General features: G+C 73.7%; 51 protein-coding genes and 2 pseudogenes (2 of these 53 only partly in view). 37 read left to right on the top strand and 16 right to left on the bottom strand.

Annotated features, from left to right (window positions below; genetic code table 11):
• Together ACILRH_RS14475 and ACILRH_RS14470 are read left to right on the top strand one after the other, a co-directional pair.
• Window positions 1-842, top strand: the 3' portion of a protein-coding gene (locus ACILRH_RS14475) for a kynureninase (protein WP_395694396.1). 373 nt of this gene lie to the left of the window's left edge; 842 of the gene's 1,215 nt are visible here — the last part of the coding sequence; its start codon lies beyond the left edge, outside the window; the stop codon is at window positions 840-842.
• A gap of 122 nt (window positions 843-964) precedes the next feature.
• Window positions 965-1,969, top strand: a complete 1,005-nt coding sequence (locus tag ACILRH_RS14470) for a beta-ketoacyl-ACP synthase III (RefSeq protein ID WP_395694395.1) — start codon at window positions 965-967, stop codon at window positions 1,967-1,969.
• Between the two features lie 6 nt (window positions 1,970-1,975).
• On the opposite strand, the gene ACILRH_RS14465 is transcribed toward ACILRH_RS14470, so the two are convergent.
• On the bottom strand, window positions 1,976-2,323 hold the full coding sequence (locus tag ACILRH_RS14465) for a UBP-type zinc finger domain-containing protein (RefSeq protein ID WP_395694394.1): 348 nt from the start codon (window positions 2,321-2,323) through the stop codon (window positions 1,976-1,978).
• A gap of 22 nt (window positions 2,324-2,345) precedes the next feature.
• Here ACILRH_RS14465 and ACILRH_RS14460 point away from each other — a divergent pair, with 22 nt between their 5' ends.
• From ACILRH_RS14460 to efeB, 11 genes are all read left to right on the top strand, one after another.
• Window positions 2,346-3,155 (top strand): pentapeptide repeat-containing protein, encoded by an 810-nt coding sequence (locus tag ACILRH_RS14460; protein WP_395694392.1) that lies wholly within the window; start codon window positions 2,346-2,348, stop codon window positions 3,153-3,155.
• Between the two features lie 50 nt (window positions 3,156-3,205).
• Window positions 3,206-3,622, top strand: coding sequence for a VOC family protein (locus tag ACILRH_RS14455; RefSeq protein ID WP_395694391.1), 417 nt, complete (start codon window positions 3,206-3,208; stop codon window positions 3,620-3,622).
• Window positions 3,619-4,299 carry a VOC family protein gene (locus ACILRH_RS14450; protein WP_395694389.1) on the top strand — a complete coding sequence of 227 codons (681 nt, stop codon included), beginning with the start codon at window positions 3,619-3,621 and terminating at the stop codon, window positions 4,297-4,299. The genes ACILRH_RS14455 and ACILRH_RS14450 overlap by 4 nt, the downstream gene beginning before the upstream one ends.
• Before the next feature lie 214 nt (window positions 4,300-4,513).
• Window positions 4,514-6,268: an acetolactate synthase large subunit gene (locus ACILRH_RS14445; protein WP_395694387.1), complete on the top strand. Its 1,755-nt coding sequence runs from the start codon at window positions 4,514-4,516 to the stop codon at window positions 6,266-6,268.
• Window positions 6,265-6,819, top strand: a complete 555-nt coding sequence (gene ilvN / locus ACILRH_RS14440; protein ID WP_395694385.1) for an acetolactate synthase small subunit — start codon at window positions 6,265-6,267, stop codon at window positions 6,817-6,819. The genes ACILRH_RS14445 and ilvN overlap by 4 nt, the downstream gene beginning before the upstream one ends.
• A gap of 32 nt (window positions 6,820-6,851) precedes the next feature.
• Window positions 6,852-7,880 carry a ketol-acid reductoisomerase gene (ilvC, locus tag ACILRH_RS14435; RefSeq protein ID WP_395694383.1) on the top strand — a complete coding sequence of 343 codons (1,029 nt, stop codon included), beginning with the start codon at window positions 6,852-6,854 and terminating at the stop codon, window positions 7,878-7,880.
• A 153-nt stretch (window positions 7,881-8,033) separates the two neighbouring features.
• Window positions 8,034-9,830: a sensor histidine kinase gene (locus ACILRH_RS14430; RefSeq protein ID WP_395694382.1), complete on the top strand. Its 1,797-nt coding sequence runs from the start codon at window positions 8,034-8,036 to the stop codon at window positions 9,828-9,830.
• Window positions 9,831-9,858: 28 nt separating this feature from the next.
• Window positions 9,859-10,566: a DsbA family oxidoreductase gene (locus ACILRH_RS14425; protein WP_395694380.1), complete on the top strand. Its 708-nt coding sequence runs from the start codon at window positions 9,859-9,861 to the stop codon at window positions 10,564-10,566.
• A gap of 69 nt (window positions 10,567-10,635) precedes the next feature.
• Window positions 10,636-11,505, top strand: coding sequence for an iron uptake transporter permease EfeU (efeU, locus tag ACILRH_RS14420; protein WP_395694378.1), 870 nt, complete (start codon window positions 10,636-10,638; stop codon window positions 11,503-11,505).
• 44 nt (window positions 11,506-11,549) lie between these two features.
• Window positions 11,550-12,710 carry an iron uptake system protein EfeO gene (efeO, locus tag ACILRH_RS14415; RefSeq protein ID WP_395694376.1) on the top strand — a complete coding sequence of 387 codons (1,161 nt, stop codon included), beginning with the start codon at window positions 11,550-11,552 and terminating at the stop codon, window positions 12,708-12,710.
• Window positions 12,707-13,996 carry an iron uptake transporter deferrochelatase/peroxidase subunit gene (gene efeB, locus ACILRH_RS14410; protein WP_395694375.1) on the top strand — a complete coding sequence of 430 codons (1,290 nt, stop codon included), beginning with the start codon at window positions 12,707-12,709 and terminating at the stop codon, window positions 13,994-13,996. Before efeO ends, efeB begins: the two co-directional genes overlap by 4 nt.
• Before the next feature lie 111 nt (window positions 13,997-14,107).
• Here efeB and ACILRH_RS23355 read toward each other — a convergent pair.
• Window positions 14,108-14,620 (bottom strand): annotated as a pseudogene (locus ACILRH_RS23355) (ATP-binding cassette domain-containing protein); the annotation flags it as partial.
• A 528-nt stretch (window positions 14,621-15,148) separates the two neighbouring features.
• A pseudogene (locus ACILRH_RS23350) lies at window positions 15,149-15,655 on the bottom strand (ATP-binding cassette domain-containing protein); the annotation flags it as partial.
• Window positions 15,656-15,869: 214 nt separating this feature from the next.
• Here ACILRH_RS23350 and serA point away from each other — a divergent pair.
• From serA to ACILRH_RS14380, 5 genes are all read left to right on the top strand, one after another.
• A complete protein-coding gene (serA, locus tag ACILRH_RS14400) occupies window positions 15,870-17,456 on the top strand; it encodes a phosphoglycerate dehydrogenase (RefSeq protein ID WP_395694371.1) in 1,587 nt (528 codons plus the stop codon).
• A gap of 92 nt (window positions 17,457-17,548) precedes the next feature.
• A complete protein-coding gene (locus tag ACILRH_RS14395; protein WP_395694369.1) occupies window positions 17,549-18,187 on the top strand; it encodes a hypothetical protein in 639 nt (212 codons plus the stop codon).
• Window positions 18,188-18,197: 10 nt separating this feature from the next.
• A complete protein-coding gene (locus ACILRH_RS14390; protein ID WP_395694367.1) occupies window positions 18,198-18,551 on the top strand; it encodes an iron chaperone in 354 nt (117 codons plus the stop codon).
• Between the two features lie 256 nt (window positions 18,552-18,807).
• Window positions 18,808-19,962: a sterol desaturase family protein gene (locus ACILRH_RS14385; protein ID WP_395694366.1), complete on the top strand. Its 1,155-nt coding sequence runs from the start codon at window positions 18,808-18,810 to the stop codon at window positions 19,960-19,962.
• Entirely contained in the window at window positions 19,959-20,627 is a 669-nt protein-coding gene (locus ACILRH_RS14380) for a hypothetical protein (RefSeq protein ID WP_395694364.1), read from the top strand. Before ACILRH_RS14385 ends, ACILRH_RS14380 begins: the two co-directional genes overlap by 4 nt.
• Window positions 20,628-20,648: 21 nt before the next feature.
• Here ACILRH_RS14380 and ACILRH_RS14375 read toward each other — a convergent pair whose 3' ends face one another.
• From ACILRH_RS14375 to ACILRH_RS14335, 9 genes are read right to left on the bottom strand one after another with little or no spacing between them, the layout of a single operon-like run.
• Window positions 20,649-21,011 carry an MmcQ/YjbR family DNA-binding protein gene (locus tag ACILRH_RS14375; RefSeq protein WP_395694362.1) on the bottom strand — a complete coding sequence of 121 codons (363 nt, stop codon included), beginning with the start codon at window positions 21,009-21,011 and terminating at the stop codon, window positions 20,649-20,651.
• Window positions 21,012-21,045: 34 nt separating this feature from the next.
• On the bottom strand, window positions 21,046-22,041 hold the full coding sequence (locus ACILRH_RS14370; protein WP_395694360.1) for an NADP-dependent oxidoreductase: 996 nt from the start codon (window positions 22,039-22,041) through the stop codon (window positions 21,046-21,048).
• Between the two features lie 58 nt (window positions 22,042-22,099).
• The gene (locus ACILRH_RS14365) at window positions 22,100-22,660 is read right to left on the bottom strand and encodes a GNAT family N-acetyltransferase (protein ID WP_395694358.1); all 561 of its coding nucleotides are present in this window, start codon (window positions 22,658-22,660) and stop codon (window positions 22,100-22,102) included.
• Window positions 22,661-22,691: 31 nt separating this feature from the next.
• Entirely contained in the window at window positions 22,692-23,633 is a 942-nt protein-coding gene (locus ACILRH_RS14360) for a siderophore-interacting protein (RefSeq protein ID WP_395694357.1), read from the bottom strand.
• Window positions 23,627-24,448, bottom strand: a complete 822-nt coding sequence (locus tag ACILRH_RS14355) for an ABC transporter ATP-binding protein (RefSeq protein ID WP_395694356.1) — start codon at window positions 24,446-24,448, stop codon at window positions 23,627-23,629. Before ACILRH_RS14355 ends, ACILRH_RS14360 begins: the two co-directional genes overlap by 7 nt.
• Window positions 24,445-25,491 (bottom strand): FecCD family ABC transporter permease, encoded by a 1,047-nt coding sequence (locus tag ACILRH_RS14350; protein WP_395694355.1) that lies wholly within the window; start codon window positions 25,489-25,491, stop codon window positions 24,445-24,447. Before ACILRH_RS14350 ends, ACILRH_RS14355 begins: the two co-directional genes overlap by 4 nt.
• Window positions 25,488-26,510 (bottom strand): FecCD family ABC transporter permease, encoded by a 1,023-nt coding sequence (locus ACILRH_RS14345; RefSeq protein WP_395694353.1) that lies wholly within the window; start codon window positions 26,508-26,510, stop codon window positions 25,488-25,490. Before ACILRH_RS14345 ends, ACILRH_RS14350 begins: the two co-directional genes overlap by 4 nt.
• Window positions 26,507-27,547 (bottom strand): iron-siderophore ABC transporter substrate-binding protein, encoded by a 1,041-nt coding sequence (locus ACILRH_RS14340; RefSeq protein ID WP_395694351.1) that lies wholly within the window; start codon window positions 27,545-27,547, stop codon window positions 26,507-26,509. The genes ACILRH_RS14345 and ACILRH_RS14340 overlap by 4 nt, the downstream gene beginning before the upstream one ends.
• A gap of 50 nt (window positions 27,548-27,597) precedes the next feature.
• Entirely contained in the window at window positions 27,598-29,028 is a 1,431-nt protein-coding gene (locus ACILRH_RS14335) for a PLP-dependent aminotransferase family protein (RefSeq protein WP_395694350.1), read from the bottom strand.
• 62 nt (window positions 29,029-29,090) lie between these two features.
• Here ACILRH_RS14335 and ACILRH_RS14330 point away from each other — a divergent pair, with 62 nt between their 5' ends.
• The 12 genes from ACILRH_RS14330 to ACILRH_RS14275 are packed head-to-tail and all read left to right on the top strand — an operon-like array spanning window position 29,091 to window position 43,035.
• A complete protein-coding gene (locus ACILRH_RS14330; RefSeq protein WP_395694348.1) occupies window positions 29,091-29,759 on the top strand; it encodes a YitT family protein in 669 nt (222 codons plus the stop codon).
• A gap of 54 nt (window positions 29,760-29,813) precedes the next feature.
• Window positions 29,814-30,782, top strand: coding sequence for a DUF2157 domain-containing protein (locus tag ACILRH_RS14325; protein WP_395694346.1), 969 nt, complete (start codon window positions 29,814-29,816; stop codon window positions 30,780-30,782).
• Between the two features lie 58 nt (window positions 30,783-30,840).
• On the top strand, window positions 30,841-32,091 hold the full coding sequence (locus tag ACILRH_RS14320) for a toxic anion resistance protein (RefSeq protein ID WP_395694345.1): 1,251 nt from the start codon (window positions 30,841-30,843) through the stop codon (window positions 32,089-32,091).
• A gap of 3 nt (window positions 32,092-32,094) precedes the next feature.
• Window positions 32,095-32,601 carry a hypothetical protein gene (locus tag ACILRH_RS14315; RefSeq protein WP_395694343.1) on the top strand — a complete coding sequence of 169 codons (507 nt, stop codon included), beginning with the start codon at window positions 32,095-32,097 and terminating at the stop codon, window positions 32,599-32,601.
• Entirely contained in the window at window positions 32,598-33,977 is a 1,380-nt protein-coding gene (locus ACILRH_RS14310; RefSeq protein ID WP_395694342.1) for an AAA family ATPase, read from the top strand. Before ACILRH_RS14315 ends, ACILRH_RS14310 begins: the two co-directional genes overlap by 4 nt.
• Window positions 33,974-35,356 carry a hypothetical protein gene (locus ACILRH_RS14305; protein ID WP_395694340.1) on the top strand — a complete coding sequence of 461 codons (1,383 nt, stop codon included), beginning with the start codon at window positions 33,974-33,976 and terminating at the stop codon, window positions 35,354-35,356. The genes ACILRH_RS14310 and ACILRH_RS14305 overlap by 4 nt, the downstream gene beginning before the upstream one ends.
• The gene (locus ACILRH_RS14300; protein ID WP_395694338.1) at window positions 35,353-36,327 is read left to right on the top strand and encodes a glutamate ABC transporter substrate-binding protein; all 975 of its coding nucleotides are present in this window, start codon (window positions 35,353-35,355) and stop codon (window positions 36,325-36,327) included. Before ACILRH_RS14305 ends, ACILRH_RS14300 begins: the two co-directional genes overlap by 4 nt.
• On the top strand, window positions 36,324-37,484 hold the full coding sequence (locus ACILRH_RS14295) for a hypothetical protein (protein WP_395694337.1): 1,161 nt from the start codon (window positions 36,324-36,326) through the stop codon (window positions 37,482-37,484). Before ACILRH_RS14300 ends, ACILRH_RS14295 begins: the two co-directional genes overlap by 4 nt.
• On the top strand, window positions 37,481-39,853 hold the full coding sequence (locus tag ACILRH_RS14290) for a tetratricopeptide repeat protein (protein ID WP_395694335.1): 2,373 nt from the start codon (window positions 37,481-37,483) through the stop codon (window positions 39,851-39,853). The genes ACILRH_RS14295 and ACILRH_RS14290 overlap by 4 nt, the downstream gene beginning before the upstream one ends.
• Window positions 39,850-41,013, top strand: a complete 1,164-nt coding sequence (locus tag ACILRH_RS14285; RefSeq protein ID WP_395694333.1) for a PP2C family serine/threonine-protein phosphatase — start codon at window positions 39,850-39,852, stop codon at window positions 41,011-41,013. Before ACILRH_RS14290 ends, ACILRH_RS14285 begins: the two co-directional genes overlap by 4 nt.
• Entirely contained in the window at window positions 41,006-42,283 is a 1,278-nt protein-coding gene (locus ACILRH_RS14280; protein ID WP_395694332.1) for a VWA domain-containing protein, read from the top strand. Before ACILRH_RS14285 ends, ACILRH_RS14280 begins: the two co-directional genes overlap by 8 nt.
• Window positions 42,280-43,035, top strand: a complete 756-nt coding sequence (locus ACILRH_RS14275) for an FHA domain-containing protein (RefSeq protein WP_395694330.1) — start codon at window positions 42,280-42,282, stop codon at window positions 43,033-43,035. Before ACILRH_RS14280 ends, ACILRH_RS14275 begins: the two co-directional genes overlap by 4 nt.
• A 279-nt stretch (window positions 43,036-43,314) precedes the next feature.
• Here the strand turns inward: ACILRH_RS14275 and ACILRH_RS14270 are convergent, their stop codons facing one another.
• On the bottom strand, window positions 43,315-43,881 hold the full coding sequence (locus ACILRH_RS14270) for an O-methyltransferase (RefSeq protein ID WP_395694328.1): 567 nt from the start codon (window positions 43,879-43,881) through the stop codon (window positions 43,315-43,317).
• 386 nt (window positions 43,882-44,267) lie between these two features.
• Here ACILRH_RS14270 and ACILRH_RS14265 point away from each other — a divergent pair, with 386 nt between their 5' ends.
• The 3 genes from ACILRH_RS14265 to ACILRH_RS14255 all read left to right on the top strand — a co-directional run bounded on the left by ACILRH_RS14265 (window position 44,268) and on the right by ACILRH_RS14255 (window position 46,781).
• A complete protein-coding gene (locus ACILRH_RS14265) occupies window positions 44,268-44,405 on the top strand; it encodes a hypothetical protein (protein WP_395694326.1) in 138 nt (45 codons plus the stop codon).
• An 11-nt stretch (window positions 44,406-44,416) separates the two neighbouring features.
• A complete protein-coding gene (locus ACILRH_RS14260; protein WP_395694325.1) occupies window positions 44,417-45,499 on the top strand; it encodes a 3-isopropylmalate dehydrogenase in 1,083 nt (360 codons plus the stop codon).
• Between the two features lie 208 nt (window positions 45,500-45,707).
• On the top strand, window positions 45,708-46,781 hold the full coding sequence (locus ACILRH_RS14255) for a branched-chain amino acid aminotransferase (RefSeq protein ID WP_395694324.1): 1,074 nt from the start codon (window positions 45,708-45,710) through the stop codon (window positions 46,779-46,781).
• 89 nt (window positions 46,782-46,870) lie between these two features.
• On the opposite strand, the gene ACILRH_RS14250 is transcribed toward ACILRH_RS14255, so the two are convergent.
• The gene (locus tag ACILRH_RS14250; protein ID WP_395694322.1) at window positions 46,871-48,550 is read right to left on the bottom strand and encodes a formate--tetrahydrofolate ligase; all 1,680 of its coding nucleotides are present in this window, start codon (window positions 48,548-48,550) and stop codon (window positions 46,871-46,873) included.
• A gap of 147 nt (window positions 48,551-48,697) precedes the next feature.
• On the opposite strand from ACILRH_RS14250, the gene ACILRH_RS14245 reads away from it, so the two are divergent.
• Window positions 48,698-50,263, top strand: coding sequence for a serine/threonine-protein kinase (locus ACILRH_RS14245; protein WP_395694321.1), 1,566 nt, complete (start codon window positions 48,698-48,700; stop codon window positions 50,261-50,263).
• Here the strand turns inward: ACILRH_RS14245 and ACILRH_RS14240 are convergent.
• A complete protein-coding gene (locus tag ACILRH_RS14240; protein ID WP_395694319.1) occupies window positions 50,260-52,356 on the bottom strand; it encodes a GH92 family glycosyl hydrolase in 2,097 nt (698 codons plus the stop codon). The two genes, ACILRH_RS14245 and ACILRH_RS14240, sit on opposite strands and share 4 nt — an antisense overlap.
• Window positions 52,357-52,585: 229 nt before the next feature.
• Between ACILRH_RS14240 and cimA the strand changes: the two genes are divergently transcribed.
• Window positions 52,586-54,178, top strand: a complete 1,593-nt coding sequence (cimA, locus tag ACILRH_RS14235; RefSeq protein ID WP_395694317.1) for a citramalate synthase — start codon at window positions 52,586-52,588, stop codon at window positions 54,176-54,178.
• A 27-nt stretch (window positions 54,179-54,205) separates the two neighbouring features.
• On the opposite strand, the gene ACILRH_RS14230 is transcribed toward cimA, so the two are convergent.
• Entirely contained in the window at window positions 54,206-54,802 is a 597-nt protein-coding gene (locus ACILRH_RS14230) for a TetR/AcrR family transcriptional regulator (RefSeq protein ID WP_395694315.1), read from the bottom strand.
• A gap of 247 nt (window positions 54,803-55,049) precedes the next feature.
• On the opposite strand from ACILRH_RS14230, the gene ACILRH_RS14225 reads away from it, so the two are divergent.
• Window positions 55,050-56,273 (top strand): IS110 family transposase, encoded by a 1,224-nt coding sequence (locus ACILRH_RS14225; RefSeq protein WP_395692498.1) that lies wholly within the window; start codon window positions 55,050-55,052, stop codon window positions 56,271-56,273.
• 102 nt (window positions 56,274-56,375) lie between these two features.
• Window positions 56,376-56,853, top strand: partial view of an NAD(P)H-dependent oxidoreductase gene (locus tag ACILRH_RS14220; RefSeq protein ID WP_395694313.1) — the 5' portion only. Its footprint extends 86 nt past the window's final position; only the first 478 of its 564 coding nucleotides appear in the window; it begins with the start codon at window positions 56,376-56,378; the stop codon falls past the right edge of the window.

The following is a 56,853-nucleotide window of genomic DNA, read 5'->3' as shown; positions in this document are numbered from 1 at the left end:
CGACCGACCGCTACGTCGCCGCCGGCATCGCGGAGGAGTGCGGTCTCACGCTGCGGTGGATCGACGTCGACCTCGCCGCCGGGGTGACCGCCGACCAGCTCGCCGCCGTCGTCGGCGAGCAGACCGCGCTCGTCGTCGTCTCCCAGGTCGCCTACCGCTCCGCCTGGCTGGCCGACGTCCCCGAGCTCACCCGGATCGCCCACGACGCGGGTGCGCTCGTGCTGTGGGACCTGTGCCACTCCGCCGGCTCGGTCGAGGTGGAGCTGGACGCGTGGGGAGTCGACCTCGCGGTCGGGTGCAGCTACAAGTACCTCAACGGCGGGCCGGGCGCGCCGGCCTACTGCTACGTCGCCCGCCGGCACCTGGACACCCTCACCCAGCCGATCCAGGGCTGGATGGGCGCGGTCGACCCGTTCCTGATGGGACCGACCTACACCCCGGCCTCCGGCATCCGGCGTTTCCTGTCCGGCACGCCGCCGATCGTCGGGATGCTCGCGGTGCAGGACATGCTCGAGCTGGTCGACGAGGCCGGCATGGCGGCGGTGCGGGCCAAGTCGGTCGCGCTCACGTCGTACGCCGTCGAGGTGGCCGACGACCTGCTCGCCGACCGCGGCGTGGTGCTCGCGTCGCCCCGGGACCCCGCCCTGCGCGGCGGCCACGTCACCCTCAAGCACCCGCTGATGCGCGAGGTCACCGCGGCGCTCTGGGAGCGCGACGTGATCCCCGACTACCGCGACCCCGGCGGGCTCCGGATCGGCCTGTCGCCGCTCTCGACCTCGTTCGCCGAGGTGGAGCAGGGTCTCGTCGCCGTCCGCGACACACTCGCCGGGCTGACGGGCTGACGGGCTGACGGGCTGACGGGCTGACGGGCTGACGGGCTGCTCGTGCCTCTCACGCCCTGCCCCGGCCGCCTGCAGCGCCGGCACCGCGGCCGGCCGGGGGACAGGCCGCTACCCTTCGGCGTGTGACAGCCATCACCCAACGCGCCGGCGCCCCTGCGACCGCGATGCTCGGCCTCGGCGTGCACCGGCCCGAGCGCCTGGTCACCAACGACGAGATCTGCGAGGTGCTGGACTCCAGCGACGAGTGGATCCAGACCCGGTCGGGCATCCGGACCCGGCGGTACGCCGCCGAGGGCGAGTCGCTGCTCGACATGGCGACCGTCGCGGCAGAGCGCGCGCTCAAGGCCTCCGGCGTCTCGGCCGGCGACCTCAGCACGGTGATCTTCGCGACCTCGACCCACGTCCAGCACACCCCCGCCGCCGCCCCGATCCTGGCCGACCGGCTGGGCTCGCGCGCCGCCGCGTTCGACGTCTCCGCCGGCTGTGCGGGCTTCTGCCACGCACTCTCGGTCGCCTCCGACCTGGTCCGCGGCGGCAACGCCGGCCACGTGCTCGTCGTCGGCGCCGAGCGGCTGAGCACGTTCATGGACCCGACCGACCGCGGGACCGCGTTCATCTTCGCCGACGGCGCCGGTGCCGCGGTGGTCGGGCCCGCCGAGGAGCCGGGCATCGGACCCGTCGCCTGGGGGTCCGACGGATCGCAGTCGCACGTCATCACCCAGTCCATGCGCTGCGACGAGCTCGACCCCGACCACCCACTGGTCGTGCAGATGGAGGGCACCGCGGTCTTCCGCTGGGCGCCGTTCGCGATGGCCGACGTGGCCCGCGAGGCGGTCGCCGGCGCCGGCCTCGGGCTGGACGACCTCGATGCGTTCGTGCCGCACCAGGCCAACCTGCGCATCACCGAGCTCCTGGCCCGGCAGCTCAAGCTCCCCGAGGGGGTGGCGATCGCCCGCGACGTCCAGGACTCCGGCAACACCTCGGCGGCGTCCGTGCCGCTGGCGATCGAGGCGATGGTCCGCGACGGCGAGGCGAAGCCCGGCGACACGGCGCTGCTGATCGCGTTCGGCGCCGGGCTGAGCTACGCCGGGCAGGTCGTCACGATCCCCCCGGTCGTCGGCCCGTAGCCGCTGTCAGTGGATGTGGTCGCGCCAGTCGGCCGGCACGCGGCCGGCCGGTCCGGGGACGGGCTGGTCCCGCGGGCGTGAGACCGGTGCCGCGAGCGCCGGTCCCTCGAACCCCTCCTCGGTCGCGTAGTCCCAGAACCAGTCCTCGTCGGGCTCGAAGCTGGCGATCACCGGGTGGCCGGTCTCGCGGAAGTGCGACGTCGCGTGCTGTCGCGGCGAGGAGTCGCAGCAGCCGACGTGCCCGCACTGGGCGCACCGCCGCAGGTGAACCCACCACCCGCCGGCCGCCTCGCACTCGACGCAGCCGGTGCCGCTGGGTGCCACGGTCGCATCGACGCCGGCGCGCTCGCTCATGCGACGAGACTAGGGTCGGGCCGTGCCCGGGACCAGACCCTCACCGCTCGACGACCCGGGCCTGGTCGCCGACTGCTCGGCCTGCGCTGCGCTGTGCTGCGTGGTGCTGCCCCTGACCAGGTCGCACGACTTCGCCCTCGACAAGGCCGCCGGCACCCCGTGCGTCCACCTGGCCGCCGACGACCGGTGCCGCATCCACGACCGGCTGCGCGGCGAGGGGTTCCCCGGCTGCGTCGCCTTCGACTGCTTCGGGGCCGGCCAGCGGGTGGTCCAGGACGTGTACGCCGGGGGACCGCGACCGCCCGCGGAGGCCGCTGCCGTGCTCGGAGTGCTGCGCGCCACCCAGGAGGCGCTCTTCCTGGTGCGGTGGGCGGCCGGCCTGCCGGCGCTGGGGGACGCCGACCGGGACGGGCTCGAGGAGCTCGGCGACCGGCTGGCCGCGGTGGCCGGCGGCCCGGCCACCGGCGTGCTCGCCACCGACGTCCCGGCCCTGCGGGCCGAGGTCGGTGCGGCCCTGCGCTCCGCGAGCCGCCGCGTGCGCGCACCCGGCGGCCCGGACCTCGCCGGCGCCGACCTCGTGGGCGCCGACCTGCGCCGGCGCGACCTGCGCCGTGCCGACCTGCGGGCGGCGCTGCTCGTCGGCGCGGACCTGCGCGGGTCCGTCCTGGACCGGACCGACCTGCTCGGGGCCGACCTGCGGGGTGCCGACCTGCGGGGTGCCGACCTGGCCGGTGCGCTGCTCCTCACCCGCCCCCAGCTCGCCGCCGCGACCGGGGACCGGGGCACCCGGCTGCCCCCCGGCTTCGCGGCTCCCGCGCACTGGACGACCTGACGACCCTGGCGACGGGGTCGACTGTCGGAGGGCTGTGCGAGGGTGGCTCGATGGACCAGCGGATCAGCTTCGTCACGCTCGCGGTGAGCGACCTCGACGCCACCCGGGCCTTCTACCTCGACGGGCTCGGGTGGGTGGCCGCGCTCGACGTCCCGGGTGAGGTGCTGATGGTGCAGGTGGGCGAGCACGTCGTGCTGTCCTTCTGGCACGAGGCGGGCTTCGAGGCCGAGGTCGGCCCGATCCGCCGTGGCCCCGGCCTCGCGCCGGTCACGCTGGCCCACAACGTCGCGACCCGCGCGGAGGTCGACGCCGTGCTCGAGCTCGCCCGCCGGGCGGGAGCCGACCCCGTGACCGACCCCGTCGAACGCGACTGGGGCGGCGTCACGGGCTACTTCGCCGACCCCGACGGCTACCACTGGGAGGTCGCCGTCAACCCCGGACCGATCGGACAGGTGGTGCTGCCATGACCCAGGACGACCCGCGCCAGGTGCTCCGCTACCCGGCCGTCGCGGCCGAAGGGCTCGCCGACTGGCGGTTCTTCCTCATGAGGCTGCACGCCCGCTTCGCCACCGGGAGCTTCGCGCGCGGCGTCGAGCTGGTGGACCGCATCGCCGAGGCGGCCGAGCTGGCCGACCACCATCCCGACGTGGTGCTGACCTACCCCCACGTCGACGTCGATCTCCACAGCCACGACGTCCAGGGGGTCACGAGCCGCGACCTGGCGCTGGCGCGCCGGATCTCCGAGATCGCCGCCGAGCTCGGCATCGGCTCCAGTCCGCGCGACGTGTCGACGCTCGAGCTGGCGCTCGACGTGCCCGACGCCGCAGCCGTGAAGCCGTTCTGGGCGACGGTCCTCGGCTACGGGGAGTCGGCGTGGCCGACCGAGATCCAGGACCCGGGCGGCCGCAACAACACGCTGTGGTTCCAGGAGGCCCCGGCCGCCACGGGGGAGGTGCAGCAGCGCTTCCACCTCGACATCGTGGTCGCGCGCGAGGTCGCCGAGGAGCGGGTGGCCGCCGCGGTCGCGGCCGGCGGCACGCTGGTCACCGACGAGCACGCCCCGGCGTTCTGGGTGCTCGCCGACGCCCACGGCAACAAGGTCTGCGTGTGCACGGCCGACGGCCGGGACCTCGCCGAGGAATGAGACTCGCGTCCCGGATGGTGGGACGCGTGCCACACTCGGGTGCGGGCGCGAGCCCCGGCGGCTACGGTGTCCGCATGCGCACCGATGTTCTTGTACGCACTCGACGTGTGAGCTGACCGCACCCGGTCCAGCGCGCACGTCACCCCTCGCCGCCCGCCGGGCCGAGGGGTTTTTTGTTGGGCACCGCACGGCACGAGACAGGACGACAGATTCGATGAGCGAGCAGGTGACAGGCGCGCAGAGCCTGATCAGGTCGCTGGAGGCAGCGGGGACGACCGACATCTTCGGCATCCCGGGCGGCGCCATCCTCCCGGCGTACGACCCACTCATGGACTCCTCGATCCGCCACATCCTGGTCCGGCACGAGCAGGGGGCCGGGCACGCGGCGCAGGGGTACGCCGCCGCCACCGGCCGGGTCGGGGTCTGCATGGCCACCAGCGGGCCGGGCGCGACGAACCTGGTCACGCCGCTGGCGGACGCCCACATGGACTCGGTGCCGATCGTGGCGGTGACCGGCCAGGTCGGGGCCGCGGCGATCGGGACCGACGCGTTCCAGGAGGCCGACATCCGGGGCATCACGATGCCCATCACCAAGCACAACTTCCTGGTGACCGACCCCGCCGAGATCCCGCGCACGGTGGCCGAGGCCTTCTACATCGCCTCCACCGGCCGTCCCGGGCCGGTGCTGGTCGACGTCGCGAAGTCCGCGCTGCAGGCGACGACGACGTTCTCGTGGCCGAGCGAGCTGAACCTGCCCGGCTACCGCCCGGTGACCCGCCCGCACGCCAAGCAGATCCGGGAGGCCGCCCGGCTGATCCTGGAGTCGCGCCGCCCGGTGCTCTACGTCGGTGGCGGCTGCATCCGCGCCGGCGCGGCTCGCGAGCTGCGGGTGCTCGCCGAGCTCACGGGCATCCCGGTCGTGACCACGCTGATGGCGCGCGGGGCGTTCCCCGACAGCCACGTCCAGCACCTGGGCATGCCCGGCATGCACGGCACGGTCGCCGCCGTCGCCGGCCTGCAGCGCAGCGACCTGATCATCAGCCTGGGGGCGCGGTTCGACGACCGGGTGACCGGCAACCTCGACTCGTTCGCCCCCGGCGCGAAGGTCATCCACGCCGACATCGACCCCGCCGAGATCGGCAAGAACCGGGCCGCCGACGTGCCGATCGTCGGCGACTGTCGCGAGGTGATCAGCGACCTCGTCGTCGCCCTGACCACCGAGGCGGACGCCGGGCACACCGGTGACTACGAGGCCTGGGTGGAGTTCCTCGCCGGGGTGAAGAAGAAGTACCCGCTCGGCTACGACGCGCCCGCCGACGAGCTGGCGCCGCAGTACGTCCTCGAGCGGCTGGGCGCGATCGCCGGACCCGAGACGGTCTACGCCTCCGGTGTCGGTCAGCACCAGATGTGGGCGGCCCAGTTCATCGGCTACGAGCACCCGAACACATGGATCAACTCCGGCGGTCTGGGCACCATGGGCTACGCCGTCCCGGCGGCCATGGGCGCGAAGGTCGGTCGCCCCGACGCGACGGTGTGGGCGGTCGACGGCGACGGCTGCTTCCAGATGACCAACCAGGAGCTGGCCACCTGCGCCATCAACGACATCCCGATCAAGGTCGCGGTCATCAACAACGAGTCGCTCGGCATGGTGCGGCAGTGGCAGTCGCTGTTCTACAACGAGCGCTACTCCAACACCGACCTGCACTCCAAGCGGATCCCCGACTTCGTCAAGCTCGCCGACGCCTACGGCTGTGTCGGCCTGGCCTGCGAGAGCCCGGGGGACGTCGACGCGACGATCGCCAAGGCGATGGAGATCAACGACGTCCCGGTCGTCGTCGACTTCCGGGTCCACCGCGACGCGATGGTGTGGCCGATGGTGGCCGCCGGCACCAGCAACGACGACATCAAGTACGCCCGCGACCTGGCCCCGAAGTTCGACGACGACACCGAGCTGGAGCTCCGCGCATGAGCAGCCTGTCCGACTCCCGCCACACCCTGTCGGTGCTGGTCGAGAACAAGCCCGGTGTGCTGGCCAGGATCGCGGGCCTGTTCAGCAGGCGTGGGTTCAACATCGACTCCCTGGCGGTCGGGCCGACCGAGCACCCCGAGGTCTCGCGGATGACGATCGTCGTCAACGTCGAGGAGTCGCCGCTCGAGCAGGTCACCAAGCAGCTCAACAAGCTGGTCGAGGTGATCAAGATCGTCGAGCTCGACGGGTCCGCGTCGGTCAACCGCGAGCTGCTGCTGGTCAAGGTCAAGGCCGACGCGGAGACCCGCGGCCAGGTGCTCGACGCCGTCCAGCTCTTCCGCGCCAAGGTCGTCGACGTCGCGCCGGACGCGGTGACGATCCAGGCCGTCGGCAACGCCGACAAGCTCGCCGACCTGCTCCGCGTCCTCGAGCCCTTCGGGATCCGCGAGCTCGTCCAGTCCGGCATGGTCGCGATCGGGCGCGGCTCCCGCTCCATCTCCGAGCGCACCCTGCGCCCGGTGACCATCCCCGCCCCGCCCGCAGCGGGCTGACGCAGCACCCCAACGAAGAAGGAGAAGCCCCCGTGGCTGAGATGTTCTACGACGACGACGCCGACCTGTCCCTGATCCAGGGCAAGAACGTGGCCGTCATCGGCTACGGCAGCCAGGGCCACGCCCACGCGCTGTCCCTGCGCGACTCGGGCGTCGACGTCCGCGTCGGCCTGCAGCCCGGCTCGAAGAGCCGCGCCAAGGCCGAGGCCGAGGGCCTGCGCGTCGTGACCCCGGCCGAGGCGGCCGAGGAGGCCGACGTGATCGTGATCCTCGCCCCCGACCAGCACCAGCGCAAGCTGTACGCCGAGGAGATCGAGCCCGCTCTCACCCCCGGCGACACCCTCGTCTTCGGGCACGGCTTCAACATCCGGTTCGGCTACATCACCCCGCCCGCGGGCGTGGACGTCTTCATGGTCGCGCCGAAGGGCCCCGGCCACCTGGTCCGCCGCGAGTTCGTCGACGGCCGGGGCGTGCCCGTGCTGGTGGCCGTGGAGAAGGACGAGTCCGGCAACGCCTGGCCGCTGGCGCTGTCCTACGCCAAGGCGATCGGTGGCCTGCGCGCCGGTGGCATCAAGACCACCTTCACCGAGGAGACCGAGACCGACCTCTTCGGCGAGCAGGCGGTGCTGTGCGGCGGTGCGTCGCAGCTGGTCATGTACGGCTTCGAGGTGCTCACCGAGGCCGGCTACCAGCCCGAGGTCGCCTACTTCGAGTGCCTGCACGAGCTGAAGCTGATCGTCGACCTCATGTACGAGGGCGGCATCGCCAAGCAGCGCTGGTCGGTGTCCGACACCGCGGAGTACGGCGACTACGTCTCCGGCCCGCGGGTCATCACGCCCGACGTGAAGAAGAACATGGAGGCGGTCCTCGCCGACATCCGCAACGGCTCCTTCGCCCAGCGCTTCATCGACGACATGGACGCCGGCTCGCCGGAGTTCACCGAGCTGCGCAAGAAGGGCGAGCAGCACCCGATCGAGCAGACCGGTCGCGAGCTGCGCAAGCTGATGGCCTGGGTGAAGTCGCACGACTCCGACTACACCGAGGGCACCGCCACCCGCTGACCTCACACCGGCCGCCGAGCCGGCGCCAATGCTGGTCCGAGAGCCGCCGAGTCGGCGCGAATGCCGGGCGCTCACCAGCATTCGCGCCGACTCGGCGTGTCGGGCGCCTGCAGTAGCGCCGACTCGGCGGGACCGGAGCGGTAGGTTGCGCGGATGGAGACGGAGGGATCCGGGCCGTCCGCACCCGTGCCGGTGCCCGAGCCGATGAGCCACCCCGACCACACCGGCTGGTCGGACTCGTCGGCGCGCGCCGTGCTGCAGCTGATGGTGGAGTCGGTCGCGGAGATGATCGGCTTCGAGGTCGCCGCGCTGTCCGTCGTGCTCGAGGACGAGCTGATCACGATGGCCTACACGGGCCCGGAGGAGTTCCGCGAGTACCTCCTCGAGAACGCCGACCCCGTCACCATCCTCGATCCCGTCGTCGAGCGCGGGGAGGCGTGGGGCCGCTTCCACTTCCTCCCGGCAGAGCGGTACGACGGCTCGCTGGACGGCCACTGGGTCGTCACCGCGGGGGAGCAGGGCGAGCACGAGGACGCCTGGCACCCCCTCGACGTCCTCGTCGGGCTGCTGACCGACGACGACGGTCGCCTGGTGGGCGTCCTGTCCGTCGACAACCCCGTGTCAGGGCGGCGCCCCGACACGGCCCAGCGGCGCCTGCTGGAGCGCTACGCCGCGCAGGCCGAGCGGGCGGTGCTGACCGCGTTCGAGCGTGAGGAGCTGGTGCAGCAGGTCGGCCACGCCGAGGCTGCGCGGCGGCTGGTCCGCGCCACCTCGATGTCGACCCACGCGACCCTGGAGGAGGTCGTCCTGCACACCCACCGGTCGCTGGTGGAGGGCTTCGGCTCGAGCGGCACCTGGATCCACGTGCTCGGCGGCCGTGACCCGGGGTTCGGCTACGTCCGCTCGTACGCCGGGGAGATGATCCACCTCTCCGACGAGGTGGTCGCGCTCGCGGCCGAGCTGGCCCCACGGTTGTGGCGGGAGCAGCGGGTGCTGGTGGTCAGCGCAGGTGAGTCCACCGAGGTCCCTGAGGCGGTGCACCGGCAGCTGGCCGACCTCGAGCTGTCCAGCGTGCTGGCGGTCCCGCTGGGCGTGGGCAGCGAGTGCCTGGGCTTCCTCGTGCTGACCCGGCGCGCCCAGGACCCACCGTGGTCGGCGGTCGAGCGCACCTCGGCCCTCGAGATCGGCCACGACCTCGGCGCCGCGCTGCTCACGTCCCGAGCGCTCGAGAACGAGCGGGACCTGGTCCACGAGCTGCAGCAGCTCGACGACTACCGCACCCAGCTGATCGCCACGCTCTCCCACGAGCTGCGCACCCCGCTGACGGTCATCTCGGGCAACCTCGAGCTGCTCGACGCGCAGGGCGTCCCGCCGGAGGCCGGCCGCTTCGTCTCGGCGATGACCCGCGGGGTCGACCGGATGCAGAAGGTCGTCGACGACCTGCTGCTGCTGGCCAAGGTCAGCCACCCCCAGCACCCGCTGCTGCGCGCCGGCGTCGACCTCGCGGCCCTGGTCCGCGAGGTCGGCCTGCTCGCCGAGTCGGCGGCGGGCGCCAAGCAGCAGTCGGTCGCCGTCGACGTGCCCGACGGGCCGTTGCTGGTGTGCGGTGACGCCGAGGAGCTGGACCGGATGCTCGGCAACCTGGTCAGCAACGCGGTGAAGTACACCCCCGTCGGTGGGCACGTGACCGTCTCGGCACGCGCCGCCGGCGACCAGGTGGTGCTGCAGGTCGCCGACGACGGGCTCGGGATCTCCGAGGAGGACCAGGCCGGCCTCTTCGGTGCGTTCTTCCGCACCACCAACCCGGCGGCGCTCACCCAGCCCGGCACCGGCCTGGGTCTCGCGATCGTCGCGACGATCGTCGAGCGGCACGACGGGCGGGTCGCGGTGACCTCACGGCTCGGCGAGGGCACCACGTTCACCGTCACCCTCCCGGCCGCCCGGGAATGAGCGGCGCCCGCGACGACGTTCGGCCCTCGTGCACATCGAGATCTGGAGCGACGTGGTCTGCCCGTGGTGCTACGTCGGCAAGCGGCGGCTGGAGACCGCGCTCGGCCGGTTCGAGCACGCCGACGACGTCGAGGTCGTCTACCGCTCCTTCGAGCTGGACCCGACCGCACCCCGCCACGGCACCGAGCTCTCGACCGGCGTGATCGCCCGCAAGTACGGGCGCACCGAGGACGAGATGCGCGACATGCAGCAGCAGCTCGTCGACGTCGCGGCCGGGGACGGCCTCGACCTGCGCCTCTTCGAGACGGTGCACACCAACACCGTGGACGCGCACCGGCTGCTGCACCTCGCGCTCGACACCGGTGGACCGGCCCTCCAGCGGGAGCTGAAGGAGGCGCTGCTGGCGGCGTACTTCCACGACGCGCGGGACGTCGGCGACCACGCGGTGCTCACCGAGGTCGCGACCGGGGCCGGCCTGGACCACGACCGGGTCGTCGCCGTCCTGGACGGTGACGAGTACGCCGGCGAGGTGGCCGCGGACGTCGCCCAGGCGCGCGCGTTCGGCGCGACCGGCGTCCCGTTCTTCGTCGTCGACCGCCGCTACGCCGTCTCCGGCGCCCAGCCGGCCGAGGTGTTCGAGCGCCTGCTCGCCCAGGCCTGGGCCGAGTCGCACCCGGTGCTCGAGCAGGTCACCGCGACGGGAGAGGTGTGCGGACCGGACGGCTGCGCCGTCTGAGACCGGGTCGACGTGACGAGTTCCACGTTTGGTTAGGCAAACCTAAGTTGTTGTCGTAGCATCCCTCTCGTGCTCGCCAACTACCTGATCGGTCTGCGCGAGGGCCTCGAAGCGGCCCTGGTCGTCAGCATCCTGGTCGCCTACCTGGTCAAGACCGACCGGCGCCACCTGCTCCCGCGCATCTGGCTGGGGGTCGCCATCGCCGTCGCCGTGGCGCTCGCCTTCGGGTTCGCCCTCTTCTTCGGGCCGCGGAGCCTCACGTTCGAGGCGCAGGAGGCCATCGGGGGGTTCCTCTCGATCGTCGCGGTCGGCCTGGTGACCTGGATGATCTTCTGGATGGCGCGGGCGGCCCGGTCCCTCAGCGGCGAGCTGCGCGGTCAGATCGACAGCGCCGCCGAGGGCTCCTGGTGGGCGCTCGTGCTGGTCGCCGTCCTCGCCGTCGGCCGCGAGGGTCTCGAGACCGCGCTCTTCCTGTGGTCCGCCACGGAGGCGGTCACCCGGGACAGCGACGCCACCTGGCAGCCGCTCGTGGGGGCCGCGCTCGGGCTCGCGACCGCCGTCGTGCTCGGCTACCTGCTCTACCGCGGCGCGATCCGCATCAACCTGAGCACCTTCTTCACCTGGACCGGCGCGTTCTTGATCCTGGTCGCCGCCGGTGTCTTGTCCTACGGCGTGCACGACCTGCAGGAGGCCGGGATCCTCCCCGGGCTCGACAACCTCGCCTGGGACGTCTCGGACACGATCGACCCGAGCACCTGGTACGCCACGCTGCTCAAGGGCGTCTTCAACTTCTCTCCGGCCACCACCGTGCTCGAGGCGACCGTCTGGGTCCTCTACGTCGTGCCCGTGATGTTCCTCTTCCTGCGCGGCGCCCGGCGCCGAGCCACCCCACCGGCGGCGGCGACCGCTCCGCAGCAGCCGACGTCCGTCCGACGCTGAACCAACGTCACCCTCCGACCCACTCGAAAGGGCCCTCGAGACCCATGCGCACACCCCTGCTCGCCGCCGCCCTCGCCCTCGCCCTGCCGGCGCTCGCCGCCTGCACGGAGAACGCCGACGGGTCCGACGCCGCCTCCGGTGACGCCCGGACGATCACGGTCACCTCGACCGACGACGGCTGCGAGCTCTCCACCACCCGGGCGCCGTCGGGCACGCTGACCTTCGAGGTCACCAACGACGGCTCGAAGGTCACCGAGTTCTACCTGCTCGGCGAGGACGGCCAGCGCATCGTCGGCGAGGTGGAGAACATCGGGCCCCAGCTGTCGCGCGAGCTGGTCGTCAGCGCTCCGGCCGGCAGCTATGTCACGGCGTGCAAGCCGGGCATGAAGGGCGAGGGGATCCGGGACGACTTCACCGTCTCGCCGTCCGATCAGGAGCCGACCGCCGCCACGGACGACGACGCGGTCGACCGGGCCGTGGAGGCGTACGAGGACTACGTGCACGAGCAGAGCGAGCAGCTGGCGGACAAGACCGAGCAGTTCGTGGCGCTCTACCGCGCCGGCAAGGACGACGCGGCCCGGGCGCTCTACCCCGAGGCGCGGACCCACTGGGAGCGGATCGAGACCGTGGCGGAGTCCTTCGGTGACCTGGACCCCAAGATGGACGCCCGAGAGGCCGACCTCGAGCCCGGCCAGCGGTGGACCGGTTGGCACCGGATCGAGAAGGACCTCTGGCCGCCGGCCCGTGGCTACACGCCGCTCACGGCGAAGGAGCGTGCGACGTACGCCGACGACCTGATGGCCAACACCGAGACGCTCGAGGGCCGCATCGAGGACCTGTCGTTCACCGTCGACCAGATCGCCAACGGCTCGCGGGGCCTGCTCGAGGAGGTCGCCACCGGCAAGGTCACCGGCGAGGAGGAGATCTGGTCCCACACCGACCTGTGGGACTTCCAGGCCAACGTCGACGGGGCCCGCGTCGGCTTCGAGGGCCTCGAGCCGATCGTCGAGCAGAAGGACCCCGAGCTCGCCAGGACGCTCGAGGCCAGGTTCGCCCAGCTGCAGGACCTGCTCGACGCCCAGCGCCGAGGTGACGGCTTCGTCTCCTACGACCAGCTCAGCCGGCAGCAGGTGCAGCAGCTCGCCAACGCCGTCAACGCGCTGTCCGAGCCGCTCTCCCAGCTCACGGCGGCCGTGCTGTCGTGAGCGGGTCCGGGGTCACCGACGAGCGCGGCGTCTCCCGCCGCGGACTGATCGGTGGCAGCGCGGCCGTCGCCGGTGTGGCGGCGGGCGCGTTCGCCGCAGGTCGGGCCTCGGCCGCCGACGGCGCGGCCCGCAGCGGATCCGACGACGCCTTCGCGTTCCGCGGACCGCACCAGGCCGGCATCACCACCCCGGCCCAGGACCGGCTGCACTTCGCTGCGTTCGACGTCACCACGAGCTCACGGGCGCAGCTGGTCGCCCTGCTGAAGGCCTGGACGCGGGCCGCCGACAGGATGACCCGCGGCCTGCCGGCCGGGGAGGTCGGCCCGACGGAGGGGCCGGCCACCGTGCCGCCCGACGACACCGGCGAGGCGATCGGCCTGCCCTCCAGCGGGCTGACGATCACCGTCGGGTTCGGCCCCAGCCTGTTCCGCGACGCAGCCGGCCGCGACCGGTTCGGGCTCGCCGACCGGCAGCCCACCGCGCTGCGCCCGTTGCCACACTTCCCAGGAGACGCGCTGGACCCCCAGCGGTCCGGGGGGGACCTGTGCGTCCAGGCGTGCGCCGACGACCCCCAGGTCGCCGTGCACGCGATCCGCAACCTGGCCCGGATCGGCTTCGGCACGGTCGCGGTGCGGTGGTCGCAGCTCGGCTTCGGCCGCACCTCCACGACCTCGACCCAGCAGTCCACGCCGCGCAACCTGTTCGGGTTCAAGGACGGCACCGCCAACATCAAGGCGGAGGAGAAGGACGCGGTCGCCGAGCACGTGTGGGTCGGTGCCGACGACGACCCGGGTGCCGGGTGGCTGGCCGGCGGGTCCTACCTCGTCGCCCGGCGCATCAACATGACCATCGAGGTCTGGGACCGCCAGCCGCTCGGCGACCAGGAGGCGTTCGTCGGCCGCACCAAGGACACCGGTGCCCCGCTCTCCGGTGGACACGAGTTCTCCGGGCCAGACTTCTCGATGCCCGGCAGCGACGGCCCGGTCATCCCGCGCGACGCGCACGTGCGGGTCGTGCACCCCGACCTCAACGGTGGCGCGCGGATGCTGCGCCGGGGCTACAACTTCGTCGACGGGTCCGACCCGCTCGGCGGCCTCGACGCGGGGCTGTTCTTCGTCGCGTTCGTGCGGGACCCGGACACGCACTTCGTGCCGATCCAGCTGAGGATGGCCAAGGTCGACGCGCTCATGGAGTACCTGAAGGTCACCGGGTCAGCGCTGTTCGCCGTCCCGCCCGGGATCGGGCCGGGGGAGTACGTCGGCCAGGCGCTGTTCGAGCGGACCTGAGACTGCTGGGGCCCGTGCTGGTTTACCCGGTCGACCGGGTAAACCCTCGCTTGTCGGCCGAAACTTCGGCCGACAAGCGAGGGTTTTGGCCGACAAGTCCGCCGGGGGAGGTCACGGTCGTCGGACGCCCGGCGTCTCGTCACCCAGGTCGACCAGCCGCTCGACCCCGACGTCCTCGAGGAACGCCGGGTCGTGGCTGACCACCACCAGCGCGCCCTGGTAGGCCGCCAGCGCCGAGACCAGCGCGTCGTACGACGCGAAGTCCAGGTTGTTGGTGGGCTCGTCGAGCAGCAGCAGCTGGGGCGCCGGATCGGCGAGCAGCAACGCCGCCAGCGACGCCCGGAAGCGCTCGCCGCCGGACAGGTCGCCGACCCGCCGGTCGGCCGCGGCGCCCCGGAAGAGGAACCGAGCCAGCCGGGCGCGGACCTGGTTGGGGTCCGCCTCAGGCGCTCGGCGGGCCACGTTGCCGTAGACGGTGTCCTCGGGGTCGAGCAGGTCGAGCCGTTGGGGCAGGAGCCCGACGGGCACGCGGGCCCGGTCGACCAGGCGGTGCAGCAGGGTGGTCTTGCCCGACCCGTTCGGGCCGACCAGCCCGATCCGGTCCGGTCCGGAGATCGGGAGCTCTCCCTCGAGCACCACCCGGCCGCGGGGCACGGCGGTGCCGGGCAGGTCGATGCGGATCTCGCGATCCTCGCGCAGCCGCGCCTCCGCGGCGTCCAGGCGATCTCGGGCCTGCTCGACCCGGTCGTCCTGCACCCGCCGGTGCCGGGCCGCGGACTCCTCGGCCTGCTGCTTCTTGGCGTTGATCACCGCCTTGCCCAGGCCGGTCGTGCGCTCGGCCTTGGCCGCGTTGCGTCGCCGGCCGGCGAGCATCCGCTCGGCGTCGACGCGTTCGGTCCGCTGGCGGCGCAGGTCCGACCGGGCGGTCGCCACCGCCTGCCGCGCAGCGTCCTGCTCGGCCTGCACCTGGGCGGCGTACGACGACCAGCCGCCGCCGTACCAGCGCACCGACCCGTCCCGCAGGTCGCCGACCCGGTCGACCCGCTCGAGGAGCTCGCGGTCGTGGGTCACCACGAGCAGCGAGCGGCTCCAGCCGTCCACGACGTCGTAGAGGCGGCGCCGGGCCGCGGCGTCCAGGTTGTTGGTCGGCTCGTCGAGCAGCAGCACGTCGGGTCGTCGCAGGAGGAGCCGCGCGAGGCCGAGCTCGGTGACCTCCCCGCCTGACAGCTCGCCCAGCCGACGCTCGAGCACGTCCGGCGGGAGCCCGAGCCGGGCCAGCTCGGCGGCCGCCCGGTCCTCGACGTCCCAGGCGTCGCCGATCACGTCGAAGTGCCGGAGGTCGGTGTCCCCGTCCTCGACGGCCCGGATCGCCCGGCGCACCGCGCCGATGCCGAGGAAGTCCTCGACGGGCTGCGCGACGTCGAGGGTGAGGTCCTGAGGGAGGTAGCCGACCTCGCCGGCCACCGCGAGGTGGCCGGCGGTGGGCCGCAGGTCGCCGGCCACCAGCCGGAGGAGGGTGGACTTGCCGGCGCCGTTGACACCGACCAGGCCGGACCGGCCGGGGCCGACGAGCAGGTCGAGGTCGTGCAGCACCGCAGTGCCGTCGGGCCAGGCGAAGCCGAGGCCGGACGCGGTGATGACCGGGGTGGTCGAGGACATGACGGAGCTCCTGGTGTCGAGAGGTGGAGGGGCACCTCAGAGCTCCAACGTCGCCTGCCTCGGTCCGGGGATGGGTCGAGGCAGAGCGTAGGCGCCGCAGCTGCCCGGCCGCGATCGATTTTCCGGGACCCGCCCCGGCGGGCGTCGGGTACAGTCGCCCGGAGCACAGCGCCGTGCACGTCCCACCCCCGCACTCCCGTCGAGGACCGCCGCTGTGAGCCTGCCTGTCGTACTCATCGCCGAGGAGCTCAGCCCCGCCACGGTGGACGCCCTCGGGCCGGACTTCGACGTCCGCCACTGCCGCGGCGCGGACCGGGCGGAGCTGCTCGCCGCGCTGCCGGAGGCGGACGCCGTGCTGGTGCGGTCCGCGACCCGGATCGACGCGGAGGCGCTGGCCGCCGCCCCCCGGCTCAGGGTGGTCGCGCGAGCCGGTGTCGGCCTGGACAACGTCGACGTCCGCGCGGCGACGCTGGCCGGTGTCATGGTCGTCAACGCGCCGACCTCGAACATCGTGTCCGCGGCCGAGCTCGCCGTCGCGCTCATGCTGGCGGCCGCCCGGCACGTGTCTCCCGCGCACGCTGCGCTCCGCAACGGCGAGTGGAAGCGCTCGCGGTTCACCGGCGTCGAGCTCTACGAGAAGACCGTCGGCATCGTGGGGCTCGGCCGGATCGGGGTGCTGGTGGCACAGCGGCTGGCCGCGTTCGGGATGCGGGTCATCGCCTTCGACCCCTACGTCCAGCCCGGCCGGGCCGCCCAGATGGGGGTGCGCCTGGTCGACCTCGACACCCTGCTGGTCGAGGCGGACTTCATGTCCGTGCACCTGCCCAAGACGCCGGAGACGGTCGGCCTGATCGGTGCGGAGCAGCTGGCCCGCGTCAAGCCGTCGCTCATCCTGGTCAACGCCGCCCGCGGCGGGATCGTCGACGAGACGGCGCTCTACGCGGCGCTGAAGGAGGGCCGCGTCGCCGCCGCCGGCCTCGACGTGTTCGCCCAGGAGCCGTGCACCGACAGTCCGCTCTTCGAGCTCGAGAGCGTCGTGGCCACCCCGCACCTGGGCGCATCGACCGACGAGGCGCAGGAGAAGGCCGGCCTGGCGGTCGCCCGGTCGGTGCGGCTCGCCCTCTCCGGCGAGCTGGTGCCCGACGCCGTCAACGTCCAGGGCGGCGTGATCGCGGAGGACGTGCGTCCCGGCATCCCGCTGACCGAGAAGCTCGGGCGGATCTTCACCGGCGTCGCGGGCGAGGTGGCGCAGCAGGTCGACGTCGAGGTGCGGGGTGAGATCACCGACCACGACGTCAAGGTGCTCGAGCTGGCCGCGCTCAAGGGTCTGTTCGCCGACGTCGTCGAGGATCAGGTCTCCTACGTGAACGCACCGCTCCTCGCCGCGGAGCGCGGCTGCGCCGTGCGTCTGGTGACCGAGGCCGAGAGTCCCGACCACCGCAACCTGATCACGATCCGCGGCACCCTGGCCGACGGCTCGACGGTCTCGGTGAGCGGCACGCTGGTCGGCATCAACCAGCGCGAGCGGCTGGTCGAGGTCAACGGCTTCGACGTCGACATCGAGCCCACCGCCCACCTGGCCTTCCTGACCTACCCCGACCGGCCCGGCATGGTCGGCACCGTCGGCGGCATCCTCGGCGAGGCCGGGGTCAACATCGGTGGCATGCAGGTGGCCCGGACCGCGCCGGGCGGCCGGGCACTCGTCGCGCTGTCGGTCGACACCGCCATCCCGCACGACGCCCTCGCCGACATCCAGCACGCGATCGAGGCGTTCTCGGTCCGGGCCGTCGACCTGGTCTGAGCGGCCGGATCGACCTCCCTGGGGACGCGCGGCGCGCCGCGCACGCCGCCGAGGTCCCCGCACCCGGGTCGCGCGAGCCCTACATTGCAGGCATGGCTGACATCCTGCTGGGCCTCCTCGCGATCATCGCGGGAGGTGCGATGCTCCTCGCGGGGCAGTTCGTGCTGCGGTTCATGATCCCGATCTGGGGCTTCTTCGCGGGGTTCGCGTTCGGTGCCGGGCTCGTCGCCGGGCTCGCGGACGAGCGCTTCCTGGGCACCGTGCTCGGGTGGGTGCTGGGCCTGGTCTTCGCCCTGCTCTTCGCCGTGCTGGCCTACCTCTACTACTACGTGGCCATCGTGATCGCGATGGGGATGGCCGGGTTCGCGATCGGCTCGGGTCTCGTCGTCGCACTGGGGATCACCTGGAACTGGGTCGCCGTGCTGGTGGGCCTGGCCGTGGGTCTGGTCATCGGCCTGGCCGCCGTCGTGGTGGACATGCCGATGATCGTGCTGGTGATCGTCGGCGCGATCGCGGGAGCGGTCAGCGTGACGGCGGGTCTGATGCTGATGTTCGGCGACCTCAACTCCGGGGACTTCGCCACCAAGCGGTTCACCGACACCGTCGCCAACAGCACGGGATGGTCCGTCCTGCTCGTGGTGCTGGCCCTCCTCGGCATCGTCATCGGCGCGCGTCAGCGGGCCGTGATGCGGCAGAGCATCGACGAGGTCTGGTACGCCCAGGCCTCCTGAGCCTCGGGCCATGGGTGAGATCGACAGGCACCTGGCGACGGTCGAGGGGCCCGACCGGGCCGCGATGGAGCGCGTGTACGCCGTGGCGCGGGCGACCGTGCCGGAGGCAGAGGACGGCCGGAGCTACGGCATGGCCGCGCTGCTCTACCGCGGCAAGGGCCTGGTCGCGACGGTCCGGACGAAGCGGTTCCTGTCCATCTACCCCTACAGCGGTGCGGTCCTCGCCTCGCTCGCCGACGAGCTCGCCGACTTCGAGACCACGAGCGGGAGCCTGCACTACACGGCCGACCACCAGGTCCCCGAAGCGCTGCTGCGCCGGATCGTGGCGGCTCGTCGGGACGAGATCGACGCCCGGGGCCGGTAGCGACGAGGCACCGGGCCCGCACCGGCGCCGCACCGGCCGTGGGCGACCTGCGGCCGTCGCGGTTTGACCGTGGGACGTGGATGAATCCCCGGTCAGCCGGGGATTCATCCGGGGTTGTCAGGGACTTCATGACGTTGTCGGGGGTTGCAACGCCTGACAACGTCAGGAAGAGCCTGACCGGCCTGCGCGCAGCCGGCGGCCGTCGCTCCGAGCCGCTTCTGCCGCGGCAGGGTGGCGGACGAGGCAGGATGGCCGCGTGAAGGTCGATCTGACGGTGGCTGCCATCCCGGCGTACCTCGGCGCCATGGGGGCGGAGTACCTCTGGCAGCGGTCCCACCCGGTCGAGCCGGGCACCCGGGCCGGCGACTACCAGCTCGCAGACACGATGGCGAGCCTGACCATGGGGCTGGGCAGCCTGGTGGCGCCGTACGTCACGAAGAGGCTGCTCGACCCCGTGACGCCCGGCGTCGGGAAGCACGGTCGCGCGCTGCTGGCGGTCGGCGCCGCCGCAGCGGTGCTGACCACGGTCGGGGACGTGGTCCGCCGGCGGCTGCGGGACGGGCGGCTGCCCGAGCCGCAGACGGTGCCGGCGGGCGTCCGGGCCGTCCAGGAGGAGCTGGCCGGGATCCGGCAGGCGCCGTCGGTGGACCGCGCCGACCGGGCGTCCGCGGATGCGGTCCTGCGGGCGGTGGACGCAGGCCTCGCGGTGACCGCGGTGGCGTCCACGGCACTGGTCGCGTCGACCACCTGGGCGGCGCTCACCTCGGGCCGGCGGCTCTTCGCGCGCTCACCGCTGGACCTGGGCAGCGGCGTCGGCGCCTGGGCGGTCGCGATCCTGGGCTGGGACTTCCTCTACTACTGGAACCACCGCGCCAGCCACGAGAGCCGCTGGCTGTGGGCGGTGCACGTCGTGCACCACTCCAGCGAGCACTACAACCTCTCGACCGCCCTGCGGCAGCCGGTCGCCGAGGGCATCACGATGAGCGTGCCCTACGGGCTGCTCGCGCTGGCCGGGGTCCGACCCGGCCTGATCGAGCAGGCCCGCGCGATCAACCTGATCTACCAGTTCTGGATCCACACCGAGGCGATCCGCCGGCTCGGCTGGGTGGAGAAGGTGTTCAACACCCCCTCGCACCACCGGGTCCACCACGGCTCGAACCGCCAGTACCTGGACCGCAACCACGGCAGCATCCTGATCCTCTGGGACCGGCTGTTCGGCACCTTCGAGGAGGAGGACGAGCAGGTCGTCTACGGCCTGACGACGAACATCGGCACCCACGACCCCCGTGTCATCGCGACCCACGAGTGGGTCGACATCGCTGAGGACGTCGCCTCGGCGCGGACCTGGCGCGACCGGTGGTCCTTCCTGCTGCGCGGGCCCGGCTGGGCGCCCGCCCGACGGGTGGCGTGACCGTGGCACCGGCAGGGCCGGCGGCCGCCGCCCGCGCCTGGCTCCTGACCGGTGCCGTCCTGCGGACGCCCGGCACCGCCGAGCGGTTCTGCAGCGAGATCATGCCGTCGGTGCGGGAGCGACCCGGCTACCTCGGTGCGTTCGTCCTGCTGGACCGGGCGGCCGGCGCCATGCGGGGCCTGTCGTTCTGGCGAAGCCAGGACGAGCTCGCCGGCTCCTGGGGGCTGGTCGCCGAGGTCGCCGACCTGGTGCTCGGCCCGGGTGGCACGTCGCTGGAGGGGCCGTGGTCCTACGACGTGGTGCTCAGCCGCTTCCCGATGGTCCCCGGGCAGGCGCGGATCAGCGCCGCTGAGCGCCCGGTCGCGCGGGTCTCGGTCGCCGAGGGCGGCAGCATCGCGGATCCCGGCGTCGTCGGGGCCCTGTCGACCTACGCCGCGGACCTGGTCCCCCTCCCCGGGTGTGCCGGAGCCCTGGTCCTGGTCGATCCGGTACGCCCGCGCCTCCTCGGGGCGAGCTTCTGGACCGACCGCAGCGGCGTGGAGCGGACCGCCGAGATGGCGGCCCGCAACGCGGCGACCCTCCCGGCCGCGACCGGGTCGGTGTTCGCCGACGGCGGCACCTACGACGTCCTCGTCATCGAGCCGATGCCGCGCCCGGTCGGCTGAGCCGAGGGCCGCCGGAGGAGGTCAGGTCGGTAGTCGGTCGGCGCGCTGCCCGACCAGCTCCGCCGGGGCCGTGAGACGCCAGGCCTCGAAGGTCAGCTCGGCCAGCTCGTCGCGCTCCACGCCCTCGAGCCGGACGACGACCCAGCCGAACCCGGCCGTGGTGAACTGCACCTCGAAGGTGTCGGGCCGCTCGGCCACCAGCGCCAGCTGCTCGGCGAGGGTCTGCTTCAGCCCGACCGTGCGCGTCGGCTCCCACAGGTAGCCGAAGGTCTGACCGGTGACCGCGACGCGCCAGTAGCGCCCGTTGTCGGCCCGGGTGACCGCGGGGAGCTGGTCGGCCAGCTCGAAGAAGTCGGTGATGGTGCACCCGCTCACGCCGGGCATCGTGCCAGCCCGCGCCGACAGTGACGGCGGCCGGTCAGAGGCGGACCAGCATCTTGCCGGTGTTGTCACCGCGGTGCAGCCCGAGGAAGGCGTCGACCGCGTGGTCGAGGCCGTCGACCACGGTCTCGCGCCAGACCAGGGACCCGTCCGCGACCCACCGCCCGGCCCGCTCGTAGAACTCGGCCGCGGCGTCGCGGTGGTCGGTGACGATGAAGCCGCGCAGCGTGAGGCGCTTGCTGACCAGCATCGCCAGGTTGCGCGGGCCGGGGACCGGCGCGTCGGCGTTGTAGTCCGCGATGGCGCCGCACGCCGCGATGCGTCCGAAGTCGGCCATCGCGAAGATCGCCGCCTCGAGATGGTCGCCCCCGACGTTGTCGAAGTAGACGTCGACCGGGCCGTGCTCCCGCAGCTGCCGCCCGATCGGTGCCGCCTTGTAGTCCAGGGCCACGTCGAAGCCGAGCTCGTCGGTCAGCCAGGCGCACTTCTCGGGTGTCCCCGCGGAGCCGATGACCTTCGAGGCACCGAGCAGCCGCGCCATCTGGCCGACGGTGGACCCGACCGCACCGGCCGCGCCCGAGACGAGCACGGTGTCACCCGCGCGCAGCTCGGCGATCCGGGTCAGGCCGACGTACGCCGTCATGCCCGGCATGCCGAGCACTCCGAGGTAGGCCGAGGCCGGCACGCGCGACACGTCGACCGTACGGACCGCGCCGGCCGGCAGCAGCGCGTGCGTGCGCCACCCGGCCTGGTGCAGCACGGTGGCGCCGACCGGCACGGCGTCCGAGCCCGACGCGACGACCTCGCCGACCGCGCCGCCGTCGAGCGGTGCGTCGAGGGCGAACGGCGGCACGTAGGACTTCACGTCGTTCATCCGACCGCGCATGTACGGGTCCACGGACATGAACGTGTTGCGCACCAGCACCTCGCCGGGACCGGGGTCGGGGAGGGTGGTCTCGACGGTGCGGAAGTTCTCGGGGGTGGGCCATCCGTGGGGTCGGGACGCGAGGTGGATCTCCTGGCTGACGGTCATGCCGCGATCCTCCCAGGTCGACGGACCAGGGTTCGACGGACCAGTATCCCGCGAGCGCTCACCGCGATCGCCAGTCACGCCGGAGCAGGCCGAACACCCACGAGTCGGACACCTCGCCGTCGACGACGCAGTCCTCGCGCAGCGTCCCCTCCCGCACGAACCCGAGCTTCTCCAGCACCCGGGCGGAGGCGCCGTTGCGGGTGTCGGTCTCGGCCTGGACCCGGTTGAGGTCCCAGGAGTCGAACGCCCACCGCAGCAGCGCGTCCGCGGCCTCGGTCGCGTAGCCCCGACCCCACGCGACCTCGGCGTAGCAGTAGCCCAGCGCCGCGCTGCGGTGGACGGGCTGCCAGCGGGTCAGGCTGCACCAGCCGACGAACGCGCTGTCGGCCAGCCGGTCGACGGCGAGCCGCACCCCGGTGCCCTCCTCGGCGAGCTGGTGCGACACCGCCACGAAGCGGTCGGCGCGCGCAGGGTCGGCCCAGGGCGGTGAGTCCCAGTAGCGCAGCACGTGGGCGTCGCTCTGCAGTGCGAAGAGGGCGCCGGCGTCGTCCGCGGTCACCGGCCGCAGCCGCAGGCGGGAGGTCCGCAGGGTGGGCGTGGTCAGGGGCACAGGTGCCATCGTGCCGCTCGTCGGCAGCCACGACGAGGCATCAGCCGCGCATCGCGACGCCCTGGCGCCAGTAGCCCATGAAGGCGACGCTGCCCCGCGGGAGGCCGAGGTCGGTGACCAGGTGGCGACGCAGGGCCGTGACCATGCCGGACTCCCCGGCGATCCAGGCGTAGGTCGAGCGGGAGCCGGCCGCGGGCCCGGGCCGGTCGAGCTCCTCGCCGGAGGCCGAGTAGGTGGGCGTCTCCCAGATCTCCGCCGCGTCCTGCCCGGGTGCGCGGCCCGGGTCGGACGCGGATCCCGGGCCCGGTCCGGAGTCTGCCTGGGGAAGGCCGCGCCGGCCGAGGTGGTCGCTCACCCGCTCGACGAGCGCCTCGCCGACGGGTCGGTGGCCACGGACCAGCCAGGTCACGGTGATCCCGTCGGGGATCGTGAGGTCCGCGCGGACGTCGTCGCCCCTGGGCACCTCCAGGAAGACCACGCCTCGGCGGGGGGCGGTGAGCCCGGCCAGGATCTGCGCGACGGCCGGGAGCGCGGTCTCGTCGCCGACGAGGAGCAGGTGCTCGGCAGGACCGGGGTCGAACTCGATCCCGCCGAACGCCTCGCCCCGGCGGGGCACGACGACCATCAGCTCGTCTCCCACGGCGGCGCGCGCCGCCCAGGCCGACCCGGGACCGTGCGCACCGGGATGGAGCACCAGGTCCACCTGGATCGCGGTGTCGGCGCCCGTGCCGACCACACCTGCGACGGTGTAGGTGCGGACGGGGCATCGCTGGTGGTCGGGCAGCCCGGCGAGCTCGGACCACCAGGAGCCCTCGCTGAGCGACGGGAAGCCGCCGCCGGGAGCCGGAAGGATCAGCTTGATCCGCTGGTCGAGCAGCGGGCCGTCGACGCCGAAGTCGGCCAGGTCGGGGTGGCCCAGGGTGACCCGCACGAACGACGAGGAGAGGCGCTCGGTCCGCCGGACGGTGACCGGGGTCAGCACGCGGTCACCGCTCCCTGTCGGCGCCGGGAGAGGGGGATGACCCAGGGGGTGCCGGTGACGGGGTCGGGAACGACGCGGGCCACGAGCCCGAAGACCTCGCGGACCAGCTCCTCGGTGACGACCTCGCCCGGTGGGCCGGCGGCGACGACGCGCCCGTCGCGCAGGGCGACCAGGTGGTCGGCGTACCTCGCCGCCAGGTTGAGGTCGTGCAGCACCATCACCACCGTCGTGCCTCGGGTCTGCTGAAGGGTCGCGAGGAGGTCGAGGAGCTCGACCTGGTGGGCGACGTCGAGGTACGTCGTCGGCTCGTCGAGCAGCAGGACCGCGGGCTGCTGGGCGAGGGCCATCGCCACCCACACCCGCTGGCGCTGGCCCCCCGACAGCTCGTCGACGGTCCTCGTGGCCAGGTCGACGGTGCCGGTGAGCTCCAGGGCCTCGGCGACGGCCGCGTCGTCGCCGGCGCTCCACCGGGACAGGCGACCGCGGTGGGGCTGTCGGCCGCGACCGAGGAGATCGACGACCGTGATCCCGTCGGGCGCGGTCGGCGCCTGGGGGAGCAGGCCCAGCACCCGCGCGACCTCGCGGGTCGGCAGGCGGTGGACGGCGTGGCCGTCGAGCAGGCAGGTGCCGCTGCGCGGCGGCAGGAGGCGGGCCAGCCCCCGCAGCAGGGTCGACTTCCCGCAGCCGTTCGCGCCCACGATCGCGGTCGTCGCCGCCGTCGGCAGGGTCAGGGTCACGTCGTCGACGACGGTGCGCGGCCCGTAGCCCAGGGTCACCCGCTCGGCGCCGATCCGGGGGTCGTGGGTGAGGGTCATCGGGCGCTCCCTGAGGCGGTTCGGGGGTTGACGAGGAGCCAGAGCAGGAACGGCGCACCGGCTGCGCCGGTCACGACGCCGACCGGCAGGTTGACGCCCGGCACGGCGTACGCCGCCAGGTGGTCGGCCGCGACGACGAGGACGGCGCCGGTGAGCCCGGCGCCGACCAGGGTGGCGCGCCCCCCGTTCAATGCGCGCGCGGCCGGCCCGCAGAGCAGGGCGACGAACCCGATCGGCCCGGTGACGGCGACGGCGACGGCGACGAGGAGGACGGCGACGAGGAGCACCAGGTCAGAGGTGTGCCGGCCCAGCCCGATGGCCCGGGCGGCGTCCGGACCGAGCTCGAGGGCTCGCCGGTCGCGGTCGAGCAGCGACAGGGCGGGCAGCAAGGCGACCAGGGCGATTGCCAGACCGCGGATCTGGGCCCAGGTCACGCCGTTGAGCGAGCCGCTGAGCCACCGCAGGGCCAGCTGCGCGTCGTAGACGTCGGCCCGGGTGAACAGGTACTGCACCACGGCCGACATCGCTGCCGCGACGACCACCCCGACGAGGACCAGCCGGACCGTGCCGCCGGCGCCGGCCGCCAGGCGGACCCCGAGCGCGGCCAGGAGTGCCCCGGCGACGGCGGCGCCCGTGAGCATCGGGCCGGAGGCGTGCAGCACCACGAGTGCCCAGACCGCCGCGGCGCTCGCACCGGCGCTCACGCCGACCACGTCGGGACTGGCCAGCGGGTTGCGCAGCACGCCCTGGAAGACCGCGCCCGCGACGCCGAACGCCACGCCGACCAGCACGCCGGCCACGGCGCGCGGCAGCTTGGACTCCAGCACGATGAACGAGGCTCCCGGGATCTGCGCCCCGCCGAGGATCCGCACGAGGTCCGGGAGCGTGACCGTGTAGTCGCCGCCGAGCACCCGGGCCGCGAGGGCACCGGCCAGGGCAGCGAGCAGCCCGCCGATCACCAGCCGGTGACGGCGCCGAGGACCGCGTCGGGCCTGCCGGAGCGTGCGGAGGGTCGCCTCCCGGTCGGGTGTCGTCGCGCTCACCGGGCTCCCCACCGACCGCGACGCAGGAGCAGGCAGAAGGCGGGTACGCCGACGACCGCGGTCATGATGCCGACCTGCACCTCGGCCGGCGGCAGCACGACCCGGCCGACGGTGTCGGCCACCAGCACCAGCACCGCGCCCAGGCCGGCGGCGAGGGGCAGCACCCGCACGGTGGCCGACCCGACCAGTGCTCGCGCGGCGTGCGGGGCCACGAGACCGACGAACGCGACCGGACCGGCCAGGGCGGTCGCGGCCCCCGCGAGCAGCACGACCGCGGCGCCGGTGACGAGCCGGTCCCGGTCGACGCGACGCCCCAGGCCGCGGGCCACGTCGTCCCCCAGCGCCAGGGCGTCGAGCACGGGCGCCATCGCCAGCGCGACCAGCGCGCCCACGCCGAGGAACGGCAGGCAGGTGGCCAGGTGCTCCCACCCGCGACCGCCGACCGTGCCGACCTGCCAGAACCGGAAGACGTCCATCGTGCGGTCGTCGGTGAGCAGCACCGCGCTGGTCCAGCTCGTCAGGCCGGCCGTGACGGCGGCGCCGGTCAGCACCAGCGTGGCGGGCGTGGCGCCGCCGCGGGCCAGCGACGCCAGACCGTGCACGAGGAGCGCCGCCAGCGCGGCGCCGGCGAAGGCCCACCAGATGTAGTCCTCGACGCCCGCGACTCCGGCGTACGCGATCGCGACGACCATCGCGAACGAGGCGCCGGCGGTGATGCCCAGCAGCCCCGGGTCGGCCAGCGGGTTGCGGGTGAGCCCCTGCAGGAGCGCCCCCGCCAGGCCCAGTGCGGCACCGGTCGCGAGCGCCACCGCCGTCCGGGCGAGCCGGGCATGGAGGATCGCCTGGTCCGTGGCGGCGCCGGAGAGCAGGTCCTGCGGCGGCACCGGCCGGGAGCCGACCAGCACGCTGCCGCACGCGGCCAGGACCAGCAGGGCGAGGACGACGAGCGCGCCACGACCCCACCGGACGGCCCGCACGTCGGCAGGTGGGGCGGCAGGAGCGCGGTCGACGACCGTCACGAGACGACGACGGTGCCGAGTGCCGCGGCCACGTGAGGGAACCAGTGCCTCGCCGCCCAGGGGATGGCCAGCGGGCTGGGCGTGGTGCCGGAGAGGGCGTCGACCTGGTCGATGGCCGCCAGGACGTGGCCCGCGGCCACCGCCGGGATCTGCCGGATCAGCGGGTCCTCGATGAGGGTGCGGGCGGCGGCCTCGTCCTCGGCGTAGGTGATGAGCAGGTCGGAGCGGAGGTCGGCGGCCCGCTCGGCCGAGACGGTGCCGTAGAACTGGCCGGCCTCGGCCAGTCGCTCGACGACCGGGGCGTTGACCATCCCGACCTCGGTCAGCAGGCGCGGTCGCGCGTCCTGCGGGGTGTAGAAGGGGATCGACGAGAGGTCGGTGGCCGAGATCGCCGCCCAGACGAAGGACCGACCGGCCAGCTCCGGGTGACGCGCGCGCACCCGGGCCAGGACGCCGTCGGTCTCGCGACGCACCTGCGCTGCCGCGGCCGGTCGGCCCACCGCCTTGCCCACCATCTCGAGCGACTGCTGCCAGGTGGTGGTCCAGGCGTCCCCCGGGTAGGCGACGACGTCGGCGACCTTCGCGAGCCTGCCGTAGTCGCTGCGAGTCAGGGCGTAGTTGGTGACCAGGACGAGGTCCGGCGCCAGGGCCGCGACGTCGTCGAAGGGGATCGAGTCGCTGTCGTCGACGCGCGTCGGGGTCCGACCGCCCACGGCCTCCAGGGCGGCATCGAACCAGGGGGTCGAGCCGTCGGCGTTGCCGCCCCAGCCGATCTTGGTCGCACCCACCGGGACGACACCGAGCGCCAGGAGCGAGTCGGCGTCGCTGGTGCCGAGGCAGACGACGCGTCGTGGCTCCCGGGTGATCGTCGTCGTCCCGAAGGCGTGCTCGATGGTCACCGGGAACGCTCCCGGTTCGGCGGAGCCGGCCCGCTGCGGCGCCGGGTCGCTGCCCGTCGTCGGGCCGGTGGCGCAGGCGCCGAGAGCCCCGGCCGCGCCGACGGCGAACGAGGAGAGGAGGAAGGAGCGTCGGTCCACGAGGGCCTCATTGGTCGAAGGTTAGGTAAGCCTAACCTTAATAGAACCCGTCAGGCCACCATCACCCGCCCGGTCGGCGTGCGCCGTGCGGGCCGGTCGCGCACGGCGGCCCACGCCTCGGCGAGGGCGGCGACGGCGGCGCGGAGTGCCTCGGGCGGACGGCTCCACGGGATGCGGACGAACGAGTCGAGGCCGCCCTCGGCTGCGAAGACCGGACCCGGGGTGATGATCACCCCACGCAGCTCGGCCTCGGCGGCGACCGCCGTGCCCAGCGGCGCGGGCAGGCGGCACCACAGCGCGAGCCCGCCGGTCGGTGCGTGGAAGGTCCAGTCCGGGAGCAGGGTGGCCACCGCGCCCACGAGCGCGTCGCGCTGCTCGCGCAGTCGGGCGCGGTTGGCGGCCAGCACGTCGGCGTCGGCCAGCAGGCGCACCAGGGCGAGCTGCTCGAGCACCGGCGCGCCGAGGTCGAGGCTGACCCGCGCCCGTGTCAGCCGGTCCATCGCGCCCCGCGGCGCCCGGATCCACCCCAGTCGCAGCCCGCCCCAGTAGGCCTTGCTGGCGCTCCCGATCGTGATCGTGCCGGGCGCGAACGCGGCGAACGGCCGCGGCATCTCCTGGCCGTCGAGCGCGAGCGCCTGGTGCGCCTCGTCCACGATCGGCGTCGTCCCCGACCGGCCCAGGTGGGCGGCGTACACCTCCCGCTGCGCGTCGGTCATCAGGTGGCCCGTCGGGTTCTGGAAGTCCGGGACCAGGTACGCCGCGCGCGGTGCCGTCCGTCGCAGGGTGGTGCCGACCGCGTCGAGGTCCCAGCCCTCCGGGTCGACGTCGGAGGGGACCAGGCGCGCGCCGGCGTGCCGCAGCGCGTCGGTCGCGTTGGGGTAGACCGGCGACTCCACCAGCACCCGGTCGCCGGCGGCGGCGAGGGCCTGGGCGACGACCGACGCCGCCGAGAGCGCCCCCGGGGTCACCATCACCTGGTCGGGGTCGGTGGGGAGCCCGCGGGCGTCGTAGGTGGCGGCGATCGCCTGCTGGAGCTCGGGCAGGCCGGCGGGGAAGTAGCCGTGGCCGCCGAGGTAGGCAGGCAGGTCGGCCAGCGCCGCGGCGTACGCCGCCGTGATCCCCGGCGGTGCCGAGGGGGCCGCGCAGCCGAGGTCGACCGCGTCGGAGTCGCCGGGTCGGGGCAGCAGCGCCCGGTCGTGCACCCGGGTCCGGCTGCCGGGCACCCGGGTGAACGTCCCCGCGCCCTGACGGGCGACGGCGTAGCCCGCGTCGCGCAGCTCGGCGTACGCCCGGGTCACGGTGGTGCGGGAGACGCCGAGCGCCGTGGTCAGCTCGCGCTCGCTGGGGAGGCGGGTGTCCAGCCCGATCCGGCCGTCCCCGATGAGCAGCACCAGCGCCTCGGCGAGCCCGGCGTAGGCGGGGGAGCGGTCGAACTCGCCGACGAGGGTGGCCACCCGGGCGGCGGTGACGAGGCGGGTCATGCAGGCCACTGTTCCACGATTGGCTATTCAGGAGAAGGCCAATCAGGGTCAGACTCGTCGGCGTGAACCTCGTCGACCTCGGCCCGATCGCCCAGCTCCGGGCCGGCCGCCTCGGCCGGCGGCTCCCGCAGCTCTACCTCGGCCTGGTGATGTACGGCGTCTCCCTGGCGATGATGTACCGCGGCGACCTCGGCCTGGCGCCGTGGGACGTGCTCCACTCCGGCCTCATCCAGCACGTGCCGATCACGATCGGCCAGGCGGTCGTGGTGGTCAGCTTCCTGGTGCTGCTGCTCTGGATCCCGCTGCGCGAGATCCCCGGCATCGGCACGGTCTCCAACGCGCTGGTCGTGGGGTTCTCGGCCGACGCCACCCTCGCCGTGCTGGCCGAGCCGGACGCGCTGGTCCTGCGCGTGGCCCTGATGGTCGGCGGCGTGCTCCTGTGCGGGCTGGCCAGCGCCCTCTACATCGGCGCCCAGCTCGGGCGCGGCCCGCGCGACGGCCTGATGACCGGGTTCGCCCGGCGCACCGGCCACTCGATCCGGCTGGTGCGCACCTGCCTCGAGGTCACGGTCGTGGTGATCGGCGTGCTCCTCGGCGGCACACTCGGCCTCGGCACGGTCCTCTACGCGCTCGCGATCGGGCCGCTCACCCAGCTGTGGCTGCCGGCCTTCACCGTCGACCTCGACCGTCCCGGGCCGCTGGTCCCGGCCCCCGGGTCCGTTTGCCCCTGACGCGCACGACCCCGCCCGCGCGACGCTCGAGGTGAGCGCGGTGGGGAGGTCGTCATGGCCGCGGACGCGTACGACGAGTGGGTGGGCGCCGGGCTGATCTCGGCCGACCAGGCCGAGCGGATCAGGGCCTACGAGGCGATCCGGCCCGGACGGGCCCGGGTCTCCCTGGTCGTCGAGGCCCTCGGCTACCTCGGTGGCGTCATCATGCTGGTCGGGGCGTCGATCCTGGTCGGGATGTACTGGGGGGACATCTCGGTCCCGCTCCGCCTCGCCCTCGCCGGCGCCACGGCGGTCGGGCTGGTCGTCGCCGGCACGCTCGTCCCGCACGAGCTCGGCCCGGCCGCCGACCGGCTGCGCTCGGTGCTGTGGGCGCTGGCGGTCGCCGCGACCGCGGGCGTGCTGACGATCTGGTCCCAGGACGTGCTCGAGCGGTACGACGAGGACGAGCTGCTCGTCGTCGCACCGCTGACGGCACTCGTCGCGGCCCTCCTGTGGTGGTGGCGTCGCACCTGGCTCCAGCAGCTCGTCCTCGTCGTACCGCTGCTGCTCGCTGCCGCCGCGGTCGGGCTCCACCTGGGGGACGGCGACACGGCGCCGGGCATCGCGGTCTGGGTCGTCGCGGTCGCGTGGACCGCCCTCGCCTGGGCCGGTGCCCTCCCACCCCGCGGCTCGGGGGTCGTGCTGGGCGGTCTGGGTGCGATCTTCGGCCCGATGACCATCTCCGGGCAGGTCGGCATCGTGCTCGGGCTGCTCACCGCGGTGGCGCTGCTCGTGCTCGCGCTGGTCGCACGCAGCCTGCCACTGCTCGCCGTTGCCGCGCTCGGTCTGCTGGAGGCGGCGCCTCGGGCGGTCGTCGAGTGGTTCCCCGGACGCCTGTCCGCCGCGCTCACCCTGATCGTGGTCGGCGCGCTGCTGGTGGGCGCGGGCGTCTGGGTGGCCCGGCACCGCGCGCGCCGGCCGCCGGCCGGCACCGATGTCCCGGTGCCCGCCGGGGATCGGGCCGCACGGCCCCCCGCGGCGTGACAGACTCGGGGCCGACGCGGCTCGCGGGGAGCCGGCCTGATCGCCCGGAGGAAGCACGATGACAACACCAGCCGGAGATCCCGGGGCGGACGCGGCCGCCGTCGCGCCGCTCACCCCGCCGGACGCGACGCTGACGCTGGTCGCCCCCGAGCCACCGCCCGCGGTCACCACCACGCAGGCACCCCGGATGGCACCGCAGGTGCCCGCCGCCGCGCTGCCCGAGCTCGACGCCAAGGTCGACGGGTTCATGACCGCGCTGGCCGGCACGCCGGTCGGGAGCCCCGACTTCGCGGCTCAGGCCGAGAGCGTGCGCACCATGGGGGACGACGACATCCGCAAGGCGGCCGAGACCTCCAACCGGCTGCTCCAGCAGCCGGTCCGCGCCCTCCAGGAAGGCGGGATCGCCCAGGGCTCGACGGTCGGCAAGACGCTGCTCGAGCTGCGCCGGACCGTCGAGGACCTCGACCCCAGCCAGGCGACCGGTGCCCGGCGGTGGCTCGACCTGCTGCCGTTCACCGACAAGGTGACCGACTACTTCCGCAAGTACCAGTCCGCCCAGAGCCAGCTCAACGGCATCCTGCACAGCCTGCGCAACGGCCAGGACGAGCTGACCAAGGACAACGTCGCGCTCAACCTGGAGAAGACCAACCTCTGGGCCTCGATGGGTCGGCTGAACCAGTACGTCTACGTCGCCGAGCGGCTCGACGCCAAGCTGTCGGCCCGGATCGCCGAGCTCGAGCTCACCGACCCCGAGGCGGCCAAGACGCTCTCGCAGGACGTGCTGTTCTACGTGCGCCAGAAGCACCAGGACCTGCTCACCCAGCTCGCGGTCTCGATCCAGTCCTACCTGGCGATCGACATCATCATCAAGAACAACATCGAGCTGATCAAGGGCGTCGACCGGGCGTCGACGACCACCGTCTCGGCGCTGCGCACCGCCGTCATCGTCGCCCAGGCGCTGGGCAACCAGGAGCTGGTCCTCGACCAGATCACGGCGCTCAACACCACGACCTCCGGCATGATCCAGCGGACCTCGGAGATGCTGCGCGACAACTCCGCGGCCATCCAGGAGCAGGCCGCGTCGTCGAGCATCGGCATCGAGCAGCTGCAGGCGGCGTTCTCCAACATCTACGCGACGATGGACTCCATCGACGAGTTCAAGCTCAAGGCGCTGGACTCGATGTCGGCGACCATCGGGGTGCTCGAGACCGAGGTGGACAAGTCCAAGGCCTACCTCGACCGGGTCCAGGCGCACGACGCCCGCAACGCCGGCGGGACACTCGACCTCTCGACGCTGCCGACGACCTGAGCCGTGGGCCTGAAGTCGTGGTTGGGACGCCGGCGCGGTGAGGACCAGGCGAGCACCGTTCCCGCCCCTCCCACCGAGCAGGACATCCTGGCCGCCCTCAACCGGGTCAACGCGATGCTCGTCGACGGCAACGCGCCGCCCGTCGTCACGTCCCGCGTGCAGCGGATCGCCCGCACCATCCGCGACACCCTGCCCCGCCTGCGCCAGCTCGGCGTCGGGTCGATGGAGGGCTACTCGGTGATGGCGACCGCGACCGACTACCTCCCCGAGGCCGTGGGGGGCTACCTGCGCCTGCCGCGGGACTGGGCCGACACCCGGCCCGTGGACGGCTACAAGACCTCGCTCATGGTCCTGGTCGACCAGCTCGAGCTGCTCGTCACCACGATGGACAAGATCCTCGACGCGGCCAACCGGGCGGACGCCCAGGCGCTCGTGGCGCACGGGCTCTTCCTGCAGGCCAAGTTCGGCACCCCCGCCGGACCCGACCTCACCCTGGGGCCGCCGACATGACCGACACCCAGCCGCCCCGCCCCGGGCCCGTCCCCTCGCTGGCCGCCGCCCTCGCCGCCCTGGACGCCGCGGCGGTCGCCGCCGGCGTGGACCGGGGCGCGGCCCGGCTCGAGGCCGAGCGGCTCGCGGCGACCGTCGCCGAGCCGGCGCGAGGGGCGTACGTCGACTGGTCCCACGAGACCGGGCGCGAGCCGTCCGCGGAGGCGTTCATGGACGCGGCCTCGCGGGGACGCCGCTACCGCTCGGCGCCCACCCCGACGATGAGCGGCCTGGTCCTCGCCGGCTCGAGCCACGCCCCGGCGTACGCGCAGGCACTGGCCGACGTGGCGCGGGCCGCCAGCGGCCTCGGCGAGGACAACGCCCGCACGGTCGGCAACGCCGCGACCGCTGCCGCCGCGCAGCTGGGCAGCCCGGTCGCGCCGCCCGGCGTCGACCCCGCCTCGGCGGGCGACGCGCAGCCCGACGAAGCGCCCGGCTCCACGGCGGCCGCGCCGGCGCCGGGGGACCAGCCCGCGCCCGCGGAGCCCGAGCCCCGCCCGAAGACGGTGGAGGAGCTGCTCGCCGAGCTCGACGCGCTGGTCGGACTGACCGCCGTCAAGGCGGAGATCCACCGCCAGGCCGCCGTGCTGCGGGTCGAGGGCCTGCGCGCCCAGGCCGGTCTGGCCTCGCCGACGATCACCCGGCACATGATCTTCAACGGCAACCCCGGCACCGGCAAGACCACCGTGGCCCGGCTGGTCGCCGGCATCTACCGGGCGCTCGGCCTGCTCTCCGGTGGCCAGCTCGTGGAGGTCGACCGGTCCGAGCTGGTCGCGGGCTATCTGGGTCAGACCGCGATGAAGACCGCCGAGGTCGTCAGGTCCGCGGAGGGCGGAGTGCTGTTCATCGACGAGGCCTACTCCCTGGCCGGTGACCAGTACGGCACCGAGGCGATCGACACGCTGGTCAAGGAGATGGAGGACAAGCGCGACGACCTGGTCGTCATCGTGGCGGGCTATCCGCTGCCGATGGCGGTGTTCATCGCCCAGAACCCCGGCCTCGAGAGCCGCTTCCGCACCACGATCGACTTCGCCGACTACACCGACGACGAGCTGGTCGCGATCTTCGAGGTGATGGCGCACGACGCGGAGTACGACGTCGACGAGGCGGTGCTGGGCCGGCTGCGTGAGATCCTCGGGTCCGTGACCCGGGGCGACACGTTCGGCAATGCTCGCTACGTGCGCAACCTGCTCGAGGCGGCGATCGGCCGTCAGGCCTGGCGGCTGCGCGAGGTGGCCGCGCCGACGGTGCAGCAGCTGCGCACCCTGCTGCCCGAGGACCTCGAGCCGGTCGAACCCGTCGCGGTCGCGCCGGGTGTGGAGGTGGGGACCCCGTGACGAGCACGCCGCGCCGGACCACGCGCAAGACGGCCGCCAAGCGCCCCGCGCGCTCCCGGTCGAAGGCACCCGCGGCCGGCGCGGCGAGCCCCGCTGGAGCGGTGGCCGTGGCCGCCCCGGCCCCGCAGCCCGCCGCCCCCGCGGCCGGCCCCGCCACCGGCCCCGCCGCCGGCACCGCAGGCACCGAGGACGTGCCGCGGCTGCTCAACCGCTGGCAGCTGGTGGCCGTCCTCGCGTGCCTGCTCTTCGCGGTGGTCACCGCCAGCCTGCAGGTGATGTCGTGGCACGCCAACCGCGCCGCCGCCGACAACACCGAGCAGCTCGTGCGGGTGCAGAACATCCAGTCGACGCTGTTCCGTGCGGACGCCCTCGCCACCACCGCGTTCCTCACCGGCGGGCTCGAGCCGCCCGAGCAGCGCGCGGCGTACGACGACGCGATCGACTCCATCTCGCGCCAGATCGCCGACGCGGCCGACGCGCAGCCGGCCGACCGTGCGGCACTGGCGGACCTCAACTCGGCCGTGACCGGCTACAACGCGACGATCGCTCAGGCCCGCGCCAACAACCGCCAGGGGTTCCCGGTGGGTGCGGAGTACCTGCGGACCGCGTCGACCGGGTTGCGCGACACGACCGTCTCGGGCTCGGCGATCCCGGTCGCGAAGGCGCTCGTCGCGGCCAACGCCGACCGGGCCGAGTCGGAGCTCGGGGCGCAGCACCCGTTCCTGATCCTGCTTCCCGGCCTGGTCACCCTGCTGCTGCTGTGGTGGGTCAACCGGCAGCTCGCGCGGCGCTTCCGGCGCCACGTCAACCTCGGGGTGGCGGCGGCGGCGCTCACCGTCGCGGTGCTCACGGTCGTGGCCTTCGCGGTCGCCGCCGTCCAGGCCGTCCACAACGGCGACCTGCGCGACGGCAGCTACGCGACGTCGTACCGCGAGTCCACGGCGCGCACGGCGGGCAACGACGCGAAGGCCAACGAGAGCCTGCGGCTGATCTCGCGCGGGTCGGGCCAGGTCTACGAGGACCGCTGGGGGGTGGCGTCCCAGACGGTCCAGGACAACGCCTCCGACGAGACCGCGGCCCTGTGGGACGACTACGTCGCCGTCCACGGCCGCGTCGTCGAGCTCGACGACGGCGGGAAGTACGACCAGGCGGTGCGGCTGGCGACCACCACCGGCAGCAACGGGTCGACCGCCGCGATGGACCGTTTCGACGCCCGGTCCCAGGAGATCGTGCAGGCCTCTGGCGACGCGACGACCCGGGCCCTGCGGGGCGGCAACACCGGGATCCTGGTGCTGTCGGTCGTCACCCTGCTGCTCGGGATCGCGGCCGCCGGCCTCGCGGTCTGGGGGATCGGCCAGCGGCGGAGGGAGTACGCATGACCCGCTCACTGCGTCGGCGCGCCGGCCGCGCCGTCCTCGCCGCGGCGGCCCTGGTCCTGCTGGCCGGGTGCGGCTACTCGGCCACCCCGGTCCCCGAGGCGGTCGCGCCGTCCAGCGCGGCCCCCGCGTCGAGCCCGCCCTGCGAGGACACCGGCGACCCGACCCGGTCCTACGCGCCGCTGCCGGGTGGCGTGCCCGCCCCCGGCGACGTCCCGGCCGGCTCGACGATGGCGAGGATCCGCGACCGCGGCTACCTGATCGCCGGCGTCTCCGGTGACAGCTACCTGCTCGGCTCGCGCAACCCGTTCACGGGCAAGGTCGAGGGCTTCGACATCGACATGGTCGACCAGGTCGCGGCCGCCATCTTCGGCACCGCCGAGGGGCACGTCCAGCTGCGCGTCATCTCGGCCGCCGATCGGATCCCGCTGCTGCAGTCCGGGGACGTCGACATCGTCGCGCGCAACATGACCATCAACTGCTCCCGCTGGGACCAGATCGCGTTCTCCGCGGAGTACTTCCACTCCGGCCAGAAGGTGCTGGTTGCCAAGGGCTCGGGGATCACCCGGGTCGAGGACCTCGCCGGCAAGCGGGTGTGCGCGCCCGCCGGCACCACCAGCCTGGACCAGATCCAGGAGGTGGCCCCCGACGCGATCCCGGTCTCGGCGGTCAACCACACCGGGTGCCTGCTGAAGTTCCAGAACGGCGAGGCCGACGCGATCACCGGCGACGACACCGTGCTCGCCGGCCTGGTCGCGCAGGACCCGTACGCCGAGGTGCTGGCCGGGCAGGCGCTGACCGACGAGCCCTACGGCATCGGCGTGAACGCCGACGACGTCGACCTGGTGCGCTTCGTCAACGCGGTGCTCGAGCAGATGCACGACGACGGGTCGTGGCAGGCGTCGTACAAGAAGTGGCTGCAGCCCTCGCTGGAGGCGCCGGCCGCCCAGCCGACCCCGGTCTACGGCCGATGACCGCCGCTCCCGTCCCTCCCGGTGCGATCGGCACCGCGCCCGAGCCGGCCGCGTTGCAGACCTACCTCGGGGCGCTCGACGACTGGGTGCGGGCGCGCCGCACCGAGCTCGACGAGCTCGACGCCGCGGCACTCTCGGCGCAGCGCGGGGACGAGGTCGGCGCCGACATGGCGTTGTCGCTGGCGCTCTGGAAGGCCGTCGCCGACCGGTGGCAGCTGATGTGGGCGACCTGGGACGGGGGCCGGGTCGGGGAGGCCGAGCGCACCCGGATCGCCACGCTGGCGTGGGGCCGGCTCGACGGGTCCTCGGGCGCCCCGTCCGTCTCGGTGCCCGAGGCGTGCCGGCTCTCCGACGCCCTGGTCGCCCAGCTGCGCACCACCCTCGCGCTCACTCCGGGGGCCGATGCCGCGGCCGCCCGGATCAAGGACCTGCGCGCCCAGCTCGAGCGGATCCGCGACCAGGTCGGCCTCGAGCCCGCGTCCACCCGCGACGACGCCGCGCGCCGGCTCGCGGCGCTCCTGCAGCGCCTCGACGACGTGACCGAGCGGGCTCGTCGCGGCGCCGACGTCGGCGGCCTGCTCGGGCCGCTCGAGAGCGAGGCCTCGACCACCGAGCGGGACCTCATCGTCGGCAACGCCCGGCGGCGCGAGGCCGTCGACCGGCTGCGCACGGCCCGGGAGACCCGCGCGGACCTCGTGGCACGCGCCGAGGCCCTGCGCCGGCTGGCGGAGATCTGCGTCCGCACCGTCGACCCGTCGCCCCGCTACGCCGTGCCCGACGTCGCGGCCCTCGGGCCGGTCCCCAACACCCCGGAGCGGCTGCAGCCCTACCTCGACCGGCTGGGCCGCGTGGCCGAGGCGCTGGCCGTCGCCCAGCAGGCGTACGCCGACGCGCTCGCCGAGCGCACCCAGCTCGCCGACCTGCTCGACGCCTACGTCGCGAAGGCCCGGGCGGTCGGTGTCGCCGACCGGCCCGACCTGCGCGAGAGTGAGCGGCAGGCACGCGACGTCCTGGCCCGCTCGCCCGCCCCGATGGCGGTGTGCCGCCAGCTCGTGGGCACCTACCAGGCCTGGCTGACCCAGCTCGCGTCCGCAGGTCCCGCACCGGCCGCCCCGACCGCACCGGCCTCCGGCGCGGCGTCGAAGGAGTCCGCATGAAGTGCACCCAGCCCGGCTGCAGCGGCACCATCACCGACGGCTACTGCGACGTCTGCGGCATGGCCGCCGCACCGGCCGCCTCTGCCTCCGCCTCCGCACCCGCCGCCCCGGCCGCGGCGGGTGCCGGGACCGCCGCGCCCGCCGCCGACGGCACGCCCTGCCGCCAGCCCGGGTGCACCGGCACGATCCTGGACGGCTACTGCGACGTCTGCGGCTCCCCGGCGGCGGCGTCCACCCCGGTCGCGGCCCAGGCGCAGCCGCTGAGCGGGACCGACGTGTCCGTGGCGACCTCGTCGAGCCGCGTCGGCTCGGCCGCCATGGGCTCGCGCCTGCTCCAGGCCGGCGGGTCGACCGCCACCCGGCGTACCCGCACCGGCTCCCAGCGCGTGCGCGCCGCCCGCCTCGGCGCCGGTCTGACCGTCGTCCCGCCGGCACCGGCCGTCGACGCGAGCAAGGCGATCAACCCCGACCCGCAGGTGCCCGAGGAGAAGCGCACCTGCTCCAAGTGCGGCAACGCGGTCGGCCGCAGCATCGACGGCCGTCCCGGGCGCACCGAGGGCTTCTGCCCCCAGTGCGGCCAGGAGTTCTCCTTCTCGCCCAAGCTGAAGCCCGGGGACCTCGTCGGCGGGCAGTACGAGGTCGCGGGCGCGATCGCCCACGGAGGTCTCGGCTGGATCTACCTCGCCAAGGACCGCAACGTCTCCGACCGGTGGGTGGTGCTCAAGGGCCTGCTGAACTCCGGCGACCCCGACGCGCTCGCCGCGGCGATCGCGGAGCGGCAGTTCCTCGCCCAGGTCGAGCACCCGCTGATCGTCGAGATCTACAACTTCGTCACGCACGAGGGTGCCGGCTACATCGTGATGGAGTACGTCGGCGGCACCTCGCTCAAGCAGATCCTCAAGCAGCGGATGGCCGCCAACGGCGGTGCGTACGACCCGCTTCCGGTGGACCAGGCGCTCGCCTTCCTGCTCGAGGTGCTGCCGGCGTTCCAGTACCTGCACGACCTGGGGCTGGTCTACTGCGACTTCAAGCCCGACAACCTGATCCAGGTGGGCGACGCCGTCAAGCTGATCGACCTCGGCGGCGTGCGGCGGATCGACGATCAGGACTCCGCGATCTACGGGACCGTCGGCTACCAGGCACCCGAGGTCGCCGACGTCGGCCCCAGCGTCGCGAGCGACATCTACACGATCGGGCGCACGCTGGTCGTGCTCTGCATGGAGTTCCGGGGCTACCAGGACACCTACCTGCACGCGCTGCCGCCACCGGAGTCGACGCCGCTGTTCGCCCGGCACGACTCGCTCTACCACCTGGTCGCCAAGTGCTGTGCGCCCGACCCGGCCGACCGGTTCGCGTCCGCCGACGAGCTGCGTGTGCAGATGCTCGGCGTGCTCCGGGAGGTGGTCGCCGACCGCACCACCGGCACCGCGCTCACCTCCGCGGCGTCGGTGCTCTTCGAGCCGCCGTCGGCCTCGGCCTCGGTCGTGGCGTGGAGCGACCTGCCGAGCCTGCGCCCGGACACCACCGACTCCCAGCACGCCTGGCTGTCCACGGTCGGGGCAGAGGACCCGGCCCAGCGCCTGCGGGACCTGGAGGCGGCGCCGGAGTCGAGCGCCGAGGTGCTCCTCGCCCGTGCCCACGCCGCGCTGGAGCTGTCCGACGCCCCGGGAGCGCACGGGTACGCCGACCAGCTGCTCGCCGACGACCCGTGGGACTGGCGGGCGGTGTGGATCGACGGGCTCGCCGCCATGCAGGAGCAGGACTGGGCGGCGGCGCAGTCGGCGTTCAACGCCGTCTACCAGCAGGTCCCCGGTGAGCTGGCGCCCAAGCTGGCCCTGGCGGTGGCCTGCGAGCGGGGCGAGCTGCCCGACGTCGCCGAGGGGCTCTACCGGACCTGTGCGGCGACCGACGCGACGTACGTCCCACCGGCGGCGTTCGGGCTGTCCCGGGTGCGCGCGCACCGTGGTGACACGGCCGGCGCGGTCGCGGCGCTGGACATGGTGCCGTCCACGAGCCGGGGCTATCCGGAGAGCAGGCAGCTGCGCGCCGAGGTGCTGCTCGCCGGCGGCAGCGGCGACCTCGCCGTGCTCGACCAGGCGATGCGCAGCATCGAGTCGGTGCCGATGGACGGCACCGTCCGGCAGCGCTACGTCGTGCGCATCCTCGGCCACGCGCTCGACGTCGTCACGAGCAGCCCAGCGGCCGCGCGGTCCGACGCCGCGGTCGGCAGCACGCCGGCCACGGAGCCGGGGATCCGCGCCGGCCTCGAGCAGGCCTACCGTGCGCTGGCCCGCGAGGCGCCGCTGCGCGAGGACCGCGTCGCGCTGGTCAACCGCGCCAACGCCGTGCGCAGCTGGACGCTGACATGACGCAGACCTCCTCGGCCGCGACCTGCCCGTCGTGCGGTGCTGCCGTGCCGGCGGGCTCGAGGTTCTGCGAGGGTTGCGGCACCCCGCTCGGCGGTGACGCGGGGCCGGCACCGGCCTCCGCCCCGGCCCCCACCCCGTCCGGCGAGCTCGGCAGCGGGCCGATCAGCGCCCCGACCCGGCGCAAGGAGGCCGAGCCCGCCGGTGGTGCGCCGGCGGTGGCCGAGCCGCGGCGCTGCCTGGCCTGCCAGGGCACGGTCGGCGCGGACGGCTACTGCGAGACCTGCGGCACCAAGGCGCCCAGCGAGCGCGACCACTTCGAGGAGGCCCCGGCGGCCTGGGTCGCCGGCGTCTGCGACCGCGGCCTGGTGCACGCGCGCAACGAGGACGCGATGGCGCTGCTGGCCTCCGTCGCGCCACGCCGCGCGGTCCTCGTCGTCTGCGACGGCGTGTCGAACTCGACCGACTCCGACGTCGCCTCGCTCGCGGGCGCCCGGGCCGCGGGGGAGGTCCTGCGGGCGCCGTTCCCGCGTGGCATGGGCACGCCCAGCAGCCGGGCCGCGGCGATCGCCGCGGTCCTCGGCGACGCCGCCACGGCGGCCAACGACGCGGTCGTCGCGGTCACCGACCCGGCCTCGACGAACCCGGCGTCGGCGACGTTCGCCGTCGCCGTGGTCGAGGACGACCTGCTCGCACACGCCAACATCGGGGACTCCCGCGTCTACTGGCTGCCCGACGCCGGTCCCGCCGTCCAGCTCAGCGTCGACGACTCGGCCGCGGAGCAGCAGATCGAGGCCGGCGTACCCCGGGCGGTGGCCGAGACGTCACCGCAGGCCCACGCGATCACCAAGTGGCTCGGCCGCGACGCCCCCGACGTCACGCCCCGCACCGGCCAGGTGGTCCTCGACGGCGCCGGCTGGGTCCTGGTCTGCTCCGACGGTCTGTGGAACTACGCGTCCGAGCCGGAGGCGGTCCGGGCGCAGCTCGTCGCGGCCGGCACCGACGACCCGCCGGCGCTCGCCCGGGCGCTGGTGGCCTTCGCGAACGCGCAGGGGGGCCGGGACAACATCACCGTCGCGCTCGCCCGCGTGGGGGACCCGAGCGCCACCGCGACGGGGCAGAATGCATCCGCACCCGCGACCGCAGGAGAGGCTGATGGCTGAGTTCACCGCCACCGTGTACCAGAACGAGTTCCTCCCCGACGGGGGGACCGACGTCAACGCGATCGTCACCGTCACCTGCACGGGCGCGGGCACCGCCGGGCAGACCGGCGCCGGCGCGGCCGGCGAGATCATCATCGTCGACACCTCCGGCTCGATGGGCAGTGCGACCATGCAGGCCGCACGGGTCGCCGCCCAGGCCGCGCTCGCCGAGATCGTCGACGGCACCTGGTTCGCCGTCGTCTCCGGCTCCGACCACGCCGAGCTGGCCTTCCCGCACGTGAGCTCGGGGCCCGGGATGGTCCGGATGGACGAGCAGACCCGTCGCGACGCCAGCGCCTCCATCGATCGCTTCACCGCGGCCGGTGGCACCGCGATCAGCACCTGGCTCGACCTGGCCGGCACCCTCTTCGCGTCGGTGCCGCAGGTCACCCAGCGGCACGCGATCCTCCTCACCGACGGCGAGAACCGCGAGGGGCCGAGCTTCCTCGACGCCGCGATCGGCCGGGCCACGGGCTACTTCCAGTGCGACTGCCGGGGCGTCGGCACCGACTGGCAGGTCGAGGAGGTGCGCCGGATCGCGCAGGCCCTGCTCGGGACCGTCGACATCATCCCCGAGCCGTCCCAGATGCAGGCCCAGTTCCAGGAGATGATGCGCGCCTCGATGGCGCGGGGCGTCGCGGACGCCCAGCTCCGGGTGTGGACCCCGCAGGGCGCCCAGATCCTCTGGGTCCGCCAGGTGTCGCCCACGGTCGAGGACCTCACCGACCGCCGGGTGGAGGTCAACCCGCTGACCGGCGGCTACCCGACCGGTGCCTGGGCCGACGAGTCCCGCGACTACCACGTCGCGGTCCGGGTGGCTGCCAAGGCGATCGGGCAGGAGCAGCTGGCCGCGCGCGTGCAGCTCGCGATCGGGGACGACGTCGTGGCGCAGGGCCTGGTCAAGGCCACCTGGTCGGGCGACTCCGAGCTGACCGCCCGCATCGACCAGCAGGTCGCCCACTACACCGGGCAGACCGAGCTGGCCGCGATGATCCAGGAGGGTCTGGCCGCCAAGGCGGCCGGTGACGAGGCCACCGCGACGACCAAGCTCGGCCGCGCCGTCCAGCTCGCCGCCGAGACCGGCAACGACGAGGCGACCGCGAAGCTGAAGAAGGTGGTCGACATCGACGACGAGAAGGAGGGCACGGTGCGGCTCAAGGCTGCGGTGGCCAAGGTGGACGAGATGGCGCTCGACACCGCGTCGACCAAGACCACGCGGATCAAGAAGTGAGCACCTGCCCGGCCGGTCACCAGACCAGCGCCACGGACTACTGCGACGTCTGCGGGCTGGCGATGGGTGACGCCCCCGCGGCGGCGTCGGACGCCGCGCCGCCGGCGGACGCGACCCCGGCCGCCGACGCCTCGCCGCCGGCACCGGCGGGCGGCACCTGCCCCAACTGCTCGGCGACCAACCCGGCGAACGCGCTGTTCTGCGAGGCCTGCGGCTACGACTTCACCACCGGCTCCATGCCGCGGCCGCTCACCCCGCCGGCCCCGCCCGCGGACGCCCCGGCCGCCCCGGACGCGCAGGGCGCCCGGCCGGCCGCCGTACCGCCCGCGAACCCGTCGCCGGCGCTGACCGAACCGTGGGTCGCCGAGGTCTGGATCGACCCGGACTGGTACGCCGACCAGGAGTCCACCGACCCCCTGCCCTCCCCGGGGCTGCCGAAGGTGGTCGCGCTGCACCACACGTCCATCCTGATCGGCCGGGTCTCGCACAGCCGCAACATCACACCCGACATCGACCTGTCCTCCGACAACGGCATCAGCCGGCGCCACGCCCAGCTGACCACCGACGGCACCCGTTGGTGGGTCGAGGACCTCGGGTCGTCGAACGGCACGTACGTCGGCGGCAGCGTCGGCGCCCTGCCGACCGCGCCCATCCCGCCCGGGCAGAAGCAGGAGATCTCCGAGGACGACCGGATCTACCTCGGCGCCTGGACCCGCATCGTCGTCCGCCCGGCCGCGCCGGGCGAGGCATGAGGGGCCGAGCGCGCACGCGGCGATGGGCGGGGGTCCTGGCAGGCGTGGGCGTCGTCGCCGTGTCGCTCGCCGCCTGGCACCGCACCCAGGCCGCATCGGGCCCGCTCCCGCCCGGGCCGCCCTGACCCCACCGGCCCCAGGCTCACCAGCGGACGGGCAGTTCATGTCGTTGTCGGGTGTTGCAACCCCTGACAACGTCATGAATCCCCGGTCGACCGGGGATTCATCCGCCCCTCCTGACGGCTGCGCCGCCCGGCAGCTGTCGCAGGCAGGTCGGCCCTATCTCCGGGTGGCGACGATCGTGGAGGCGTCGGGGGCGACCATCACCTCGACCGCGGTGAAGCGGTCGTCGGTCAGCCACTGCTCGCGCAGGGTGTCCACGCGACCGTAGGCGATGGGCGGCCACATCTCGCAGGGCGTGAAGTCGTCGAGGACGACGATGCCGCCCTCCTCGACCAGGTCGGCGACCGAGTCCACGCCGACCTCGGTGGGCTCGCCGGAGTCCAGGAACAGCAGCGAGAACGGGCCCTTGTCGAGCAGCGTCGACCAGTCCGCCGAGAGCACCTCGACCTGGGGGTCGTCGACGAAGATCTCGGCAGCCGCGTCGGCGAGGCGCTCGTCGAGCTCGGCGGTCAGGATGCGGGCGTCGCCCCGCACGCCCGAGCGCAGCCACGCCGTACCGACGCCGCAGCCGGTGCCGAACTCCGCCATCGTGCCGGCTCGGGTGGCGGCCAGCGTGGCCAGGAGGCGGCCGGTCTCGTTGCGGCAGAACGAGACGTACCCGGCCTTGCGGGACACGTCGAACGCGCGGGCGACGACGTCGGGCAGGTCGGGGGGAGCACTCATGGCTGCGAGTCTTCCATTTCGGACCAGGTGTCTCGCATGACGGACAGGTTGTGGAATCCCGTGGTGGTGAGGCGGCCGGTCTCGTACGGTGTCCTCACCATGCGGAGCGTCTTCGTACTCATCGACTGCCGCGGCGAGGCCTGACAGAGAGGCCACCTCGCCGCGGTGTTCGGCGTTGACGGTCTCTCGATACATCTGGATCGAAGACGTTCCCGCGGCGATCGAGCGCCAAGCAGCACAGGCGCGATCCGCATCCTGCATGGACTCTCCCTCGCTCGTGCGATCCACGAGCCGACCGCTCCCTCGTGGCTGGTCGTCTTCGTTCCAGGTGTACCGGGACCGCACCGACACCACTGGGAACCAGCACACGAGAGAGAGCAGATCCGATGTACGACATGTACCCCGACTGGGGTCCGGCGAGCCACCACCCCGACAACCCGCGCAGCCACGAGAACGTCCAGGCGGCACTGCAGGCCTCGCTCGACCTGCGGGACAACGGGGGCCAGCGCCCCGACGACAACTAGCCTCAGCGTCCATGACGTCCCCCGAGATCGGCACAGCACAGACCGGCACCCTCAAGCTCGCCGTCATCCCCGGCGACGGGATCGGTCAGGAGGTGACCGCGGAGGCGCTCAAGGTGCTCGAGGTCGCCTCCCCGGCCGGGGTGAAGTTCGAGCAGACCCGCTACGACCTCGGCGCCGAGCGCTACCTCGCGACCGGCGAGGTGCTGCCCGACTCCGTGCTCGACGAGATCCGCGAGCACGACGCGATCCTCCTCGGCGCCGTCGGTGGCAAGCCCAACGTTCCGAACCTGCCGCCCGGCATCCTCGAGCGCGGCCTGCTGCTGCGCCTGCGCTTCGAGCTCGACCACTACGTCAACCTGCGGCCCTCGCGGATCTTCCCGGGCGTGCCGTCGCCGCTCGCCGACCCGGGCGAGGTCGACTTCGTGGTGGTCCGCGAGGGCACCGAGGGCCCGTATACCGGCAACGGGGGTGCGCTGCGCGTCGGTACGCCGCACGAGGTCGCCACCGAGGTCTCGGTCAACACCGCGTTCGGTGTCGAGCGGGTCGTCCGCGACGCGTTCGCCCGGGCCCAGCGCCGGCCGCGCAAGAAGCTGACCCTGGTCCACAAGACCAACGTGCTGGTCAACGCCGGCTCGGTGTGGTGGCGGATCTTCTCCTCGGTCGCCGAGGAGTACCCCGAGGTCACGACCGACTACATGCACATCGACGCGGCGATGATCTTCATGACCACCGACCCCGCGCGCTTCGACGTGATCGTCACCGACAACCTCTTCGGCGACATCATCACCGACCTCGCCGCCGCGATCACCGGCGGCATCGGCCTGGCGGCCTCCGGCAACGTCAACCCCGACCGGACGGCCCCCTCCATGTTCGAGCCGGTGCACGGCTCGGCGCCCGACATCGCGGGCCAGCAGAAGGCCGACCCCACCGCTGCCATCTTGTCGGTGTCGCTGCTGCTCGACCACCTCGGGCACCCCGACGCGGCCGCCGTCGTGGAGACGGGCGTCATCGAGGACATCGCCGCCCGCTCCGCCGGCGCCACCCGGCGTACCAGCGAGGTCGGCGACGCCATCGCCGCCCGCGTAGCGGGCTGACCCGCGCGGCGGCGTGACCGTGCACGTTTCCCCGGCCGACCGGGGAAACGTGCAGACACGCCGGGCCATCGGGAGGGTCGTCAGGGGATGCGTGCACGCACGCCGGCGACCGACGGCGTGTCCTGCACGCATCCCCTGACGAGGTCGCGCCGACGCTCTCCTCGTGCTCGGACCCACAATCGTTGGAAGGTCGACTAAGTTGCCACCCATGGAGATCAGCACCACCCGCTCGAGCGCTCCGGTCTCTGACGAGCGCCTCGCCGAGATCCTCGCCAACCCCGGGTTCGGCCTGCACTTCGCCGACCACATGTTCACCGTCGAGTGGACGCCCGACGAGGGGTGGCACGGCGCGCGGATCGAGCCGTACGGGCCGCTGACGCTGGACCCGGCGACGGCGGTGCTGCACTACGCGCAGGAGACCTTCGAGGGCATGAAGGCCTACCGGCACGCCGACGGGTCGATCTGGTCGTTCCGCCCGGAGGAGAACGCCGCCCGGATGGTGCGCTCGAGCCACCGGCTCGCGCTGCCCGTGCTCGAGGTCGAGGACTTCCTGCAGGCCGTCGACGCGCTCGTCGAGGTCGACCAGCGTTGGGTGCCCGACCCGGCGGGGGAGAAGAGCCTCTACATCCGCCCGTTCATGATCGCCACGGAGAAGTTCCTCGGCGTGCGGCCCAGCCAGCACGTGACCTTCATGGTGATCACCAGTCCCGCCGGCTCCTACTTCAAGGGCGGGGTCAAGCCGGTCACGCTGTGGCTGACCGAGGAGTACACCCGCGCCGGCCGCGGCGGGATGGGCGCCGCCAAGACCGGCGGCAACTACGCCTCCTCGCTGGTCGCGCAGCAGGAGGCGATCGCGCAGGGCTGCGACCAGGTGGTCTTCCTCGACGGCCAGGAGGGCCGGTACGTCGAGGAGCTCGGCGGCATGAACATGTACTTCGTGCACGACGACGGCACGATCGTCACCCCCGCGACCGGCACCATCCTCGAGGGCATCACCCGCTCGAGCATCATCGAGCTGGCCGGCAAGCTCGGCCACCAGGTCGAGGAGCGCAGGTTCTCGATCGACGAGTGGCGCGAGGGCGTGACGAGCGGCCGGATCACCGAGATCTTCGCCTGCGGCACCGCCGCGGTCGTGACGCCGGTCGGCGAGCTCAAGTGGGCGGGCGGCGCCGCTCCGGCGCCCGCGAGCACCGACCTCACGATGCGGATCCGCCAGGCGCTGGTGGACATCCAGTACGGCCGCGCCGAGGACACCTTCGGCTGGCTGCACCGCATCGTCTGACGCCGGATCGCCGCCGCTGTCGGTCACGACCCTCGACTCAAGCGGTCGCGACCCTCAACTCGACGGGCGCAAACCCTCAACTCGACCGGTCAGGAGAGGTTGAGGATCGTCCCGTCGTCGGCGAGGTCGATCCGCAGCGCCGCGGGGGAGCGGGGCAGGCCGGGCATGGTCATCATGTCGCCGCAGATCACGACGACGAACCCCGCCCCGGCCGCCAGCCGGACCTCGCGGACCCGCAGCTCGTGCCCGGTCGGTGCACCGAGCTGCCGGGGGTCGGTGGAGAAGGAGTACTGCGTCTTGGCGATGCAGACCGGCAGGTCGTGGTAGCCGTCCTTCTCGATGCGGTCCAGCTGCTTGCGCGCCTTGGGGTCCCAGCTCACCGAGCCGGCCCCGTGCACCCGGGTCGCGACGGCCTCCACCTTGTCGGCCAGGGCCAGGTCGTCGGGGTAGGTGAGCGAGAACGACGTCGCAGCCGGGTCGTCCAGCGCGTGCAGCACGCCCTTCGCCAGGTCCTGCGCGCCGACGCCGCCGTCGGTGAAGTGTGTGGCCGGGAACGCGGTCGCCCCGGCCGACGCGACCAGCTCGAGCACGAGGGCGACCTCGGCGTCGGTGTCCCCCGGGAAGCGGTTCACGGCGACGACGCAGGGGATGCCCCACACCTCCTGCACGTTGTGGAGGTGCCGCCGCAGGTTCGCCATCCCCGCCTCGACCGCGGGCAGGTCCTCGCGGCCGAGGTCGGGAACCGCCACGCCACCGTGGTACTTCAGCGCCCGCACCGTCGCCACGACCACGGCCACGTCGGGCCGCAGCCCGGACAGGCGGCACTTGATGTCGACGAACTTCTCGGCGCCGAGGTCGGCGCCGAACCCCGCCTCGGTGACGACGACGTCGGCCAGCCGGAGTGCCGACCGGGTGGCCAGCACCGAGCTGCAGCCGTGCGCGATGTTGGCGAAGGGCCCGCCGTGCACGAACGCCGGCGCGCCCTCCAGGGTCTGGACGAGGTTGGGCGAGAGCGCGTCGCGCAGCAGCACCGCCATCGCCCCGGCGGCGCCGAGGTCGCCGGCGGTCACGGGCGTGCCCGCGCGGGAGTAGCCGACCACGATCGCCGCGAGCCGTCGCTTGAGGTCGGCCCACGACTCGGTGAGGCAGAAGATCGCCATCAGCTCCGAGGCCACCACGATGTCGAAGCCGTCCTCGCGCGGGAAGCCGTTGATCTTGCCGCCGAGCCCGACGACGACCTCGCGCAGCGCCCGGTCGTTGGTGTCGAGCACCCGCTTCCACGTCACCGTGCGCACGTCGATGTCGAGCTCGTTGCCGTGGTGCACGTGGTTGTCGACCAGGGCCGCCAGCAGGTTGTTCGCAGCGGCGAGGGCCGCGAAGTCGCCGGTGAAGTGCAGGTTGATGTCGGTCATCGGCACCACCTGGCTGTAGCCGCCGCCGGCGGCGCCGCCCTTCATCCCGAACACCGGACCCATCGAGGGCTCGCGCAGACAGGCGACCGCGCGGTGACCGAGCCCGTGCAGGGCGTCGGTCAGCCCGATCAGGGTGGTCGTCTTGCCCTCGCCGGCCGGCGTCGGCGACATGGCGGTGACCAGGACGAGCCGGCCGGGCGGGCGGTCGGCGAGCGAGGCCAGGTAGGCCAGGTCGACCTTCGCCTTGTCGTGGCCGTAGGGCACCAGGTGCCGCTCCTCGATGCCGAGGGTCTCGGCCGCCACGTCCCTGATCGGCCGCACCGGTGCGGCCGTCGCGATCTCGATGTCGGACAACACGCTGGGAGGCTAGCCCGGTGGTCCGGACGGGGACGACGGCCAGAAGTCCCGACCTGCCCGGCCGCACCTCACCTGCTCACGTCACGATCCCGACTCGACCGGACCCGGCTGCCGGGGTGGCGCGCCCGCCGCGGGTAGCCTCGAGCGGTGACGACATCCCAGTCGGCCGCCGAGCAGCCCACGGTCGGCGGCTACACCCTGCTGACCCGCCTCGGCGAGGGTGGCATGGGCGTCGTCCACCTGGCCCGTCGGGGGCCGGCCGGCCCGCGGGTCGCGCTCAAGGTGCTGCGGCCGCACATCGTGGGCGACCAGGAGGCGCGGCGACGCCTGGAGCGCGAGGTCGGCTCGCTGCGCCGGATCCGCAGCCAGTGGGTCGCCGAGATCGTCGACGCCGACCCCTGGGCGGAGATCCCGTACGTCGCGACCCGCTACGTGCCCGGCCTCTCCCTGCACGACCTGGTCGTCGAGGAGGGCCCGGTGCAGGGCACCGACCTCTACTGGCTGGCCGGCTGCCTGGCCGAGGGCATCGCGTCGGTCCACTCCGTCGGTGTGCTGCACCGCGACGTGAAGCCGTCCAACGTGCTCATGGAGGGCCGCACGCCGATCCTCATCGACTTCGGCCTGGCCCGGGTGGCCGACGACCCCAAGCTCACCCACACCGGCTGGCTGCTCGGCACGCCGGGCTACCTCGCGCCGGAGATCCTGTACGGCGAGGACGCGACCGCCGCCTCCGACGTGCACTCCTGGGCGGCCACGGTCGCCTACGCCGGCACGGGCCACCCGCCGTTCGGACGGGGCCCGGCGATGGCGATCATGGACCGCGTCCGGCGCGGCCAGTTCGACCTCGACGGGCTGCCCGTCGACCTGCGCCAGGTCGTCGCCGCCGCGCTCGACCCCGAGCCGCGCAACCGGCCGACCCTGGACCAGCTGCTGGCCTGGCTGCGGCCGATGACCACCCGCCGTGGCGAGCGGCCCTCCCCGCCCCCGGCCGCACCGCCCCACGACCCCTACACCGTGCCGCTCGCGCTGGCCTCGCAGGCCGGCGCCGACGACGAGACCGACGTCTGGCCCGGCCACGACGTGCAGGAGCCGCACACGCTGGCCTACACGTCGTACGCACCGGAGCCGCCGCGTGCGTCGGCCGCCGAGCGGTTCCGTCGCGGCGCGCTCCTGGTGGCCGTCGCGGTCGCCGCCGGCGCCGGCGTCGCGGCGTACCCGTGGCTCGCGTCCGCACTCCTGCTCGCCCTCGTGTGGGTGCTCCGCAGCAGCTCGCTGGCCGGGTCGGCGCGGGACCAGCGCCGGGAGTACCGCGGGCGCAAGTGGTACGACGGGATGCAGCTGCTCGTCGCCACGCCGTGGCACCTCGTGCAGTCGATCCCCAGCACGGCGCTGCTCGCGCTGTGGAGCCTCGGGATCGCGGTCGCGGCCGGGCTGGTCTGCTACGCCGTCTCGACCGGCCTGGAGCTGGCGCTGTTCGTGTGCGGAGCGGTGATGGCCGCCTCGCTGTGGCTCGGGCCCGGCGGCTCGCGCGTGCGGGGACCGGTCTCCCGGGTGGTCGACCCGCTCTCGGCGTCGGTCCGCCGCTGGGCGGTGGCGATGCTGGTCGTGCTCGTCGTCGCCGCGCTGTTGGGCCTGCTCGCCGGCTCCGGCGTGGACTGGGCGCCCGCCGGAGGCCGGCCGACGGCGCCCGACCTCCCCTCCTGGCCGGGCTAGCCAGGCGGCGGGTACGACGGCGGCCGGTCCTCCGGCCGGGTGCCCCAGGACGTCGTCGCGTCGGTGGTCGCGACGGCGATCTCGCGCGGCCGCCGGTCGGGGTCCAGGTCGAGCCAGGAGGCGCCGCGGTCGGCGCCGTCCACCCGCAGCGCCGCCACGTGCCGTCCCGACCCGGCGCGCGAGACGCGCAGCGGGGAGCCGCCGCGCGGTCGGACCACGACCCCGTCGAAGGCGGGCACCCCGACCGCGACGGCCCCGGTGCCGGGTGTCAGGGGGTAGAGGCCCAGGGCGGTCCAGACGAACCAGGCGGACATCGCGCCCAGGTCGTCGTTGCCGGGGATGCCGGTCGGTGCGAGCGACCACAGCTCGGCGCGGGCGCGAGCGACGACGTCCTGGGTGCGGGCCGGGTCGCCGAGCCAGTGGTAGACGAAGGGTGAGAGGAACGACGGCTCGTTGCCCAGCCAGGCGTGCGGCTCGCCGCCGGCGTCGAGCTCGGTGAAGAACGCGTCGAGCCGGGCACGGACCCGCTGCGGCGGTCCGAGCGCGGCCAACAGCCCGGCCACGTCCTGGGGGACGCCACCGAACGTGTACTGCAGGGCGTTGCCCTCCTCGAAGCCCGCGCCGCAGGCGAGCGCGTCGGCCTCGGGCGGCGGGAAGGCCCCGGTGCTGTCCCGCGGTTGGAGGAGGGAGCGTGCGGGGTCCAGCAGCGAGCGCCAGGAGCCGCTGCGCCGCAGGTAGCGCGCCGCCACGTCGGTCCGTCCGGCCGCGCGGGCCAGGCAGGAGATCGCGAAGTCATCGGTCGCGTACTCCAGCGTCGTCGACGCACCGAAGCGGACGTCCGGCACCGGCACCCACCCGCGGGACAGGTAGTCCGCCAGCCCCTCGCGCGGGCCGTCCGGCCGGTCACCCTGCTCGACCAGCCGGTCCACGACCGCGTCGAGCGGGAAGGCGCGGGCGCCGAACGCCCACGCCGCGGCCGCGACCGGGGCGGCGGAGTCACCGTTCATGATCCCGGTCTCCGCGGCGACGAGCGGCCAGCGCGGCAACCAGCCACCCTCGACGGCGTCGCGGTGCAGCGACCGCACGACCTGGGAGGCGACGTCGGGACGCAGCAGCGCGAGGAGCGGCACCTCGGTGCGGTAGACGTCCCACCCCGAGACCGAGCTCAGCTGCAGCTCGCCGTCGGGCAGCCGGTGGACCCGGCCGTCGAAGCCCGGGTAGCGGCCGTCGACGTCGCTGACGGGGGTCGGCGCCACGAGCACGTGGTAGAGGGCGGTCCGGAAGACCCGGCGCGCGGTCGCGTCCGAGCCGTCGACCTCGATCCGGCCCAGCTCCGTCTCCCAGGCCGCGTCGGCACGCTCGGCCAGCAGCGGCACCGACCAGCCGGGACGCTCGCGGTCGAGGTTGGCGCGGGCGCCGGCGGCGTCGACGTACGAGACGGCGACCTGGGCGTGCACCAACGGCTCGGGTCCGAAGCCCACCCAGGCCCCACCCGGCCAGCTGCCGTGGGTGGTGAACGGGCGGTCGAAGCGGTAGACGACGTGCACGACGTAGTCGGTCGGGCTGCCGCAGAAGCCGCCGCCATGCGCCCGCACCGTGAGCTCGTGGTCGGAGCTGACGGTGGCTCCGCCGGGCGACCGGACCAGCACGAACGCGTCGTGGCGGTCGGGGTAGGACAGCCGCAGCAGCCCTGCCCGCGTCGTGGCGGCGAGGTCCACCGCGATCCCGTCGCGGAGGGTGACGCCGTAGCGGCCCGGCCGGGCGCGCTCGGTGGACCGGTCGATCACGGCCGTCGCCGTGCCGGGGTCGGCCGGGAGGGCGCCGCAGACCGGAAGCAGCGGGGCGTCACCGAAGGCGTGCCCGCCGGCCCCGGACAGGTGGGTCGGGGAGAAGCCCCGGAGGAAGCGGTCGGTGGCGGCGTACCCCGACGGGTTCACCGATCGCCGCCGCCCGGTCTCGTCGTCGGTCGTGTCCGGGCCGAGCTGGACCATGCCGAAGGGGACCGTGGCCGCCGGCGTCGTCGCGCCGTCGCGCCAGGGGGGCGGACCGCCCGTCCCGACGAACGGGTCGACGTCCTCGGTCGCTCTCCCCACCCGACCACCGTAGGACGTGCGCAGGTCCCAGATCCCGAGATCCGTCGCGGTGCGGTCGGGCCGGTGGCAAGATGGGTCCGTGCTCCACCAGCAGATCGTCATTCCCTAGCGCGTCGCCGCTCCCGCACCGGGATCCCGACGCGCCGACCTCTCGTCCACCGAGAGGTTTTTTTGTGCCCCGACCAGCTTCGCCGACCAGCCCCGACCAGCACCTGTGAGAGAGAACCCGATGGACCTGCACGGCGCGTTCCACGTCTACGACACGACCCTGCGTGACGGGGCCCAGCAGGAGGGCCTGAGCCTGTCGGTGGCCGACAAGCTGGCGATCGCGCGGCAGCTGGACGGGCTCGGCGTGGGCTACATCGAGGGTGGCTGGCCCGGGGCGAACCCCAAGGACACCGAGTTCTTCCGGCGGGCCGTGGACGAGCTCGACCTCCGGCACGCGCGGCTGGCGGCGTTCGGGGCGACCCGCCGGGCCGGCGTCCGGGCGGCCGACGACCCGCTGGTCGCGGCGCTGCGTGACAGCGGGGCGAGCGTGGTGACCCTGGTCGCCAAGTCGCACGACCGGCACGTCGAGCTGGCCCTGCGGACCACGCTGGAGGAGAACCTGGCGATGGTCCGCGACACCGTCAGCCACTTGCGCGCCGAGGGGCAGACGGTGTTCCTGGACGCGGAGCACTTCTTCGACGGCTACCGCGCCAACCGGGACTACGCCCTGGAGGTGCTGCGCACGGCGTACGACGCCGGCGCCGAGGTGGTCGCGCTCTGCGACACCAACGGCGGGATGCTGCCCGGCTGGGTCGCCGACGTCGTCCACGACGTGCGGGAGGCCGCCCAGGTGCGGGTCGGGATCCACTGCCACAACGACACCGGCTGCGCGGTGGCGAACACGCTGGCGGCCGTGGACGCCGGCGCGACCCACGTGCAGGGCACCATCAACGGCTACGGCGAGCGCACCGGCAACGCCGACCTCGTCTCGGTCGTCGCCAACCTGCAGCTCAAGCTGGATCGCCAGGTGCTGCCGCCGGGGCTGCTCGGCGAAGCGACCCGGATCGCGCACGCGGTCGCCGAGGTCACCAACGTCCCGCCGTCGTCGCGCCAGCCCTACGTCGGCGCGTCGGCGTTCACCCACAAGGCCGGCCTGCACGCCAGCGCCATCAAGGTCGACCCCGATCTCTACCAGCACATGGACCCGGCCGGCGTCGGCAACGACATGCGGCTGCTGGTCTCCGACATGGCCGGCCGCGCGTCGATCGAGCTGAAGGGCCGCGAGCTCGGGTTCGACCTGTCCGGCGACCGCGACCTGGTCACCCGGATCACCGACCGGGTCAAGGTGCTCGAGAGCCGCGGGCACACCTTCGAGGCGGCCGACGCGTCCTTCGAGCTGCTCCTCATCGAGGAGGTCGAGGGGGTCCGGCCGACCTACTTCGAGGTCGAGTCCTGGCGGGTGATCACCGAGACCCCGGGCGGCCGCACCGCTGGCGAGGAGGCGGTCTCCGAGGCGACCGTGAAGCTCACGGCCGCCGGCGTCCGCCACGTGGTGACCGGCGAGGGCAACGGGCCGGTCAACGCCCTGGACCACGCGCTGCGGCTCGCGATCGAGCGCGCGTACCCCGAGGTGGCGAAGTTCCAGCTGATCGACTACAAGGTGCGCATCCTCGACCAGGGGCACGGCACCGACGCGATCACCCGGGTGCTCATCGAGACCACCGACGGGGAGTCGTCGTGGGTCACGGTCGGCGTGGGTGCCAACGTCATCGAGGCATCCTGGGGCGCGCTCGTCGACGGGATGACCTTCGGCCTGCACCGGCACGGGCTCTGACCCGCCGGCGCTCCCGGGCCGACCGGCTCAGCGGCGCGTGATCCGCCGGGCCAGGTCGACCCACCCGTCGTACACGCGGTCGACGGGGAAGCCCTCGATCGTCACCTGCTGGTCGAGGATCGGCCCCTCGAACGGCGCGAGCAGGGCGACGGCCAGCATCTGGAGGTCGCCGGTAACGCCGAGCTCGCCGAGCAGGTAGCGCACGTGCATCGCGGCGAACGAGTAGGCCGCGTACGACCGGCCGCCGGCCCACCCGGCCGCCCGGATCAGCTCGGCGTGCCGCAGCGTGGTCTCCAGCCGGGACCGGCCGAAGGCCATCAGCCGGTCCCAGGGGTCGGCGCCGGGCCCGAGCGGAGGCGGCCCGGCCATCACCGAGGCCTGCCACTCGGTCTCGGAGTGGTCGAGCAGAGCGGCCATCAGGCCCTCGCGCGACTCGAAACGCCGGAACACCGTGCCCTTGCCGACGCCGGCCGCGGCGGCCACCGCGTCCATCGTCACGCCGCGGGTGCCGCACCGGTCGACCAGCTCCTGGGCCGCCGCCAGGAGCCGCTCCCGGTTGCGCGCGGCGTCGCGACGCTCCGCGGGGGGAGCGCCGAGCAGCGGCAGTGGGTGTGGCTCGGACATCAGGAGGTCACCCTAATGGGGCTGCACCGGTCGGGTTTCGGCCAGAGTGGTGTCCGAGTCCGCCGGTGGGTGAGCACTGTTCCACCCAGGCCCGGGAGGTCTAGCTCTAGATCGTGCCCCCGCCGGTGACGAGGAGGCGTTGATGGCTGCTGGGATGACGAGCCCCGCTGTGTGCGGTGAGCACTGAACCATTAGGTCGCCTGCGAGCCTCTTCTGGACGATCCGTTCGCGACTGAGGAGAGATCGGGTGCTGTTCCTGGGTGATGACTGGGCCGAGTCCCATCACGACATCGAGCTCCAAGACGAGCGTGGCCGGGTGCTGAAACGGTGTCGGCTGCCCGAGGGGGTGACCGGGCTGGGCCAGCTCCATGCGCTGATCGCCGATCACCTCGCCGACCACGATGAGCCGGAGTCGGTCCTGGTGGGGATCGAGACCGACCGCGGCGGCTGGGTCCACGCGCTGGTCGCGGCCGGCTACACGGTCTATGCGATCAACCCGAAACAGGCCTCCCGCTACCGCGAACGGCTCACCACCTCCGGCGCCAAGAGCGACCCCGGTGACGCGCACGTGCTGGCCCAGATCGTCCGCCTGGACCGTGAGCACCACCGGGTCATCGCCGGGGACAGCGAGCAGGCCGAGGTCGTCAAGACCGTGGCCCGCACCCACCAGACGATGATCTGGACCCGGCAGCGGCAGGCCAACCAGCTGCGCTCGATGCTGCGAGAGTTCTACCCCGCCGCCCTCGAGGCGTTCGGCGAGGACCTGGCCAGCCGCGACGCGCTCGCCGTGCTCGCGGTCGCTGCGACACCGGCCGCTGGGCGGGCACTCTCCACGGCACGGCTGGTCAGTGTGCTGCGCAAGGCCGGAAGACAGCGCAACCTGCAGGCCCGGGCCCAGGAGATCTCCACCGCCCTGCGCGCCGAGCACCTCGGGCTGTCCGACGCGCTCACCGAGGCCTACGGCGTCAGCGTGACCTCGCTGGTGGCGGTACTGACCACGATGGTCGCCCAGGCGGCTGCCCTCGAGGGCGAGGTGGAGCGGTGTTTTGGCCAGCACCCGGACGCTGAGATCATCACCAGCCAGCCCGGCCTCGGTGTGGTCCTCGGTGCCCGGGTGCTTGCCGAGTTCGGTGACGACAAGGACCGCTACGCCGACGCCAAGGCCCGCCGCAACTACGCCGGGACCAGCCCCATCACCAAGACCTCGGGCAAAAGCAAGGTCGTCCTCGCCCGCTACGCCCGTAACAAACGACTGGCCGACGCGCTGCACCAGCAGGCCTTCTCCGCCCTCAGCGCCTCACCTGGCGCACGGGCCTTCTACGACCATCACCGAGCCCGCGGCGCCACCCACCACCAAGCACTCCGCGCCCTGTCCAACCGCCTCGTCGGCATCCTCGACGGCTGCCTACGCAACCAGACGACCTACGACGAGACCACCGCCTGGGCACACCGCCAACCCGCAGCCGCTTGACGCCCTGCACCCCTGGGATATCTAGGGCGGCGCGTGATGCAGCGCTCGCATGTTCTGGACCGGGGCCGGAATGAAAACGGACCATAGTCCGTTTTGCCTCGCATGACCGACAACACCCCCACCACGAGCATCGCCGTCCTGGTCGGCAGCCTGCGCTCCGACTCCGTCAACCGCCGGCTCGCCGAGCTGCTCGCCCAGCGGGCCCCCGAGGGCGTCACCGTCGAGATCGTCGACGGGCTGGGCCAGATCCCGTTCTACAACGAGGACATCGACAACCCACGCGACATCCCGGCCGCCGCGGCCACGCTGCGCGAGCGCGTCGCCGGCGCGGACCGGGTGCTGGCCGTGACCCCGGAGTACAACGGCACCATGCCCGCGGTGCTCAACAACGCGATCGACTGGCTCTCGCGGCCCTACGGTGCCGGCGCGCTGGTCGGCAAGCCGTTCGGCGTCGTCGGCGCCACCCCCACGCCGTACGGCGGCAAGTGGGCCCACGAGGACGCGGCCCGGTCCGCGCGGATCGCCGGGGCGACCGTCGTCGAGGACGTCACCGTCTCGCAGTCGGCCCTCGAGGTCGACG

It is taken from the genome of Nocardioides sp. (genome assembly GCF_044226765.1).
Taxonomy (GTDB): Bacteria; Actinomycetota; Actinomycetes; order Propionibacteriales; family Nocardioidaceae; genus Nocardioides.
Note: the sequence above shows the minus strand (reverse complement) of the source record. Positions and strands in the feature narration are given on the sequence as shown.

What these genes read in the sequence shown, in the direction of transcription:
- ACILRH_RS14465 (WP_395694394.1), bottom strand. Translation starts at nt 2,323, where the DNA reads ATGAGCGAGCGCGCCGGCGTCGATGCGACCGTGGCACCCAGCGGCACC.
- ACILRH_RS14455 (WP_395694391.1), top strand. Translation starts at nt 3,206, where the DNA reads ATGGACCAGCGGATCAGCTTCGTCACGCTCGCGGTGAGCGACCTCGAC.
- ACILRH_RS14450 (WP_395694389.1), top strand. Translation starts at nt 3,619, where the DNA reads ATGACCCAGGACGACCCGCGCCAGGTGCTCCGCTACCCGGCCGTCGCG.
- ACILRH_RS14445 (WP_395694387.1), top strand. Translation starts at nt 4,514, where the DNA reads ATGAGCGAGCAGGTGACAGGCGCGCAGAGCCTGATCAGGTCGCTGGAG.
- ilvN (WP_395694385.1), top strand. Translation starts at nt 6,265, where the DNA reads ATGAGCAGCCTGTCCGACTCCCGCCACACCCTGTCGGTGCTGGTCGAG.
- ACILRH_RS14430 (WP_395694382.1), top strand. Translation starts at nt 8,034, where the DNA reads ATGGAGACGGAGGGATCCGGGCCGTCCGCACCCGTGCCGGTGCCCGAG.
- efeO (WP_395694376.1), top strand. Translation starts at nt 11,550, where the DNA reads ATGCGCACACCCCTGCTCGCCGCCGCCCTCGCCCTCGCCCTGCCGGCG.
- ACILRH_RS14395 (WP_395694369.1), top strand. Translation starts at nt 17,549, where the DNA reads ATGGCTGACATCCTGCTGGGCCTCCTCGCGATCATCGCGGGAGGTGCG.
- ACILRH_RS14390 (WP_395694367.1), top strand. Translation starts at nt 18,198, where the DNA reads ATGGGTGAGATCGACAGGCACCTGGCGACGGTCGAGGGGCCCGACCGG.
- ACILRH_RS14375 (WP_395694362.1), bottom strand. Translation starts at nt 21,011, where the DNA reads ATGCCCGGCGTGAGCGGGTGCACCATCACCGACTTCTTCGAGCTGGCC.
- ACILRH_RS14370 (WP_395694360.1), bottom strand. Translation starts at nt 22,041, where the DNA reads ATGACCGTCAGCCAGGAGATCCACCTCGCGTCCCGACCCCACGGATGG.
- ACILRH_RS14365 (WP_395694358.1), bottom strand. Translation starts at nt 22,660, where the DNA reads ATGGCACCTGTGCCCCTGACCACGCCCACCCTGCGGACCTCCCGCCTG.
- ACILRH_RS14355 (WP_395694356.1), bottom strand. Translation starts at nt 24,448, where the DNA reads ATGACCCTCACCCACGACCCCCGGATCGGCGCCGAGCGGGTGACCCTG.
- ACILRH_RS14335 (WP_395694350.1), bottom strand. Translation starts at nt 29,028, where the DNA reads ATGACCCGCCTCGTCACCGCCGCCCGGGTGGCCACCCTCGTCGGCGAG.
- ACILRH_RS14325 (WP_395694346.1), top strand. Translation starts at nt 29,814, where the DNA reads ATGGCCGCGGACGCGTACGACGAGTGGGTGGGCGCCGGGCTGATCTCG.
- ACILRH_RS14320 (WP_395694345.1), top strand. Translation starts at nt 30,841, where the DNA reads ATGACAACACCAGCCGGAGATCCCGGGGCGGACGCGGCCGCCGTCGCG.
- ACILRH_RS14310 (WP_395694342.1), top strand. Translation starts at nt 32,598, where the DNA reads ATGACCGACACCCAGCCGCCCCGCCCCGGGCCCGTCCCCTCGCTGGCC.
- ACILRH_RS14300 (WP_395694338.1), top strand. Translation starts at nt 35,353, where the DNA reads ATGACCCGCTCACTGCGTCGGCGCGCCGGCCGCGCCGTCCTCGCCGCG.
- ACILRH_RS14295 (WP_395694337.1), top strand. Translation starts at nt 36,324, where the DNA reads ATGACCGCCGCTCCCGTCCCTCCCGGTGCGATCGGCACCGCGCCCGAG.
- ACILRH_RS14290 (WP_395694335.1), top strand. Translation starts at nt 37,481, where the DNA reads ATGAAGTGCACCCAGCCCGGCTGCAGCGGCACCATCACCGACGGCTAC.
- ACILRH_RS14285 (WP_395694333.1), top strand. Translation starts at nt 39,850, where the DNA reads ATGACGCAGACCTCCTCGGCCGCGACCTGCCCGTCGTGCGGTGCTGCC.
- ACILRH_RS14280 (WP_395694332.1), top strand. Translation starts at nt 41,006, where the DNA reads ATGGCTGAGTTCACCGCCACCGTGTACCAGAACGAGTTCCTCCCCGAC.
- ACILRH_RS14270 (WP_395694328.1), bottom strand. Translation starts at nt 43,881, where the DNA reads ATGAGTGCTCCCCCCGACCTGCCCGACGTCGTCGCCCGCGCGTTCGAC.
- ACILRH_RS14265 (WP_395694326.1), top strand. Translation starts at nt 44,268, where the DNA reads ATGTACGACATGTACCCCGACTGGGGTCCGGCGAGCCACCACCCCGAC.
- ACILRH_RS14260 (WP_395694325.1), top strand. Translation starts at nt 44,417, where the DNA reads ATGACGTCCCCCGAGATCGGCACAGCACAGACCGGCACCCTCAAGCTC.
- ACILRH_RS14255 (WP_395694324.1), top strand. Translation starts at nt 45,708, where the DNA reads ATGGAGATCAGCACCACCCGCTCGAGCGCTCCGGTCTCTGACGAGCGC.
- cimA (WP_395694317.1), top strand. Translation starts at nt 52,586, where the DNA reads ATGGACCTGCACGGCGCGTTCCACGTCTACGACACGACCCTGCGTGAC.
- ACILRH_RS14230 (WP_395694315.1), bottom strand. Translation starts at nt 54,802, where the DNA reads ATGTCCGAGCCACACCCACTGCCGCTGCTCGGCGCTCCCCCCGCGGAG.